Below are 57671 nucleotides of genomic sequence, written 5' to 3' on the forward strand. Positions count from 1 at the left end.
GTGGTGTATTTCTATTATCATTGATAAATAATTTACAAAAACCTTTTATAACAATCCTGCATACGGTTTTGAAAGACCCAAGTTTTATGCAGCAAACTATTATTAAAGAGATTTCATTGAAGTCATCTAAAATAGTAGTGATGAGCAAAAAGGCTGTCCTATTTTTAACAAGCATTTACCAGATTCCTCAAAAATCTATTGAGTTAATTGAGCATGGTGTTCCTGATTTGGAACCAATTCCTGGTAATGAGGTTGCAAAAAGTGATTTATTTAAACAACGCAAAGTCTTGTTTACCTTTGGGTTGATAAGCAGAAATAAAGGGCTGGAAACCGTAATCAAGGCGCTTCCGTCAATTGTTGAGCGTCATCCAGATGTGCTGTATGTTATTTTAGGAAATACTCATCCTGGTGTTGTAAAGCATAATGGAGAGGAGTATCGCGACAGCTTAAAATCTTTAGCCAAAGAACTGGGCGTAGAAAATAACATCGCATTTGTAAACAAATTTGTTTCGGAAGAGGAGTTGCACCAATATTTAACGGCCTGCTATGTTTACATTACGCCATACCTGAACGAGGCGCAAATTACCAGCGGAACGCTTTCTTATGCAGTTGGTGCAGGCGCCGCCGTGGTTTCTACACCTTACTGGCATGCGCAGGAACTCCTTGCAGATAACAGGGGCAAATTGTTTGATTTTAAAGACGATATCCAACTTGCTCAAATCGTTAATACGCTTCTTGATGATGAAAACAAACACCGTGAACTAAAGAACAATGCTTACCAATATGGGCTAAAGTTGCGCTGGCCTGCAATTGGCAATGTTTACCTCAAAGTTTTAAGAAACGCACTAACAGATGGTAAAAAGCCGGGAAGAACGATACCCCCAATCATTGATGTAGACAATATGCCGGCTTTAAACCTGAATCATGTTGCCCTACTTACTGATGATACCGGTATTATTCAACATGCAAAGTTTGGAATACCAAATCTAAAAGAAGGTTATTGCATTGATGACAATGCCAGGGCACTAATTTTATCGCTGTTAGCTTACGATCAGGATAAAAATCAAAAAGCCTTGAAATTAATGCCCGTTTACCTGAGTTTCATTCAATATATGCAACGTGAGGATGGAAATTTCAGAAACTTTTTAAGCTTTAACCGTAGCTATCTTGATGAGGTCGGTTCTGAAGATTCGTTTGGCAGAACAATCTGGTCTTTAGGTTACTTAATCTGCACCGGCCCGAATAACTCGTACAGAGAATTTGGTAAGGAATTATTCTCGAACTCGGTGCCGCATTTCAAAGACTTGAAATACCTTCGTGCTATTGCAAACACAATTATTGGTATATCATACTATCTCTGTGCTCACCCTGGTGATGAACTTTTAGTAAAAGAAATCAACAGACTGGCGAAAACCTTGACCGAATCGTACAAACAACACAAAGATGGAGAATGGACCTGGTTTGAAGACATCCTGACCTATGACAATGCAATTTTGCCACTAGCCTTGCTCAGTCACTATGAGGCAACCAACAATAAAGAATCTTTTAATATAGCAATGGAAAGCATTGCGTTTTTAAATAGCTTTTCATTTGAGAATGGATATTTAAATCCGGTTGGAAATGATGGCTGGATGAAGAAACATGGCAAGAACCCGGTTTACGACCAGCAGGCACTAGAGACCATGGCAATGGTTTTAATGTATTCGAAAGCATTCGAAGTTACAAAAGACGATAAATACTTAAGTTTAATGCAATTAAGCTACGAATGGTTTTTAGGGAAAAACAGTTTGCACATTCCACTCTATGATTTTGAAACGCATGGTTGTGCAGATGGTTTACAGTTTAACAGTGTGAACAGAAACCAGGGCGCTGAAAGCACGCTTGCCTATTTTATCTCACATCTTACTGTTTTAAAGGCTGCTGAAATCGAATTTCAGACTTTATCATCTCCACTAGTGGATGAAGAGAAATGTATTTGAGCCGCTGATAGTTAAACAAAAAAAGGCTGACAAATTTGTCAGCCTTTTTTTTTGAACTTAATTGTTACCACTATTTTCGAGGAGCTTATTTAATAAAAGCTCCAGGTTTACTGTCGCGAACGTTGAACTATAATCTGACAAACCGTATGGAATTATCAGCTCTCCGTTGCTAATTATTGAACCGCATGAATAAACAACATTGGGCACATAGCCTTCGCGTTCATCATTATTAGGAATAATTAATGGCTCTTTTAAGTGACCAATTTCCTTACTTGGATCATCCAAATCAAGTAAACTTACCCCAATGCAGTATCTTCTCATCGGGCCAACGCCATGCGTGATTACAATCCAGCCTTTTTCTGTTTCTATCGGCGACCCACAGTTTCCAATCTGCACTAAATCCCAATCGAACCTGGGCTGTTTTAACAAAATTGGATTCTCCCAAACATTAACTTTATCAGAAAACATCAGGTAATTATTCCAGCCGTCAATTCTGCTCATCATTACGTACTTTCCGTTAATTTTGCGGGGAAACAGCGCCAAATTTTTATTTTGGGCCCCGTCACCATAGAGCGGAATCACTTTAAATTCATAAAAATCTTCAGTTTTTACCAGTTTGGGAATAATCAGAGAGCCATCGAAAGCAGTGTATGTTGCATAATAAACAATTCCACCATCATCCTTAATAAATTTCACAAAGCGTGCATCTTCGATACCTTTACGTTCAAATTCCGAGATTGGAAAAATTACGCGGTCTGAAATATCTGTATCTTTCGAAAAGGTAATGGTATGATAGGTATCAGACAACCAAAGCACTTTATCATATTCCATCAACCGCTGTGGATTATCTTTATGGAGCGTTTTAGAATCTTTGATTATGTTACTTAAACTTGTGTATTCGAATTTTTCATCAAGTTTAGTTTCCATTTCTTCCAAAACCGAAACGTCTATTTGTGCATAAGCTGCTTTCTTCAAAAACATCTTTTTTACATAAATAGCGTTTTTTACAACCTCAGCCTCATCAACATAATTTCCTACAGGTAAAACCTGAATATTATTCTTCGCATCAATAAGGGCACGCCTAAAAACAATTGATGAAATATGGCCTTCGCCAACGGCCCTAAAACTTATGATAACACGCTTTTCGCCTTCCACCAAATCTTTCTGATCGGGATCTTCAATTATACTTGGATTAAAAAAGGCGGCTGATTCTATGGAATACTCGTGCGTGAAGTAAGCACCAATCAGTAGCTTTGTGTAAGGATGTAAATCTTCCGGTTCTACGTTAAGTTCAATAAACTGCTTTTTTAGCTTTTTGCAGTGGCGGTTAAAAATTTTTGTAATGTTTCGGTGCCTTTTTGAATACTCCTGAAGTATAGGTGATATTATCGAAAAGACCTTTTCATCCGAAAACTCAAGCACTTTCTTTATCACCTGAAGTGCTCTTTCATCACCATTAAAGAAGAACCGGGCGATAACTCTCTTGGTATCCGGATTTACTTTTACGGGTTTTCGTTCTATGTATAATCTCATTTCGTATTTTTTTGTGTGTTGTAAAATTAAATATCCTCGGGATTTTTATATTAATAGAAACTAAAATATACGGTATTTGTTTCAGTATTTGTACTATAACGCCACGGGATTTCTAACAAATTTATTCAGGAAGAGCGATCGTTAATACCTAATCATTCAAGCAGATTTTTCAGACTCATTTCCTCCAGCACATATCTTTGTGGATGCCCGCTTTTTTGATAAGACCACTTGATGAGTCTTATTTGTCCTGATTCGATTTCGATGCCGGTAATATCGCCATCATTGAAGCAGCAGCAACCCGAATTAAAGTAACCAGACCTGTATTTATTAGAAATTGTTGAGTCCTCTCCTTTCGCCTCAAGCCCGGTCAGTTCCTTATTAACCGCCTCAACTGCAATAGCATCATGCGCAGCTGTTGCTTTCGTTAGCTTAACATAAAGTCGTTCTAAATGGGTTAGCGAGGCGAAAACCGGCTGATGGGTGTGACCGGTAATTAAGGCAATATTTTTTTGTGCCTGAACCCAATTATACATCAAAGTATTGTGCACCGTTTTGAGCTGATTATTATATGCCGGCGTATTTAAATTGATGCGGAGATAAGACTGCAGCGGTGCCCAGATTGTACTCACAAACCACTTGCTAAACCAGTTGCCGTCGCTTTGAAGGTCGCCCTGGTGCCCGTGAGTTAAGAAAACATCGAGCACCGTTCCATCAAAGTCGAAGCGTAAAATTGCGCCCTCATATATCCGTATTACTTCTCCGTAAATTCTTTTTAAGTTAAGTTGCGATAAAGGGTCGTTATCCCAATACAAATCATGGTTGCCGAAAATTTTTGTAAAGGCATTTCGATTTATAAATAACTTTTCGGCTTCAAATGTTTGCTTGTTGTGCCTTATGATTGTTTCCATAAGGTTTTCCCAAAGTTCTTCACTATCGCCCAGGTTTATGTAGTGAAATTTTTCTGATTCATAAAACTGAAGCGCCCCGAGGTAATTTTTTTCGGCAAGGGCAAAATCATCTGCAAAATCCCTTGCGCCTTTATGCTGGTCGGAAAGAATGATGAACCTATCACCTGCTTTGACTTCAAATATTTCGCCCCTCTTGCCCGGATTCGAGTAAATGTTTTCGTAGAGCTTGGATAGCGCTTCCTGAATTCGCTGGTTATCCGGCCTCGATCCAAATCTGTTAGACATTCTGACAATCCATCCGGTTAACAATTTCTGTAATAGTTTCCTCATTAACAATTTTGGGTATTTAGCAAAGTAACAAAAATCGGGAGCTTTAGTTTAACTGAACTAAGCAAGTTTATATGCTCAAGGCTGGAAAAAAAAATATGGAAAATACAGGAATTGCAAGAAGAATTACTAATTTTGTTAGTATTGAAAAGGTCAGGAAGTACAGATTTACCATTACATTACGGTCAGGTTCCGCCCTGGCTTGCAGAACGTATGGCCAAATTAGGTTTGGCAATCACTGAATCAATTTTGGCAGAGTATGGCAAGGCAGAGGTAATCAGAAGAATGAGCAATCCATTCTGGTTCCAAAGTCTAGGCGCCGTTATGGGTATGGACTGGCATTCTTCAGGCATTACAACCTCTGTGATCGGTGCCTTAAAAAAGTCTATCAATCCACGCTCAAAAGAACTTGGTATTTACATCTGTGGTGGAAAAGGGAAACACAGCAGGGCCACACCTGATGAACTTTTGAGAATTGCGGATAAAACGGGATTGAATGGAGCGGAGTTGGTACGAGCGAGTAAACTTAGTGCGAAAGTCGATAATACCGCCATTCAGGATGGATTTCAGCTTTATCTCCACAGTTTTATTTTGAGCAGCGAAGGCGATTGGGCTGTTGTTCAGCAAGGCATGTGCGATTCCACATCGACGGCCAGACGCTATCACTGGCATTCAGAGAATTTAAAATCTTTTGTTGAAGAGCCTCATACTGCCGTTTGCGGTATAAACCAAGGGAAAATTTTAAATTTAACTGCTAATGAAGCGGCTGAAACGCGAACCAGCATGTTGGCGATTACGGATGAAAAACCAAATAAAATGCTCGCTGAAGTTCAGAAGTTAGTTATGCCTTCACATCACGATGTGCGGGCAAAAGACGTTGATTTAAAAAGATTGGGTAGTATTTTGTGGTTGGCTCAGGAAAAAAAACCTGCTGATTTTGAGTCACTTTTGATGCTTGAAGGTATGGGGCCGAGAACGCTACAATCAATGGCTTTAGTTAGTGAAGTGATTTATGGAACGCCTTCGCGTTTCAGCGACCCGGCCCGCTATTCTTTTGCAAACGGTGGTAAAGATGGCCACCCATTTCCTGTACCCGTTAATGTTTACGACGAGACAATTAAGGTTTTGCAGAAAGCCGTTGAGATGGCAAAAATCGGTAACACTGATAAACAGCAGGCCATTAAAGCTTTACATCAGATTGCAAAAAATGCCGAACAGGACTTTGTTCCAAATATGGATTTCGACAGGTTAATAGAAAAGGAAAGAGCGGAAAGCTGGAAATTTGGTGGACGCACAGTTTTCGGAATTGAAAAGCCACCTTCTGTGAAGCAGCTAAGCCTGTTTTAAAACTAAAAAGGTCGCGACTTGAAGCCGCGACCTTATGAAATAGTTGGTTTTAATTTTAAGCGTAAGCCACCGCATCACGGGATGCGAGCTTAGTTGTTCCCATCAAATATTCGTCAACCTTCCGGGCGGCTTCCCTACCCTCAGAAATGGCCCAAACAACCAAAGATTGTCCACGGCGAACATCGCCAGCGGCAAAAATTTTGGCTATATTAGTTTGATAAGTATGCTCCGAAGCCTTCACATTTCCACGGTTATCCAGCTCAACGCCCAACTTCTCTATTAAACCTTCTTTTTGGGGATGCAAGAAACCCATAGCCAGTAGCACAAGTTCGCAAGGCAAATCTCTTTCTGTACCGGCCACTTCTTTAAAACTTACCGGTCTGCCATTCGCATCAATTTCCCATTCAACATCGACAACTTTTAAAGCTTTCAGATTACCATTTTCATCGGCAATAAAGTTTTTGGTATTTACCGACCATGCTCTTTGAGCACCTTCTTCATGCGATGAGGTGTTCTTCAGCAACATCGGATAGTTTGGCCAAGGCATATTTTCATTGCGGACCTGTGGCGGCATCGGCATAATTTCGAATTGCGTTACAGATTTTGCGCCGTGTCGGTTAGAAGTTCCTATACAGTCAGAGCCCGTATCGCCTCCACCAATTACAATTACATTTTTGCCACTGGCTAAAATATCTTCAACATCAAAAGTTCTGTCTGCCACCCGCTTATTTTGTTGTTTAAGGAAATCCATCGCAAAATGAACGCCTTTTGCTTCCCTGCCTGGAATCGACAAATCTCGGGGGATTGTTGAACCACCGGCTAAAACAACGGCGTTAAAATCTCTTAACAAGGTACTTATCTCTACGTTTTCGCCAACGTTCGCGTTACATCTAAAGATTATTCCTTCCTCTTTCATTAAATCTATGCGCCTGTCGACGATATTTTTTTGCAGTTTGAAATCGGGAATTCCATACCTTAACAATCCGCCTGGCGCATCATCACGCTCGAAAACGGTTACTTCGTGGCCCACTTTATTTAACTGTGCAGCAGCTGCTAAACCCGCCGGACCCGAACCGATTACAGCAACTTTTTTACCTGTTCTGATTAGCGGTGCTTTCGCTTGTATGTAACCTTTATCAAAGGCAATTTCAATAATGTGTTTTTCAATCTCTTCAATTGATACCGGCGGGCGGTTAATGCCTAACACGCATGCAGATTCGCATGGTGCAGGACAAATTCTTCCTGTAAATTCCGGAAAATTGTTGGTGCTCAATAAAATATTAGCAGCTAGTTCCCATTTAGCCTGGTAAACTGCTTCGTTAAATTCGGGTATTACATTGCCCAACGGACAACCCGATTGGCAAAATGGAACCCCGCAATCCATGCAACGGGCTGCTTGTCTGTTTAATTCTTGTGCAGGCAATTCATTTAAAAATTCGCCATAATGTTTTACTCTGGTTGCGGCCGCTTCTCTGGTCGGGGCAACTCTATCGTACTCTTGAAATCCTGTTACTTTTCCCATGACCTAGTGTGTGTTTACTTGTGACGCTCTTCTGCTTAAAACTGCTTTGTATTCTTTAGGGAACACCTTAATAAAATTGCCCGACTGATTTTTCCAATCGCTTAATATAAACTCCGCAACCTTACTATCTGTTAAACGGATATGTGTTTTAAGTAAAGCCAGAATTCTTTCTTCATCCTCGGTTAAAAGCGGATCTAAATCAACCATTTCTTTATTGCATTTTCTGGCAAAAGTTTTATTAGGGTCGTAAATCCAGGCGATACCACCACTCATACCTGCAGCAAAATTGCTTCCCGTGTCGCCTAAAATCAAAACTTCACCACCTGTCATATATTCACAACCATGGTCGCCAACACCTTCAACAACTGCAGTAGCACCAGAATTGCGGACGGCAAAACGCTCACCAGCCTTTCCGCGTGCAAATAATTCGCCTGAAGTTGCTCCGTAAAGTGCCACATTACCAATAATTATATTTTGTTCGGGAACGAACGTTGAGTTTGAGAATGGATAGATAGCCAATCTTGCGCCTGATAAACCTTTACCAACGTAATCATTGGCTTCGCCTTCAAGCGAAAGCGTAACGCCCCTGGTGTTGAAAGCGCCAAAACTTTGCCCGGCAGAACCAACAAATTTGAAGTTAATTGTATCTGGTGGAAGTCCGGCGCCTAAATGCACCTTCGATATCTCATTTGATAACATGGTACCCAGCGCACGGTCTGTATTTTTCACCTCAAAGCTTGCGAAAATTGGTTCATTATGGTCTATCGCGGGCTTAGCGGCAGCAATAAGCTGATGATCCAAAACATTTTCAAGTCCGTGGTCCTGACTTTCGGTATTAAATAACGGCAATCCGTTTTCTTCAGCTTTAAATAAAATTGGAGATAAATCCAGATATTTTAGTTTCCAGTCTTCAGCAGGCAACTCGCGTACTTTCAAAATATCTGCCTGGCCAACCATTTCGTTAACGCTTCTAAAGCCAAGTTCGGCCATTATTTCACGTAACTCTTCCGCTAAGAAATGGAATAAGTTAACCACATGATCTGCATCTCCTGTAAATAACTTTCTCAGTTCAGGATCTTGGGTTGCAACACCAACCGGACAAGTATTTAGATGACATTTGCGCATCATGATACAGCCTGCAGTAACCAAGGCGGCCGTGGCCACGCCAAATTCTTCGGCGCCAAGCAGCGCTGCAATTGCAATGTCTCTACCTGTTTTTAGTTGCCCATCGGTTTGCAGTACGATTCGGTTACGCAGCTTATTTTTCACCAATGTTTGATGCGCCTCTGCCAAACCAAGTTCCCATGGTAAACCAGCGTGTTGAATAGAAGTAAGTGGCGAAGCACCTGTTCCACCGTCAAAACCCGAAACCAGAATCACATCTGCGTGGGCTTTTGCCACGCCTGCAGCGATGGTTCCAACACCCGCTTTTGAAACTAGTTTAACGTTAATCCTGGCCGCACGATTAGCATTTTTTAAATCAAAAATTAATTGTGCCAAATCTTCGATTGAATAAATATCGTGGTGTGGCGGTGGAGAAATTAAGCCAACGCCAGGCGTTGAATGACGAACTTTTGCAATCCAATCGTCTACTTTATGTCCCGGTAATTGTCCGCCTTCGCCAGGTTTTGCACCTTGGGCCATTTTAATCTGCAATTCATCAGCGTTGGTTAAGTAATAACTGGTTACCCCGAAACGTGCTGATGCAACTTGCTTAATCGCAGACCGCATGCTGTCGCCATTTGGCAATTTTGTATAGCGCATTTCATCCTCACCACCTTCACCAGTATTACTTTTTCCGCCAATGCGGTTCATTGCAATTGCTAAAGTGGAATGTGCCTCGTGAGAAATGGACCCGAACGACATTGCTCCTGTTGCAAATCGCTTTAAAATCTCCGTTGTAGATTCAACTTCATTTAAGGGCACAGACGTGCGACTGTAATTAAACTCGAACAAACCACGAATCGTGTAAGCCTGCTGTGTTTGCTCGTTCACGAGTTTCGAATACTGTTTAAAAATATTGTAATCGTTTTTACGCGTTGCGTTTTGCAGCAAATGAATGGTTTGCGGGTTAAACAAATGCGCTTCGCCACGGCGGCGGAATTTATAAGTGCCGCCGGCAGGCAATAAATTTTCTGTTTGCGTTGCCGGACCAAAACTACGGTGATGTTTAACCAGTGTTTCTTTCGCAATTTCATCCAGCCCTAAACCGCCGATTCGGGAAACTGCACCTGTGAAATAGGTATTAACCACCTGTTTGTTTAAGCCTAAGATTTCGAAAATCTGAGCACCCTGATAAGACTGGAGGGTGGAAATGCCCATCTTCGAAAAGATTTTCAGCAAGCCACTATTCACGGCATAAATGTAATTTTTAGTTAACTGCTCAGCCGATAATCCAGATTCGCTTTGGAAACCATTTATCGTTTCTAAAGCCAGATAAGGGTTAATAGCAGTTACGCCAAAACCCAGCAAGGTCGCGAAGTGATGGACCTCCCAAATATCTCCACCTTCGATTACGATACCCACAGCACCACGATAACCTTTACGGATCAAGTGATGATGTACAGCTGAAACCGCTAATAAAGATGGCATTGCAGCATGTTCCGAATCGATTGCCCTATCGGTTAGAACAATAACCTGAAAGCCATCTTCAACAGCATCAACGGCATAACGACATAAGCGATCTAATGCTTTTGCCATAGCGCCGGGCTTTCCATCCGCCCTAAAATATGTTTGTAAAGTTTTAGCCTGAAAAACGCCTGTATCAATACTTCTAAGTTTTTCAAGTTCCTGGTTGGTTAATATCGGATGCTTAATTGCTACACAATGTGATTGTAGTGGGTTTTCTTCCAATAGATTACCATTGCTTCCCATAAAACTGGCCAAACTCATCACTACTTTTTCGCGGATTGGGTCGATTGGTGGGTTGGTAACCTGGGCAAAAAGCTGCTTAAAGTAGTTTGATAGGTGTTGCGGCCGCTTAGATAAAATTGCTAACGGTGTATCGGTTCCCATCGAACCAATTGGTTCTTTTGCTTCGATAGCCATCGGTTTAAGCAACAGATCGATATCTTCCCTGCTGTAACCAAAAACCTGCTGATATTTAAAAATCGATTCTTCGGATAAGCCTGTAAACATTACACGTGGCTCTGGTAACTCTTCTAAACGAATTTGATATTGATTTATCCAATCGGCATAAGGGCTTTTACCACAAACCTGAGTTTTAATTTCTTCATCGCTGATAATACGGCCCTGTTCCATATCTACAACAAACATTTTGCCCGGTGTTAATCGCCCTTTCTCAATAATTGTACTTTGGTCAATCGCTAAAGCCCCGGCTTCAGAGCCCATAATAACGCGGTCGTCGGAAGTTATTGCATAGCGGGACGGACGCAGGCCGTTGCGGTCTAACGTTGCGCCAATCAACTTACCATCGGTAAAGGCAATCGCCGCTGGTCCATCCCAAGGCTCCATTAAAGTAGCATGAAATTCGTAAAATGCCCGCTTCACCGGGTCCATATCTTCATTTCCATCCCATGCTTCCGGTACAAGCATCATTAGCACATGCGGCAGCGTTCTGCCTGCATGAAGTAATAGTTCAATAACATTATCTAAACAGCCTGAATCTGAATTGGTTTCATCGATTACAGGGAGTAACATATCCAACTCTTCGGGGGTAAAATATGCCGAGGCAAAAGATTTAACGCCGGCTCTGAACCAGTTTAAATTTCCCTGTAAAGTATTTATCTCACCATTATGCGCTATAAAACGGAATGGCTGTGCAAGCCTCCAGGAAGGAAAAGTGTTGGTAGCAAAACGTGAATGGACAAGTCCTAGCGCAGAAACAACCCGCTTATCACTTAAATCAGTAAAATAAGTGCGCACCTGCAGTGATGTCAACTGCCCTTTATAAATGATGGTTTGCGCAGAGAGGGAAACAATATAAAAATCTTTACCACCGTGAACGGTGTTGGTGATTAACTTTATCAGGTAGTTTTTAAAGATGTAAAGTTTTCGTTCAAAATCTGCACCTGGATTAACTGCGTAAGGACGGGCAATAAATACCTGTTCAATTTCCGGTTCTACCGAAAGCGCCATATTTCCGATGTCATTGGTATCGGTTTCTACCTTTCTAAAACCTAAAATTTCCAGTCCAAGTTTCTCTGCTGCACGATATATAAGCTCTCTGCATTCTTCTCTTGAACGAATATCTTTTGGCATAAAAAGCATGCCGACACCATAGTTATCGGTTGCTGGAAGGCTAAAGCCCGCTTTCAGGCACTCGTCGTAAAAAAATTCGTGAGGAATCTGAATCATAATACCTGCACCATCGCCTGTATTTGGTTCGGCCCCACATGCCCCTCTATGATCTAGATTCTCTAAAATAGTAAGTGCATCGGAGATTATTTGATGCGATTTTCGCCCTTTCACATGCGCAACAAACCCGATGCCGCAGGCGTCGTGTTCAAATTGCGCATTGTACAATCCACTGTTTGGTTCCATTCTTTGCTCGTTAGTTGTTAGTGTATAGGAAACACTAAGATACAAAAAAGAAAGACCAAATTACAGGATTGACACCATTTTTAGAATAATTTTAGCCATAAAGCAATAATAACTAACTAAATTAAAATTTCGATAACGATGAACCCGATAAATTAACAAAATCATAAAGCCGATATTTATTTAAAATCGTTCTAAAAATCAATTTTAAAACCTAAACCGATTTACATCTATATTTAATAATGAATGTAAATTTTATAAATGAATAAAATTTACATATTAATATTTTCGTTTGCTCCTGTAATTTCTGTTATCGCATCAGAAAACGAATTTTATCAATTTACTAATCAATGATATAGCATTAATGACTAAAAAATTAGAAAAATGCATTTTGCGGAACAACATCTTTTTCTACCTTTGTGGCGGGCAAGTCTTTTACGACCAGCTCCCTTTGAACTCCCCCAGGGTGGGAACGCAGCAAGGGTAGAAGGTTGTAGCGGTGCGATAGAAGGTGCTTGCCCTTTTTTTTCTTTTCCCTTAATCCCCTGAAGGGGGAATTAAATTCTTCAGGGTTGAATCATAAACTCAAATATTTAAGAATTTATAACCATGAAATTTTTTATCGACACAGCAAACCTTGATCAAATCAGGGAAGCACAAGATTTAGGCATTTTAGATGGCGTAACTACTAACCCTAGCTTAATGGCTAAAGAAGGTATTACGGGTGATGAGAATGTAATTAACCACTACAAAGCGATTTGTGATATTGTTGACAATAACGTTAGCGCTGAGGTAATTTCGACAACTTTCGACGAAATTGTTAAAGAGGGCGAAGCTCTTGCGGCACTTAACCCGAAAATCGTTGTGAAAGTTCCAATGATTAAAGATGGTGTTAAAGCGATAAAATACTTTTCATCAAAAGGAATAAAAACAAATTGCACACTAATTTTTTCAGCTGGTCAGGCGTTACTGGCAGCGAAAGCCGGTGCAACCTACGTTTCGCCATTTTTAGGTCGTTTAGACGATATTTCGAGTGATGGACTTGTACTTATTGAAGACATCAGAACAATTTTTGATAACTACGGTTACGAAACTCAAATTTTAGCTGCCTCAATCCGCGGACCGTTACACATTGTAAACTGCGCAAAATTGGGTGCCGACGTTATTACAGCACCTTTAGCTGCAATTGTTGGCTTGTTGAAACACCCGCTAACGGATAGCGGTTTGGCTACCTTCCTGGCCGACCACGCTAAGGCGGCCGGTAAATAACTAAATACAATATTTCAAAAAAATGCCTTAAGCTATAAAGTTTAAGGCATTTTTTTTATCTTACTTTTACGAAGCTAGTACGTTCTTCACGGTTTCGTAATCAATTTGCTCATCAGGCTCAATCAAGATTCCCTTAACCCCTGCCCCATTTGCGGCCTCAAGATCCCTTGGCTTATCGCCTATCATAACCGATAATTTCGGGTCGATATCATACATATCTATCGCATCTAAAATCATCCCCGATTTAGGTTTACGGCATTTGCATTCGCCGCCAACTGTTGGGTGGTGCGGGCAATAATAAAAGCCGGCAATATCTGCGCCTTTTGCTACAAAAGCATTTCTTAGCATTTGGTGCATAATGGCCAGCTCCTGTTCAGTATATCGCTTTAACGCAATGCCACCCTGGTTTGTGATAACAATTAACAGATAGCCTTCATCATAAAATCTTTTCAGAACCGGAATCTGGTAATCTAATATTTTAAAATCTTCAACGCGACAGATGTAATCGTATATTTCGTGATTCAGAACGCCGTCACGGTCGAGAAAAATAGCTTTGTTCATTTATGGATTGTGATTTATAAACATAACCGGGTTTAACCGATTCGTGTTGTAAATAATTGCTCAAATTAACTGAAAATTACCCGCAATGGAAAATCTCAGCAAATCTATCATGCCTTTTTACCAAGTTTATAACCACTCACAGCAAAATACAAAATGAACAGATATGCCGGAATCATAATTATGTATGCTTGCTGCGCACTTCCAATTTTTTCTGATACATAACCGTAAATTGGTGGCAGTATTGCGCCACCCACAATGGCCATAACGAGCAAAGCGGAGCCCATTTTTGTAAATTTGCCCAATCCATCAATTGCCATAGGAAAAATTGCCGGCCACATTACCGAATTGGAAAAGCCCAGGAGTGCAAAAATCCACACTGCCGGGTGACTAGGAATCTGCATGATATAACCAGCTAAATTTAAACTCACAAAATCAGGGTTTGATTTTATCACCATCACTAAAACGACAAGGAGTATGCTGAGTACACAGGAAATTACAAGAGCGTTTCGTTGTGAAATAAGCTTTGGAATCGATACTATGCCAACGGTATAGCCAAGCAGCAAGCCATAACCGGTGTAAGTTGCGAAACTTTTAGACACATCAAGCGAATAACCCAAATGCGTACCAAATGCAGCGAAAGTATCGTAACTAATCACCTCCATGCCAACATAGAAAAACAACGCCAGTACGCCAATTATTAAATGTGGAAAATTCAGAACCGTTTTTTCCTTAACGCCTTTAAAACTACTCTGCGAATGGCCTTCAAGAATTAATGAGTCGTCTGCTTCGTCAACTGCCGGAAGTTTAATAACCAGCAATAGTATACCCACCAGCGCAAAAGATGCTGCAATAACGATATAAGGCACAACAACTTTTTCAGCAAGTTGATTAAGGGCTAGATTCTTTGCCGCATCATTCATCGTTTTCAAACTTGCCTCAAAAGCATCGCTATCTTTCAGTATGATGCTGCCCAAAGCATAAACCGCCATAATACCCGCGATTTTATTACAAATACCCAGGATGCTGATTCTTTTGGCAGCACTTTCCTTTGGCCCAATTGCCGCAGCGTAGGGATTTGATGCAGTTTGAAGTAAAGCCAAACCGCTTCCAATTACAAATAACCCAATTAAAAATGTTGGGAAACTTCTTGAATATGCTGCAGGGATAAAGATCGCGGCGCCAAGAGCCATAACAAACAAACCGACCGACATGCCGTTTTTGAAGCCGGTAAATTTTAAGACATAGGATGAGGGAATAGACATTACAAAATAAGCTGCAAAGAAAGCAGAAGCCACATAATATGATTCGGTACTTGTAAGCTGACAAGCGATTTTTAAGTAAGGGATGAGCTGGCTATTGGCCCAGGTGATGAAGCCGAAAATGAAAAACAGAATGCAGATAATAAATAGTGCAAAGCCATAGTTCTGATCTTTTTGAGTAGTTGACATGAATTGTTTGGTTTGGTTGATGCCGCCAAACTAAACAAATAATTCATCTTTTTAAGCATCAAACGTTTGCGTGATTTACACTTCAAAACCAGCATGGGTTGACCAGTTAAAATTGGAGACAAACGAAAAAGGGTTAACTAATATGGTGTGGGAAGGTAAATTCAATTAAAAAACAGTTTGAAGGTGCCGCGAACAATTTCAAATTAATGCCTTCTATACCGGAAATTTTAGTCAAAATAAATTAATTGCCCTATAAATCAGTAATGTAGAATATTTCACTGTTTTTTATTTGCACCAGATACATCATAACCCTATATTTGCACCACTTTAAAGGAAACGATTAAACGTCTCATTTAAATTGATTCCGTAGCTCAGCTGGTAGAGCATTACACTTTTAATGTAGTGGTCCTGGGTTCGAATCCCAGCGGGATCACACCAAAGACTATCAAAACGTATAAAACCCTGCAATCGCACGATTAGCAGGGTTTTACTTTTAGGGATAAGTTCATTTGAAAATTCTCCAACAGAAAAAGTATGGTTGCTGACGAATCCGCTTATGCCAACTTGCTGCCCAAATCCTTCCCTCAATTAACGGTAAATTATATCACTTTTTCCCGCTGTTTTTAGCAGCTGAAAGAACCGAAAGTATTTTATAAAAGATTTCATTGTTTTGATAGACACCTTTGAACATCGCAGATTTAGGCCCGTAAGCAAAAACAGGTACCATAATGTTGGTATGATCGTCCGTACTAAAGTGTCCGGTTATCTGCCCGTTTCGCGTATCTGCATCTAAAAGAGTCAGGCCACCGGTTTCATGGTCGGCAGTAACAATAACGAGCGTTTCGCCGTCTCTATCTGCAAAACGGAGTGCAGCTTCAATCGTTTTATCAAAGTCGTGCATTTCGGTAACTACAACAGGCAAATCGTTTGAATGGCCACCATGATCAATTTGCGCTGCTTCAGCCATAATGAAAAAGCCATTTTTATTTTCGCCTAAAATTTCGATGGTTTTATTAAGTGATTGCTTCAAAACATCACCACGGCCTTTCAATACCGGGACTGTAGCTTCTTTGGGCAACAAAACCAACTGTTTGCCAGCTACCTGCTGAACAAAACTTTCCAAATCTGTACTTAGCTTGAAACCAGATTTAGCTAGTTTATCCATCAAACTATTGTCTTTGTTTTTTAAAAAAACATCCTGGTTAGAACCGACTAGAACAGAAACCTTCGATTGCTGAAGGTCTGCAGCAATAGCGTTGCTCATTGTCCGCTCTGTCTGGTGCGCATAAAAGGCTGCCGGAGTTGCATCGGTGATGTCGCCAACGCTGATAATGCCGCTCTTCATTCCAAAATGGGCAAGGGTATCTACCATATTGGTTAGTCTTTGCTCGTTCGCATCCATGCCAATAAAACGGTTATTCGTCTTTTTACCGGTAGCCATCGCCGTGGCGCCAGCTGCCGAATCGGTGTTATCAGAATTGGCGGCGGCCGTTTCTGAGAAGCCAATACTTTTGAACCTGCTTAAATTTAAATCGCCATGGTTAGCTATCAAACCTGCATGAATTTGTGCCAGCCCCATTCCATCTCCAATTAATAAAATAACGTTTTTAACGCGACTGTTTTTATCATCACTTCGATAGCTCGGTGTATAAACCGGATATGGCTGTGGGTTGGTGTAACTGAGTTTTTGTTGGTTGCTGTAAAATTCTGCAAGCTTTTCCGGATGGTCGGTATTTAGCCAATCGGCACCAAGGCGACTTAATACCAGCCAGGTATTCGGATTGTCAGCTGTTCCCCAAAAGCGAAAAGGCTTTCCAGCCTCGTGCGCAGCAGTTAACACTTGTTTTAACTTTGCGTAATCTGTTGGTGTTGGCACACCTTTCCCATTCCAAACGGTATATTTTTTAATGTCCTGGCTTATCATTGCAACCCGCTTCAATTGCTCGGCGGTATACTTTGTTTCGGGCCGACCATCGAAATAAATAAATGGAGGCCAGTTTTCAAAGTCGGCAGGTAAAGGCATATCTCCGCTAATCACAATCCTAATTGCGTTTTCATTTTTTTCAGCATTGAAAACATCACCAAATGGCGCTAACTCACTTATCAGTTTTTTCAATACATTTTGATGATCCTGTTTAACGTCTATCACCAACTGAAGTTTCTGCGCTGTATTTTTAAATGCATGGTTTCCGTTATCCTTGTAAAGTTCTGCAAGTGGCGACAAATACAACTTAGTTAGCGTTTTGCCCGCTTTAATTTCAGCAGGTTCATGAGCTACCGATAGCTCATTGTCTTTTAAAAATACGTCGGCCTCGATAGAGCCCATGCCCGAATAGTAAGCCTGGAGAAGCGGAATATTCTGATGATAATCGTTGTGACTATGCCCATGCTTAACCTTAATTGTTTGTGCGCTGCTTACTGCCGCAAACAGAAAAAGTACAACCAAACATGGTAAGAAAGAAAGTTTCATTAGTTTTTGTATTAAAAGAAATAGATATTATGGCAAAACAAGGCGTTTTTAAGCCTGTTCGGCTTAAAACTTTGGATCAAAGTTAAAGTAAATTGGGTTTGAAAGCGCCACCATCTTTTCACTTAACGACATTGATTTTGGCACCTGCGGATAAGCCGTATTTTGTCCCTCAACAGTAACTCGGTAGTAGGTACGGCCTTTTAGTTCTGGTGTATCCGTGAATTTGACAGCTGGAACTTTACCTTTTACCTGGAAAGCATTTAATTTTCTACCGTTTTTAATTATCGTTATCGTATACGTTTCATCTGGCAGTGAGTTGCCTGATAATTGCACTTGAAAATTAATTTGTTTACCGTTCGAAACCGCATTATCCCCCATCATCATTTCAAAATTTCCGTCATTATTCGCATCGGCATAAAATTCGACACGCGGTGAAAATGGATTTGAACTCACCGAGACCTTTCCATGATTTAATGCATCGATTACCGACGCCAAATCCCTGCGTTTTGCAAAAACCAAGGTCGTCGGCGTTCCAACATAATTATATTCAGCTTGTGGCGTATTTGATGTGGGTTGCTCTGTTCCGGTTGGCTTACCGTGGTGTGCATCACTCCCACCTCTTCCTGTCATCATCCTTCCTGAAGAAAGCATATCATCCCATGTCATGATAGCGTTGGCGTTCTTTGCCCAAACAGCAGAATTCCAAACCTCTATCGACTGTATCAAGTCATAAGAAAATCCAAAATTATCTTTACCGCTGGGATGATTTGCCGACAAGTGTACGCCGAGTGAATTTTTAACCTTCAAGATATTAACGTCCCTCGCATCTCTGATGTCATACAAACGCTGGTGGTTGTAAGGCTTGTCGGAAAACACATTGCCATGCCCCCGTGTGGTGGTCCATTCCGCACCGAATAATAGTAGCAGAGAATCTGATTTAAATTCAGGATCGGCCCAGGTGTGATGCGCAACATCACCATTTACATGATTATCATGATCTGTAATGCACAAATAATCCATGCCTACCGATTTCGAAAAATTAATAATTTTAGCCACAGAATTATTTGAGGATTCGGTGCTGTGCCTGGAGTGTACGTGTAAATCCCCTTTAAGCCAAAGCCCATTAGGATTTGTAATTTTCGGAGGATTGGTTACTTCCTGACTAATTCCATCTTCAATACTTACGAAAAATAGTGCAATCGTAATGAATGAAATGTATATAAATTTAGAATACATTATGTCTGATTCTTTTTAAGATGCCCTTCCAAAGGCTGGAAAACATCAATTAATTTCTTCTATATCGTTGAAGATTTCACGATGAAACTTTCCGGCATTTCAGCAGCTTTAAGCATAAAGTTATGAAGTTCGTAGTTCTTTATAAATGGTTTAAGATTTTCTGCTCCCGGCCCAAACATCGTTAGTTCTACATAATCACCGGTATGGTTCATGCCAGCCCACTGAACATCTGTATATTTCCCCAGAATTTTTCCATATTCATAAAATGGTAAATTCGATTCATTGTAAAGCTGCCCGGGAACAATTTCCTTAAAATGCACTAACAACGACTTTACGTCGTCTGGTTTCATCTCAAAACCCTGGTTTTCTTTTATCAAATCTATTATTTTTTGCTCTCCAAAAGATTGATTAAGCTGAGCCAGTAACCAGGTATTGCTGTGTTTAAAGTTTTGAAGGGAATCGAATTTTTTAGTGGCTTCATCGGCATAGAATAAACCCGGATTTGAGTTGCCGTGGTCTGTGGTAATGATAACCAGTGTTTCTCCATCTTTTTCAGCAAATTCTATTACTTTTCCAACAGCCTCATCAAAAGCAAGCTGATCGAAAATTAATCCGCTAACATCATTGGAATGCGCTGCCCAATCCACCTTTCCGCCTTCAACCTGCAATGCAAAACCATCTTTATTGTCTTTCATCAATTCTATGGCCTTCATGGTCATCTCTGCTAAAGTTGGTGTCGACTTCATTAGCGCCTGATCATGCATCCGGTCCACTTCATAAGGCAATCCATCTTCTGCAAATAAACCTAAAACAGGCTTGGATTTATCCAGCGCCAGCATCTCATCTCTGTTTTCGGCAACTTTGTAACCAGCCGTCAAATATTTTGGAATCAGGTTGCCACCGGCCCTTTTTTCGCCAAAATACTTGTGCCCGCCGCCCATCATCACATCAAATTTTAAATTCAGATACATCTCTGCAATAACATCCTGTCCGCCCCGGTTATCAATATTAATGCAAAAACCGGCAGGAGTTGCATGTGTAACCGGCACTGTGGTTACGCAGCCTACCTTTTTACCTTTCTCTTTAAATTTTTGAAGAATTGGCTGAGGCTTCTCGCCATTTACACCCACATTAAGTGCGCCGTTTCTTACCCTAATACCTCCACCCCATGATGAACTTGCAGCGGCAGAATCGGTAACGAGCGAACTTGCCGAAGCGGTGTCCATTAAGGCACGAACAGCTTTATTATCCCGGTACAAACCAAGCCATTTACTGCTCTTACCCAAAATACGGTTTGAGTACAAATCTGCCATATTTAATGTGCCAATGCTCATGCCATCGCTAACCATCATAATGATGTTTTTTGCTTTTTTATTATGCGAAAGTTGCTTTGCCGCAATATCATTTAAGCCAATAAAGGGCAAGCCCAATCCAGTTAGCAAACTGCCTTTTAATAACGATCGTCTGTTCATGTTCTCTATCTTTTAAATAATGGGTTTGCTCTAAAATATTTTCCATCAGCAAAGCTGATTACATATTCTGATGGAAAATGCGTGCTCTTTTTATAATAGTCGGTTGTAATAATTTGAGCGTCTGAATTGCAGGCTGCTTCAAAATCCCTGCGATCATTTGTCCTGGCCTGTTTTGTATCTGCGTCAGCTCGGGTTCTGATGATGTACCCTTTACGAACTAAATTTGGAATTTGCTCATCAAAGGGATTATTTCTAATCATAAGCGCAGCCTCCGGGGTGCCGGCTTCGGCATTTGCAAACATTGTTCTTCCTTTTAGCGACGGATGATCTTTTATGTAGGTGCTTAGTTTTCTTCCTTTAGCATCAAGAATAAAAAGGAATTTGCCTTTCGCCTCACTCATTTTGGGCCAGTTTTTAGCAAGAACCGCTGCTTCCAGGGATTTGTAATTTTCACGAATTAAATCAGGATTCAAAACGTGACCTTTACCCAGATTTGCCATAATAACAGAATCCAACTCATCGAAAGTTTTTCCTGTGAACATTTCCGGTTGTGTAAACCCTTTTCTTTTTATCGAATCGTCTTTAACTTCAAGCGTAATAAACACCGGACTGTGTTCAGGATTAGCTTCCGACCATTTTCTAAGCTGCTGCAAGGCAATTGCCAAAGTAAGTGCCGACGACCTGAAATCAAGATCAGGGACATGCAGAACCTTAAATCCCGGCTTTTCCATTTCGCCATCTTTATCAAACGCTGGCTGTCCTTTTACACGCTCAAAGCCCGCGGGATGAGCATATTTTCCACCTTTAGCATCGGCATATACATCAATTTCGAGATTTCTTAAACCCATTTCCAACTGCTCCGGCATTGGAATATGATCATAATCCAGGCTGTTGGCAGCCACTGTATCCTGCGCTTTCAAAACATTAAACAGCGCAGGATTAATGGCTTGTTTATAACTGTTATGTGAGCCGATAACTTGTATCTGGTTTATCGGTAAATCTTCCTTTTTCGCTATTAAGGCAATTGCAGGCAGCACCAGCAATAAACCAACACAAGTAATCAATCTCATAGTTGAAGTTTAAAAATATTAGTAGCCAGGATTTTGTTTCAGGTTTGAATTAAGCTTAAGCTCGTTTGCTGGAATTGGATAAATTCTTCTGGTAACGTCTTTATTCATAAATAGTACATCATTTGGAAGTGGATATTCAGTTTCGAATTGTCCGAAACGGATTAAGTCATTCCTTCTCCAGGCCTCCCAGCTAAACTCACGTGCCCGCTCATCAAGCAAAGTACTTAAAGTTACTGTTGATGCGCTCGCAGCGCCGGCACGGTTTCGCACTTTATTTACCAATACCATAGGCGTTTGAAGTTCACCATTTACTGTAGTTGCTGTTGCACCTCTTAAAATGGCTTCCGCTTTCATCAACATTACATCGGCAAGGCGTAGAAGTGGCATGTCGTTGCCGTTTAACCTGGTTGCCTGGATGGCATTTACATCTGGCCAGTATTTTACCGAACGCACACCCTTTGCCTGGTCGGCAACTGTGTTGCCTAAATCCATAGGTTTACCGGGTTTCAGAATTAAATCTGGCGTAATTTCTATTTGATTTGTTGTACCAGCTACTAAAATCGGCTTCGTTAAATCTGGCTTGCGATTTGCATCTGGCGCATATTGCTTACCGATTAACCAGAAACTGTTGCGAATATCATTGGCTAAATTAAAGCGGTTATAATATTCTGGTGTGGTGCTCATTGCAATACTAAAACCAACGTTTATGCCGTAAGCTGCCGCCAGCGCCGGGTAAAAACCAAACCTTGTGATCTGATTTCCAGGAATCTGCTGATCGTATGGAACTGCAAAAATTGTTTCGTTTATTTGCGGACCGTTATTAACATCAAATATATCGCTGTATTTTGTATCTAGCACATAATTGCTGTTTTTCAAAATGTTATCAGCCATTACCACAGCATCCTGGTATCTTGGTTTTCCGGTGTATACTTCTGCATTTAAATACATTTTTTCGAGCAAAGCATAAGCCATTGCCTGTGTCGGCCTGCCATAAACCAAAACCCGGTTATTATTATCTTTTACAGGAAGCTGGGCAACCACGGCCAGAAGTTCTTTCTCAATAAAATCAAATACCTTATCGCGTGATTGGTTGCCTGGAAGCGTGCTTACAGGAAATGAATCAATAATCGGGACATTACCATATAAATCCATCATAAAATAATAATACAAGACCCGCATGGCCTTTACTTCGGCTAAACTACTTGCTTTTGAAGCAGCCGAAACTGATGATTCATTGGTTAGGTTGATTAAACGGTTACAGTTATTAATGCCGCCAAAACCCCATTGCCAAATGTCCCTAACGTTAGGGTGGTCTATTGTCCAGGTGTGGTAATGAAGCTGACGATACTGGCCGCCATCATCAAAGTTACCATCCCGGGCCGGAATAATTGCCGCATCGGTAGAAAGCTCCTGCATTCTCCAGTAAGGTACGCCATATTGCGACGAAAGGTTGGAATACATCGTGCCATAAAGTGCTGCATAATCTGAATTGGTATATGGAAAATTATCTTTCACATACTGCGATTCTACATCGACGTCTAATTTGCTACACGATTCGAAAATCATTAAACAAGCAAGAATATTAAACAGAATAATATATTTTTTCATTTTTGTATTTTTTAGAATGATGCACTTACACCGAAGCTGAAAGTTCTTGTTTTTGGATAATAGTTATTGTTATCAATTCCCGGCGTTAAACCACCAATATTAATTTCGGGGTCGATACCGCTGTAATTTGTAATTACAAACAGATTGTTTGCAGTAACATAGAGCCTTACCGCTTTAATTGAAGGTGTTTTAGGTTTTATGGTGTAGCCAAGTGTTGCATTGTCTAAGCGCAGGTAAGAACCACTTTCAAGAAAACGATCAGAAATCAGGTAAGCATTTATATCGTTGAACGATTCGCCAACAGTAAATCTTGGTATATTTTGCAGCTTTGCATCAGCAGGATTATTTAACGAAGCTGCTGTAGCATTCAAAATTTTGTTTCCCAATACTCCGCGAACTAAAAAGTTTAAATCCCAGTTCTTGTAGCTGAAACTGTTGGCCCAGCCATAAATTAATTTCGGTTGTGCATCGCCAGCAATTTTTGCATCGGTTGTTAAAGGTTGTGTAGCAATGGTTTGTCCGGCAGCATTTATGTATGTACTCACGCCTGCAGCATTTTTACCAGCATAATTCCATAAATTAAATGTACCCAGCGCAAAGCCAGGCTGAATTAGCTGACTGTAGTTTCCAGATTGTCCTTTTCCACCTAACTGTGCTGTTTGAATGGCAGCAATTTTATAAAAATCATCAGACAGCGTCTGAACAACGTTTTTATTGTGTGCGATATTTGGCGAAGTTGTCCACCTGAAGTTATTGGTTTTCAAAGCAACTGCATTTAATGAAAGCTCGATACCAGTGTTTTTAATTTTACCTACGTTGGCGGTAATAGTTGGAAGGAAAAACTGAGTGGTAGAAACCTCGTAACGGTCGTAGATTAAATCGGAGGTTTGTTTAACATAAAAATCTAAGGAACCGGTAATCCTGTCTTTGAATAGACCGAAATCTAAACCAATGTTTGTGGTTGCAGTACTCTCCCATTTCAAATCGGGGTTTTCATTTCTTACCGGCCCAATTGCATTACTGATGTTTCCGTTATTCAGGAATTTGTTACTGCCTGAAAGCGTTCCATAAATTAGTAAAGATGAAAACGCATCAAAGCCCAGGCTGTTACCTGATACACCGTAGCCTGCACGAAGTTTTAAATCACTGATTACCGGAACCGCCTGCATAAAATCTTCACTGATGATTCTCCATCCTGCAGAAACTGCCGGAAATAAACCCCAACGATTGTTTCTTCCGAAAGCCGAGGAACCATCATCCCTTAACGATGCCTGGAACAAATACCGCTCATTATAGTTGTACTGAACCCTGCCGTAGTAAGATATCAACCTCAACGTAGAAATTGGCGCATTGTTAAACGCAATTTGCGATAGTAAAGTTGGGTTAGAGAGAAAAAGGTTGTTATAACCTAAGTTATCATTAGAAAAATTTTGTGTCGTTACACCAAAGCCATCATTGGTTCTGTCTTCCTGCCAGGAGTAACCACCAAGTAGTTTTAAACTGTGTTTTCCAAAGGTTTTATCGTAGTTAAAATAGCCTTCCAACGCCTGACTTTTATTCAGCACATCGATTTTTTGTGCCTGGCCGTTAACACCTCTGGCCAAACCAGATTGGCTGTTCAGGTAGGTGCTGTAATTATTCTGGTCTCTTTGTGATGAAACGCTTGCTGTAAATTTCAAACCATCGATAATGTTTACCTGGGCCATTCCATTAATTAACGTTTTATTGTTCAGGTTAGCAATTGCATTATTATCTACAATTGATAAGGGGTTTCTCGTTCCACTTCCGGTACGGTTGTAGTTTTCCTTGTAAGTACCATCAGTATTAAAAGGACTAACCGTTGGCAAATAGAAAAGCATATTTGGCAAGGCCTGAGATTGGTAAATGTCTGAACTTTTCGAATTACTGTTGGTAATCGTTAAGCCTAACTTCAATCTATCATTAAAAAACTTTTGATTGAGGTAAGCCCGAACTACAGTTCTTTTTAACGATGTATTTTTTAAAATGCCTTTGTTGTCGAGGTAGTTTACACTTGCACCATAATCTGATGATTGTCCGGCGCCCCCGTAAGACAAGTTGTGGTTTTGCGAATAGCCTGTGCGCTCCACCAGCGATTGCCAGTTCGTATCAGAACCATCATCATCAACCGCATTTAAGGTTTGTTTGTTATCGGCTAAATATTGTCTCAGCTCGGGTGCTGAAAGCATGTCGTACTTTTTTGAAACTTTTTCTACGGCGGCATAACCACTATATGATAAGCGGGCCTGTCCGTTTTTGGACCTTTTGGTGGTAACGATTATAACGCCGTTTGCTGCTCTCGAACCATAAATTGCTGTAGAAGATGCATCTTTCAGAATGTCGATATTTTCGATATCGGAAGGTGCAAGCAAATCGATTGAAGCACCCGGAACGCCATCAATAACATAGAATGGTTCCTGTGCGGCTCCTTCTCTTAAGGTAGAGGGACCACGCAAAATGGTTGATGGCTTTGCATTTGGGTCGCCACTTTTTGTAACGTTTAAGCCAGCAACTTTTCCTTGTAACAATTGCGCCGGATTGACCAACACACCCTGATTAAATTCTTCGGCTTTAATGGAAGTAACGGCGCCGGTTAAATCTTTCTTATTCGCCGTACCGTAACCGATAACAACCACATCTTTCAAAGTTTGATTGTCGGGCATCAGCGTTACATTAATCGTTGTCTGGTTTCCAACTGCAATTTCTTTTGTTAATCCACCTAGCATAGAATAGGTAATAACATCTGTACTTTTTGCCTGAATGTTGTAAATACCATCTGCATTTGTAGAGGTCCCGCTGTTGCTTCCCTTAATCCGAATGGTTACGCCAGGAACAGCCTGATTGCTTTCATCAACAACCTTACCGGTAACATTTTTTACGTTTTGTGCAAAAAGACTAAATGAAAGGAAAAATAACAATGCGGTAAAACATTGCCATTTTGCAATAAAAGACAAATAATGGAATTTGTAGTTTTGTTTCATGAATGATTTGTTATGAATGTTTGGATTACGCAGTTGAGCATACCGTAGATGAAATGCTCGTTGCGCCACAAAGATCACCTGGATGCGTTAGCAATTTGGTTAGCCAGGGTTATTAAATTGTTAAAATAACCGAGCTATTTAAATTGAATATTAAGAGAATAGGCATTTAAGAATCGAAACCGAATATTAACTTAACATGTACCACATATGGTTAAATTAAAATGCGTTTTCCGCATTGCGGATATTAAATTCCAATAAAAAAGGAGGCACAAAGGTGACTCCTTAGTATGCAGGCAGAAGTTTGTTAATGCTTTATTTTGAATTGCTTTAGCCCTTTAATTAATCGCTATATCGCTCGGTTAACAATTCAGCACCATCTGAAATCAGTTGCTGTGTAAGCCAGCTTTTTTCAAATAAATGAGTAAATCACTTGGCCTGTCTGTTTGCAAAATTGATGGCTTTTTTTCAATTAGCCAACCCCAGCTTTCCTTTTTCTGGTTTTGCTCAACAGCCCGGTCATCATCATGTCCACCATTAAGTGATGGCCAAAGACTGTTTAACCAAACAACCTGTTTCTTGGCAATTTGTGGTATTGCATTAATGCTTTCAAGAGAATCAGTATCAAAAATTGGTTGAATGATGCTTCGCTTGTTAGGCAAATAACTGCTGGCAATGGCAGCAAAATCATTTCGTTTCATGTTTACAACCACCATCAAATATGCTTGCTCTGGTACATTTTCATCCTTTTTTAGCTTAGCATAATCAACATTGTCACCAACATTTACTATCGCCTGGCTCAAAGTTCCTGTTTCTGAGAGTATCTGGAAAACCTGCTTTAGGTGATCGTTACCTTTATCAACGTTAACGATAATTTTACCTTTCGCAGCCAACATCATATCTTTCATTGTCGGAATAGAATGCGTTGTAACCCTCCTCAAGGCATTTTTAAGCTTAAATTTTAGTATCTCATCGAGCGTGTAATCACTCACCTTCCCTTTTGCATTTGTCGTTCTGTCTACCGTGTTGTCGTGCATCACCACCATCTGGCTGTCCTTGGTCATTTTAACATCGAGTTCCATAATATCGAAACCTTTTTCGATGGAATTTAAAAGCGCCTGCATAGAATTTTCAGGTGCATTCCGCCAGTCGCCGCGGTGCGCTGCAACTAAAATACGCTTACTATTACCATTAAAAACTGCGGCAAGTTTTGCGGATGGATTTTGCGCATTTGCCGAAAATAATGCCGTTGAAAAAATTAAAAAAACAAATATCTTCTTCGTGTATTGTTTCATTTAGTGTTGGTTAAAAGTTAAAAATGGCGACTGAAGATCAGTCGCCATTAAACATCAATTTACTTTAAATTAATAGCCAGGGTTTTGATACATCTTCGCTGGATCTAGTTTCACTTCATCAAACGGAATTGGAAAGTAACGATCTTTTGTAGAGACGTTAGCAAGTTTTGCAATGCCATAGAGAGCCTGAGGCTTGGCTTTTAAATAGGTTACTAATTCTGTAGCAGAGAAATTTCTAATTAAATCGAACCACCGGTGGTGTTCAAAAGCAAGTTCAACGCGTCTTTCGTGCAGAATTGCTAATTTCATTGTCGGATAATTAGCGGCGTATAAAGGATCGGTTTTAGCAACTGCGTAAAGCGGTTTTCCGGCTCGTACCCTAACCATATCAAGGTATTGTGCGGCAAGCGCATCATTTCCCTGCAAGTTAGCAACTTCAGCAAGCATCAAAATTACATCGGCGTAGCGCATCATTATCCAATCATTGCCACCATAGCCATTAACCGTTGCTGCAGCACTTGCATCGCGGAATTTGGTGATGAACCAATCTTTAACGTTAGCATCATTTGCAAACTTTACAGAAAAATCTTTCCGTAAATCACCGGTTTCGTATTCGTTGATTAAATCTGCCTTAACATTACCGCCAATTCCGGTAGCAACCTTTAACGAATTTATAGATTCCCCCCTCGCCTGGTTATTCGCCGCAATGCTTGAGCTGTAATTTAAATCGCCCTGTTTATAAGAAATCTGAAAAATCAGTTCTTTGCAGGTAGATTTTTTTGCAACATCAAAAACATCCTGATACGGAATTTCTGATAAACTGCCGAACCCCCGCATGTTATAAGCGGCGAGCAAATAAGTGTTTGCGCTGGCGAGGTTTTCAGTTTTGCTGGCAGGCAGCGTTGCAGCCATTGTTAAATATACTTTGCCTAAGTAGGCATTAATAGCCGCTTTAGACGTACGACCAATGCCCGCAACAGGCTGAAAATTAGGCAAGTCGCTATTCAGTGCATCTTTCAAATCGGCTACAATCTGTGCATATACCTCTGCTTCAGGTACCCTGAATGTACTCGCAGCTATTTCTTCGGTAGTAGTAAGCTGTTTAGTTACCAAAGGTACAGGCCCCCACTTTCTAACCAGTTCAAAATACATTATCGCCCTGATAAATTTTGCTTCTGCACTGTAAATATTTTTATTTGCGGCCGTTGTGAAGGTCGCCTTGTCGATATTAGACAGGATTACATTACTTCTTGTTATAGATTGATAAAGCGCAAGCCAATGGCTTTTCAGGTATGAATTACTGGGAAGTAAAGAAAAATCATTAAACTGAAACGGTTCACCTGCGTTACTCTGGTTATCATTACGGCCTGCATCGTCCGAACGTTCATCAGTAAATAGTCCGCTGTTTTCGCCCATGGTGTTGCTGCTTCGCAAAGATTGATATGCGCCGTTTACAGCCAGCAATACGTCATTTTCAGATTTAAAATAGTTATCGACGATTACCGCATTTGGGTTTGTTTGCTGTAAAAATTCTTTTTTGCACGAGCTGAAACAAACAGCGATGCATAAAGCGGGAATTAAAGTATATTTTTTCATTTTGTTAAATTCTAGAAAGTCAATTTTACGCCAACATTATAAGTTCTCGCTAAAGGGTAATTTCCGTAATCAACGCCAGGCGTTAAATTCGAACCACCGCTATAATCTACTTCCGGGTTGTATCCTTTGTAATCGGTAATTGTAAATGCGTTATCCACGCTTGCGTAAACGCGAACGTTGCTTACTTTCAAAGTTGTTGCCAGGCTTTTAGGGAATGTATATCCTAAAGTGATGTTTGTACACCTGAAATATGAACCATCCTGAATGTAGAATGACGACAAACGCGTACTGTTACTTTGCGTACCTGCACGTGAAGCACGATAATTTAAACCACTTCCCGGGTTTGCTTCATTCCTGTAGCGGTCGGCCACGTCTACATACTGGTTGCCAGAACCCTCGAAATTATAAAGATAATAGTCCTGGCCATCCAAAACCTGATTGCCATAAGAGCCGTTGAAAGACGCCCTTAAATCGATCGTTCTATATGATGTGTTTAATGCAAAACCGTAAGTGAATTTTGGATATGGTGTACCAATTACTGTTTTATCAGCATCGTTAACAATGCCATTGCCATCTGTATCCTGAAAATACAAATCGCCGATTTTTGCCGGGTTTGTGGCCGATGCCGAAGGCGCTACCTTGCCAACATTATCTGCGGTTAATCTACCTAGGGCCTTGAAACCATAAAACATCCCAACAGGCTGCCCTTCCTGGGTGATGTGCGTTAGGTAGGAACGTTCAGCGCCATTGGTTAAAATCGTGCTCGCTCCGCCCATATTTAAAACCTCGTTGCGGTTAACCGCGATATTGCCGCTCAAACCAAAGGTAAAATGCTCTTTTTGTACAATTCTGCCATCAACCTGCACATCAAAACCTTTGTTGCGGATTTTACTATCTGCAAGGTTAGTTAATATTGATGATGTTCCAGATATTGCAGAAATAGATTGATTAAACAATAAATTGTACGAATAACTTAGGTAATAGTTAGCAATAACGGATACTCGGTTTTTAAACAAACCTACATCGGCACCGAAATTGTATTGCGAGGTTGATTCCCATCCCAGGCTTCCGTCCTGAATAGCATTTGGCCAAATTGCAGTCGAAATTGAGTTACCGAAAACAACCCCACCCGGCGAACTCATTTCCTGTTGGGTTCTGTAGTTTGGAATGTTATTATTTCCACTTAAACCCCAGCTTGCTCGAATTTTAACAGTAGACTGCTCGCCAAGAAAATTGTTGTAAAATTCTTCTTCTGATAAGCTCCAGCCCGCTGCAACAGATGGAAAATTCCCGTATTTATTTAATGGTCCGAACCTTGAAGAACCATCACGACGAAAGGAACCCGTTAAAAAATATTTTCCGGCGTAATTGTAACTAAAACGGCCAAAATAAGAAAGCAATGTATTTGTTGATTTTGCAGCATTATCAAGCGCAAAAAAACTTGCATCGGCACCCTTGTCCGTTATCTCACCTATATTATCATTTTGAAAGCCTTTGGCAGAAACACGGATTAAATCACTCGTTGTCTTTTGAGCCGAATAACCTGCCAAAACATCAATTTTATGTTTACCAAATGTTTTGTTATAATTTAATGTAAACTCTGCCAGTTGATCTATCTGTTTTAAGTTTTGTGCAATTGCGGTAGCAGCAGCAAGCGAAGCCGTTGAGTAAGGTGGATTGTTCCCATTACTCAAACTTGTTGGCAGGTAGAAATCGTATCTCTCACTGTAGGTTTGCATACCAAGATTTGCTTTAAAACTTAAACCGTCCAGAATTTTGTATGCGGCGTTGGCATTATAAGTGCTTCTGTCGCCCTTTCTAGATATTTTTAGCTGCTCCACAGTTGCTAAAGGATTTTCCGGGTTTTGGATACCATAAACCGACGCCAATGACGCCATACCAAATTGAATCGGGTTGCCATTAGCGTCTCTCGCAGGTAAGTATGGAAGATAGATTAAGGCAGACATCATCGGACTTAAATCGTAACGCCCCTCGCGAACCTCCCGGTTGTTGTTTTGAGTATACGACATATTTGCACCCACATGCAGGCGCTCGCTAACGTTTCCATCAATATTAGCCCGGAAGTTGATTACTTTTTGATTTGTATTAGTAACGATACCATCATTGTTCTGGTAACCACCGCTCATAAAATACCTCACATCTTTGTTGCCACCGGAAAAGGAAAGATTATGGCGTTGAAACGCCGCATTTCTGTAAAGTTCATCCTGCCAGTCGGTATTATACTTTGCAGGAATTGCCTGTTGCGTAGAGAAGTTGTATAAATCGGCTGGGATACTTACGCTGCTTCCATTTCCAACATTTGCAATACGTGTTGCATTATTATCTCCAAACATTGCATCGTTCCATGTTTTACCAGAATTTACCCATAAATCTTTATAGGCGTTGTTACGGCCGTCGATAAGGAGTTGGATGAACTGGTTCGCATCCAGCAATTTAACTTTTTTAGCCAATTGCGAAATGCCGCCCTGAACATCGTATTCAAACCGTCCTTTACCATCCTGGCCTCTTTTAGTTGTAATCAAAACTACCCCTCCCGAAGCTCTCGAACCATAAATCGCCGCAGAAGCCGCATCTTTTAGGATGTCGATGCTTTCAATGTCTTCAGGATTTATAGAAACGTTATTTCCTGCCGGATAACCATCGATTACGTACAAAGGATCTGAACTTGCATTGATTGAACCAATACCACGAACCCTGATTTTAGTTCCGGCATAGGGCGCACCACTGGTTTGCGAAACCTGTACACCCGCAACTTTCCCTACCAAAGCCTGACCAACGGTTGGCGATGTTAAATTAAGCTCGGCAGCTTTAACACTGCTAATCGCCCCGGTTACATCCGATTTTCGTATTTTTTGATAACCAATTGCAACCACTTCATCTAAAGTGTTGCTACTTTCTTTTAACGAAACGTTTAACGTGCGGGTTGTTCTAACCTATATTTCCTGCGTATCATACCCAACAAATGAAAAAACGAGTGTTGCTGCTTCGTCAAGTGCTATGGAATATCTGCCGTTGCCATCTGTAACCGTTGTTTTCCTGGTTCTTTTATCGTAAACGCTAACGCCCGGAATTGGTAGTTGATTCCCGTCGGTTACAGTACCACTTACAGTAAAAGCGAACTTATTTTTAGCAACCGGAACACTAAGGTGAGGGCTTGCCGCCAAGGTTTGAAAATTACATATTGCCAGTAATCCTATTGGCATAAGTAATCGTCTGCAGGTAAGTTTAATACCCGCTTTAAGAAGAATTGATGTCATCTTTTAATTGTTAGTAATGATTTTTTTAATAAGGCTTGAGTTATATTTTGGTGTAAGTTTTAAATTTCACCTAGGCAAGGTGAAAGGGTTAATCAGCTGTTGCTATCATTCCGCAAAACTAGGTGTGTACTTTTAACACTATGTATCGCAATTGTTAATTCTGTGGTTAATTTTAAAGATTAACATGTTTGATCGGAACCATTCATAGCTAGAAGCATTCTTCATCATCAGCATTAATTGACTGTAACCACTGGCAGCAGCTGATTTGCATATGCCTGCCGAATAGCTTTGTTATTGCAGCTTATATTAATGCATATTTTGAGCTTAGAATTAAGATGTGTTTGTATATTAGCGTCGGAACTACGTTTGTTTATGCTCAAGGAGAAACTTGAACTTTCTGATTGCTCACTGTGCCTTTTAAGATGTTTTCATTCCAAATAACACCAACAACGATATGAATTTTAGATATGTACTCACAATTGGATTGCTCTTCTCCATCTCCGTAAGTTTTTCGCAAGAAAAACTGAGGCTATGGTATGATAAACCAGCTAAAGAATGGACACAGGCACTTCCTTTAGGAAACGGACGTTTGGGTGCAATGATTTTCGGTGGCGCAGACTCAGATCTCATCCAGCTAAATGAAAGTTCACTGTACAGTGGTGGCCCGGTCAAACCGAATATAAACCCGGGTGCAGCATCATACTTACCAAAAATCCGCGAAGCTTTATTAATTAATGAAGACTATAGCGAAGCCAATACGCTTGCAAAAAAAATGCAGGGAATGTACACGGAATCATATATGCCGCTTGGCAATCTGATAATTAAACAAAACCTACAGGGCATTAAGCCAACCGCCTACACCCGCGAACTTGACTTGCAAAGAGCTACCTATTCTTCTCAATTTGAGCTGAATGGCATAACCTACAGCCGAACAATGTTTATTTCAGCGCCGGCAAATATGTTCGTTATTAAACTCACGGCATCCAAAAAATCTTCACTAAATTTTACCGCCTCAGTTGCAAGTCCGCTGCAAAATCATATCATCCCTACAAAAAACAGTTTAGAAGTAAACGGTAAAGCGCCTGCACATGTAGACCCCTCTTACTACAATTCAAAAGATAGAAAGCCCATTATTTATGAGGATACCAGTGGCTGTAACGGCATGCGTTTCTCGTACAAAATTGCTGTTGCCTCCTCTGATGGCGAATATCGGGTGGATGGTTTAGGCATCCATGTTTCAGGTGCCAGTGAAGTTATCCTCTACCTCACCGCCGCAACAAGTTTTAATGGTTTTGATAAATGCCCTGCCAAAGATGGAAAAGATGAGTTGAAAATTGTTGGCGATTTAATGACCAAAGTTAAGAATAAAACGTACAGCCAGTTGTATGAGGCGCATGTTAAAGATTACCAAAATCTTTTTAACCGGGTAACTTTTGAACTTGGCGCTCCAGGTGCAGAAACATCCCAATCCTCAGCGAATTTGCCATCCGACGAACGCTTAAAGGCTTATACCAAAGGGGCAAAAGACCCGTCTTTGGAAACTTTGTATTTTCAATTTGGAAGGTACTTGCTTATTTCTTCATCGCGACCTGGCGGTCCTGCTGCAAACCTGCAGGGGCTATGGAACAAAGAAATGAGAGCGCCCTGGAGTTCAAATTATACCATCAACATTAATACCCAGATGAATTACTGGCCAGCGGAAGTGGCCAATCTTTCGGAATTAAATGAACCTTTATTTAGCTTTATAAAAGACCTTTCTGTTACCGGCACCAGAACTGCTAAAGAGTTTTACAATGCCAGAGGTTGGGTGGCGCACCACAATTCGGAAATTTGGGCAACCTCAAACCCTGTGGGCGATCGCGGCGAAGGCGACCCGGTGTGGGCGAACTGGTATATGGGTGGAAATTGGTTAACAAGGCATTTGTGGGAACACTATTTATACACCGGAGATAAAAGTTTTCTAAAAAACACTGCGTATCCACTAATGAAAGGCGCTTCTTTGTTTACAATTGACTGGCTCGTTAAAAATAAAGATGGCCTTTACGTTACGGCACCATCAACATCGCCTGAAAATAAATTTTTAGATAAGGATGGTAAGCAACAAGGCGTATCTGTTGCAACAACAATGGATATGTCCATCATCCGCGATCTGTTTTCGAATACAATTGCCGCGGCTAATGTGCTGGGAACTGACAAACAGTTTCGGGATACACTTTTATCGCGACAGGCAAAGCTCTACCCGCTTAAAATTGGGAAACAGGGGCAGATTTTAGAATGGTACAAGGACTTTCCGGAAACAGATCCGCACCATCGCCACGTATCGCACCTTTATGGTTTATTTCCTGCAAGCGAAATTTCGCCAGAGCAACCAGATTTTTTTGCTGCTGCCAGAAAAACCCTCGATTTACGGACGGACGTGGGAACCGGCTGGAGCAAAGGGTGGAAAATTAACTGGTGGGCTAGACTGCGTGACGGAGACCGGGCCTATAGCCTGATTAGAAGTTTGTTAACTTATGTAGATGCTGCCGACGGAAATTCGGTTGGTGGCGGTACTTATGCAAACTTTTTCGATGCCCATCCCCCATTTCAGATAGATGGCAATTTCGCCGGAACCGCCGGAATGGCCGAAATGCTGTTACAAAGCAACTTAAAGTATCTCGATTTATTGCCTGCGCTGCCGGGTGAATGGAAGAATGGCAGCATCTCAGGACTTCGTGCAAGGGGTGGATTTGAAGTTAATATGAACTGGGCAGATGGTAAAATTTTTAGTGCTGAAATCGTATCGCTTTTAGGAAACAACTGTACCATCCAGGCCGGTGTACCCATTCAATTGAAAGGGTCAGAGCAAAAGGCTGAAAAAGTGCCGGGTGGTTATCAGTTAAAGTTTCCTACACAAAAAGGTAAAAAATATTACATCACAAAAAGCTGGAAAAGCAAAATAGCGTAGTAACAATCATGAAATTATAGACGTTTTTTCAAGAAACATCATTCCATAAAATGATATTTATGTAAATAGGGCAAATACGTTTGAGGTAAAAAATTGATTACCTAGGATTTTTTGTCGGCCGTTAAATCTATCTTTACCTGCCGGATATCTTTATGAAAACCATTACTAAATCGATTTTCTTCTTATTTTTATTGCTTGCGGTTTTTTCACAATCGAAAGCGCAGAATTACACCATTAGCGGAATCGTTGCTGATACTTTAGGGCTGCCAATTCCAGGAGCCATTGTGAGAATAAAATCCATTAGCGATTCTGCAGGTACATCGAGTGATGAGAATGGGAAATTCAGTTTCAACAAAATCAAAACCCGTGAATTCTCCCTTTCTGCTTCATTTATCGGCTATAATACGTTTCAGAAAAAATACCGGATTGAAGCTGGCACCAGCATCAATATTACAGATATCAGATTGAAGGAATTTTCGAACACTTTAACTGGGGTAACCATTTCCGGGGTGCCACCTGTAAAGGTTTCTGAAGATACGGTAAGCTTTAGTGCAAAAGCATTTCCGGTTAGAGCCGGCGATGCTGTAGATGAAGTGCTGAAAAAGCTTCCGGGAATAAAAGTTGATAAAGATGGCAACGTAACCAGTCAGGGAACACCGGTAACTAAAATAAGGGTTAATGGCAAAGATTTTTTTGGAACAGATGTGGCAACGGCCATCAAAAACCTGCCGGCCGATATCATCAAAAATCTTCAGTTTGTTGATGACTATGGCGACCAGGCAAAGCTTACCGGCATAAAAACCGGCGAGCCCGAAAAAATCCTGAACTTAACGATTGATGAAGATAAGAAGAAAGGATACTTTGCCCGGGCATCTGCAGGACTTGGCAATACCGACCGTTACAACACGAGTTTGCGTGGAAACAGAATTGATGGTGAACAGCAAATTTCATTCGACGGTACAGCTGCAAATGCAAATATGCGTGGTGGCGGAGGCGATGGAATAACCACCAGGAACGCACTCGGATTAAATTACAAGAATGATTTCGGGAGTAAACTCTCTGCTGATGCAAGTTATAATTTTAACGACAATAAAAATAATACCATCAGTTCAACCTACACACAAAACTTTTTGCAAGGCGGCCAAAATGGAACCAACAGGCTGGAAGATGCACGCAACAATTCGTTAACGCGTAACCGCAACCACTGGTTCGGTGGTAATTTGGAATATAAGATAGATACGATGAATTACCTCAAGATTTCACCCAATATATCTTTTGCCGACAACAGCGACAATTCTTCAGGCAACTCGTTAACAACACAGAACGCCCTGTCTACAACCCGTGAAAGCATAAATGCTAATTTTACGAATAATCTAAACGTACGCACGAATATATTCTACAACCATAAATTTGCTAAAAAAGGACGCAGCATCACCATGTGGACAAATTTAAATTATACAAACGGTGAGACGGATAGAAATTCGATAAACAAGTACCTGAACAGAACATCTGCGGGTATTGATTCTCTGCTTCAAAATCAAATCAATAATCAGGAAAACCGTAACCTTGGGCTAAATGCCGGGGCATCTTTTCTGGAACCGATTTGGAGCAAAAACTTTTTAGAAGTTAATTACAACTGGAACAGATCTGCAACCGATAACAGTAAAAATACTTTCGACATTAACGGCTCCAATAAAGTATACAACCCAGCATTAAGCAATCTCTTTGATTATGAGTTTACCACGCATAGAGCGGGCCTGAATTATCGGTACATTGGTGAGAAGTTAAATTTAACTCTAGGTTTTAACGTTCAGCCTACCCTGCTGAGTGGAGAAAACCTGAGCAACGGTGTTAGAACAGAAAACCGTAACATTAATTTCATTCCTTCAGGGCGATTTTCCTACAAGTTCTCGAATCAAAAATCGTTTGATGTAAATTATTGGGCGAGAAATAATCAGCCTGGTTTTCTGCAATTGCAACCAATTACCGATAATTCCAATCTTCAGAATATTGTAACTGGTAATCCCAACTTAAAACCAGAATTTATACAAAGCATTAATGCGCATTACAAGCAGGCTGACTGGAGTGCAGGAAAAGTTATTATCGCTAATTTTAGGTATGAACACACCGGCGATAAAATTGTAACAACGAAGCAGCAAGTGCCAGGAACCGTTAACCAGTTAACAAGTTATATTAATACGGATGGATATTACTCACTTCAGGGAGATTATAATATCAGCCGGCCATTTACACCGGAGCGCAAATTTTCTGTTGGATACTCGGGCTCAGGCCAAATGAACAACAACATTTCATTTACTGATGGAAGCAGAATAGAGGCTAAAAACACATCATGGAGGCAGGAACTTGAATTCCGGGTTGACCTCAAAGACATAGTTAATCTGGAATTCGAAACGTCTTATTCGCAGAATCTTACTAATTACTCAACAGATGCTTTTTCAGACCGGCGTTCGAACCGTTTTGAATATGGCATAGAAGGCCGCAACTATTTCTTTAAAGATTTAACCATTGGCTACGATTTCACAAAGCAAATAAATACAGGATTTGATAACGGAAATGTTAGAAACCCAACATTGCTGCGTTTGTATTCGGAGTTTAGGTTTCTTAAAAATGATATGGCCACCGTGCGCCTGGAAGGATTTGACTTACTTAACCAAAATTCTGGCATAAGCAGGGATGTTTTTGACAACGTAATCGTTGATAGACAGGTAAATCGCCTTGGCCGGTATTTCATGGTATCCCTCATTTACCGAATCAGAAAGTTTGGCGGTGCATAGTTAAGAGCGCTGACACTCGAATAACAACCTTCCACAACGAAATTTTTGAAATGGATTTCTACGCAAGTTGTCTATAAAACTACGCGTTTTAGATTTCGGCATTTTACCATACATTGATATAAGATATTGTAAATCAAATACATAAACTAAAAAAGCAGCAATGATTTAAACTTAGTTTAGTTCTGGTGCTGAACTTTATTCGAAGGATTACTGTTTTTTTAAAACAATAAATTCTTAATCTATGAAAAAGTTAATAATTCTAATGCTGCTATCAGCTTTTAGCTTCGGCGGATTTGCTCAAACAAGGCAAGATACAACGAAGAAAAAAACGGAAAAGAAAAGTAAAACGAAACAAGATCCCAAAAGAAGTGACACCACTAAACGGGACACCATGAGACGAGACACTGCTAAGCGTGTTCCACCAATGTAATGATAAGACCCGGTTTAACGGGTCTTATCTGTTTAAATTCTTCTCTTTTTTTCCATCATAACATCATTCTATGTATATACTCGGTATAAACGCCGTTTTCCACGATTCAACAGCCTCTATTTTAAAAGATGGTAAACTTTTAGCCGCTGCAGAGGAAGAGCGTTTTACGCATTTTAAACATGGCAAGCGCCCTATCCCATTTAGCACTTATGAGCTTCCATTTCATGCCATTGATTACTGCCTGAGCGTTGCCGGAATTCACCTTAAGGATGTAGATCATATCGCTTATTCTTTCGACCCATATTTACTTATTCCCAAAACCGATGCAAATCTTCCCTATTGTGAGATTCCCTTTGCTCCAGGTAAACAGCAGCACAATACCAAAGGTAACCCGTGGGATAATTTATTTCTATCGTCTATTGTAAATGCCCCTGCCCAGCTGGTTGATGGTTGGCCGCATCACTTGCAGAAAAGATTTTATGGAAGTAAGCTAAGCGATTGGGTATGGCATTTTGTAGAGCACCATACGGCACACGCCGCCAGCGCCTTTTACCCTTCCCCTTTTGAGCAGGCTGCTATATTGACTTTGGATGGCCGGGGAGAATCGACATCAACAACATATGCAACCGGAAACGGAAATGAAATGCTCCGGATAAATGAAGTTCCGCTTCCCCATTCACTCGGATTGCTTTATGAAAACCTGACTACGCATCTCGGTTTCCTACATTCATCAGATGAATACAAAGTGATGGCACTTGCATCATACGGCCAAACCAAATACATTGATGATTTTAGAGACATCATTAAAATACAAAATAATGGTCAGTACACCATTGAAAATGAAAACCTGACCGAAAGATTCGGGCCGGCAAGGCTAAGACATGAACCCTTCACTTCATTTCACTTCGATTTAGCAAGGTCGTTACAGTTTGTTTTGGAGGAGTCTGTACTTAAACTCGTTAACTGGTTGCAGCATGCAACAAAGAGCGAAAACCTGGTTATGGCAGGCGGGGTAGCTTTAAACTGCGTTCTTAATGCCCGCATCAGAGATTTAAGTAATTTCAGGCAGGTATGGATACAGCCGGCTTCTGGAGATTCTGGTACTGCACTGGGTGGCGCAATGTATGTAGATGTTCAGGAACGAAAGGCAAAAACAAGGGAGTTTGTAATGGAACATGTTTATTGGGGACCATCGTACTCGGATGATGAAATCGAAAGTTTTCTGAAATGGGCTAAAGTGCCTTATCAAAAATTAGCAGACCCGGCAAAAGAAGCTGCAGAATTACTTGCCAAAGACATGATTATCGGTTGGTTTCAGGGAAGAATGGAATTTGGACCACGTGCGCTAGGTAGCCGGTCAATTCTAGCTTCGCCCATATCGCCAAAAATGCAGGCCCGACTTAACGAAGTAAAAGACCGTGAAGATTTCAGGCCTGTTGCACCAGTTGTATTGGAAGAAGATGCACACCTCTGGTTCAAAAATGCCGCAAAATCGCCGTTTATGTTGTTTGTACATGAAGTTTTGCCAGAAATGACCGACAAAATCCCGGCCGTTACACATACCGACGGAACTGCAAGAATTCAAACCATAAATGCAGCGCAACACCCCGCATACTATGATTTAATAAAAGCTTTTAAAGATATAACCGGCGTACCAATATTGGTAAATACCTCATTTAATACGCTCGGAAAGCCAATAGTTTGCACCCCGAGAGATGCAATTGAATGTTTCTGGGGTTCACCTTTTGACGCATTGATAATGGGCTCGTTTTTAATTTCGAAAAATGAAGGAGAAAAGAATATCAGTAGTTATTCCGACTTACAACAGGCAGGCACTTTTCGTATCGGATTGAAGAAAAACCGGTAGCGCGAAATAAACGCTGGTAAATGTGGATGAATGACTTCTCCAATTCCATATTCTTCGGCGCCCATCCCTACCAAATCCAGCGGGATGTGCTTTCGTACTTCTTCGAATATATCTAAACCAAGAAGCCGCCCCCTTGTTGGCAGGTTATTTATGACAACGATGCCTTTGGGGATTTCGCCGGTATATGTAAACGGTTGAGGCATTACACCATGTTCGATTACTTTGGTTTTTAAGCCGTTACTATCCCACATTAACTCGTTGAAATGCGTAACGTGAACAATAAGCACGCTGCCATCCGTTACCGGATGCTTTGCGTTGGTGAGATGGTCCCAGGGCGGGTCGTGTTCGAGGTATATTTTTGGAAGTGTTCTTTGCGATTCAGAAAAAATTTCGAACTGGTCTACCAGGTAGTTTTCATCTTTTTGAAAGAGGATAACATCGAAATCAATATTTCTTACATCAGCTGCGTTAACTTCAATTACATTTTCACCGAAAGGATACGTTTCGCCCCGCCCCACATAACCGGGAGATTTCTCATCATTATAGGGGATGTAAATGTCATAATCACCTTGCGACAAATAATATAGATAGCTTCCATGAATGTGCCATGTAAAAATACGTAAGCGTTCGGTCGTTAGGTTATTCATTTTATTTATATGATAAAATCGGTTTACAGGGAGGGTTTTAACCGGGAAGATGGGTTAACAGATGAGGTGAAGTTGGATTGAAAATTGAACCGGCGGTTCGCCAACATATTAGTTAGTTTCTTGAACCAGATTTGCCCACGCTATCTACCGTAGTGCTATCAGTTCTGGTGGTATCGGTCATTGATGAATCCTGCATTGGAGATGTTGCACTCATCGAGCTCATTGAAGTGTCTGAGCCTGTTGAATCTGAACCGGAGGAAGAATTGGATTTTGAATTACAAGATATCGCTAACGTTGCAACCATGCTTGCTAAAAGAATGTACTTTTTCATCGTTTTTGTTTTAAGTGTTACCCTAAAAAAATGCTTTTGCGGTGAAAAAACTTTTGTTATTCGGTCACCGTTTCTCAAAACGGATATTTCTCGTAACGCGAAGCGTATTTGGCGCCAGCAACACGGAACAAAATGAATAAATACGCTAGGAGCGCTCTAAGTCGGCCCTTTTGAGCAATTCAAGTGCTTTCAAGTAACGCTTATAATGATTTTTGCGGGAATGATAATCGATGAATGTCATCACTGCCACAAGGCGAATGATGTGAGCAGATGAGTTGTTGAAGATACGAGACGAAAGACACGCGGCCGCAACTTGTACCGCAGTCATTTACAAGCTATAACTACGTAGTAATTGCTTGTTATGTACGCATGTAATAACTCTCCTGCTGTATTTTACATTCCTTGGGGAAGCTAATACACAATCAGGATGCGAAAAAACTACTTAGTGCAAAAAGACAGATAACAAGAAAGACGTCAGCACATTGGCATCACGCCCCTGCTGAAAAATTTATTCTTTAGTTTCTATGACTGAAAGGATATTGCCTGCAGGGTCTTTAAACCAGGCGATACTCGGTCCTCCATTATCTCTTGAAATCCCCTTTGCATCGGTCTTTAAATATTGTTCGTCATATTGTTCAAAGGCAACGCCTTTTTCAATTAAGGTGTTAACCGCATCTTCAATATTATCGACTGGGAAGTTGAGTACTGTAAATGTTGCAGGCTCATGGTTAGGTTTGGGATAAACCAACAAGTTTGATGAACCTGAAATTTGGATTTCAAGAACACCCATGGGATTATCTTTTACAGTTAAACCGAGTGTTTTGCCATAAAAGTCTTTTGCCTTTTGAATGTCGTTTACTGCAAACGAACTAAACGCTTTTGAATTTTGTAACATATGTTTTAATTAAGGTTTCCAGACTTTAAGTAAACGACGGATAACTACAATTTCTGCGATGTGGTAGGCATTATGGTCTGCAATTTGAAAGGCCTCACGTAAAATGTTTTGTCCCTCTCCGTGGGTTATTTCAGTAAAGATATCGTCTGATTCTATCAATGCAATAAAGTCAGTCAAATCCTGCTTAATCTGCGCCAGGCAATTTGTCCATTCCACTTCGTTTTTAGGCGCTGCCTCTTTGGGCCAATATTCATCGGGCCATTTCGGCGATTTATACGTTGCATCTTTGCTAAACTGGAACATGTCCCATTGGGCAATCCTGATGTGCTCAACAAGTTGCCAGATGCTGTATGGTAGTCCATTAGGCTTCTCGCCTAGTAAATTAAATGGCATATCTGCAACCGCATCTTCAAAATTAGCATGTGCATTCCCGCCACTTAGTAATTTTTTCAGCTCGGCAATTAATATGTCGTGGTTTTCCATCTCAATAAATTTACTTTTAAGGTAACAAATAATCGTCAATTCAGTTTTTCAGGAATGCAAATGAATTTTCTACATTTGGCACATGACTATCGCCGAACACTTTCCGATTTTAAAAAATTACACTTACTTGAACACCGCATATTCTGGCTTACTATCTACCGAGATAGCGAAATGGCGCAGGGCGCATGATGAAAGCTTTGTTAGTGAAGGCAGTATTTTCAGAGCCGATAGTCTGGTGGTTATGGAAGAACTCAGGAAAAATCTATCGGAAACATTCGCAGTAAAAAAAGAGAATACATTTCTGACATCAAACTTTTCGGGTGGATTTAACACCATTTTAAACGGCATTGAAAAGGGCAATAAATTTCTTTTACTCGAAGAAGATTATCCATCATTAAGTTATCCGGTAAAGAGTGCCGGCTTCGAATATCTCGAAATTCCGATTACTGCTAATCTTGAAGCGGATATTATAAACGCTATAACGAATTTTAAGCCCACTGTTTTCGCTTTTAGCATGGTCCAATATATCAGCGGACTAAAAATGCAAAGTGATTTCCTTAAAAAATTAAAAGCCAATTTCCCCAACATAATTTTAATTGCCGATGGAACGCAGTTTTTAGGTACAGGGCAATTTGATTTTGAAGCATCCGGATTGGATATGTTGATTGGAAGTGGCTACAAATGGTTGCTTGGCGGATACGGTAATGGTTACATTTTTCTTTCAGATGCGGCAAGAGAATTTATCTATAAACACAAAAAAGACATTGCATTACCTGCGTTACCATTTTTAGCCGGTCGGGATTACCTTTCGCTAACTTTAGAATCTGGCCATTTGGATAGTTTAAATTTGGGAACCTTAAACCAGGGACTAAACCTACTGAAAACGATAGGATTGGAAGTTGTGGAGGAAAGTATTGAAGCCTTGGCCAACAAAGCCAGAATTGCGCTTCACAAAAAGGGTTTGCTGGCAGATTGGATGCTTGAACGACCTGAGCAATCTTCAATTATGAGCTTACAGCTTAGCCAAACACTTGTTGAAAAGTTGGATGATGAAAAAATCCTCGTTTCGCCCAGGGGAACGGGTACGAGGATATCTTTTCACTTTTACAATACCGAAGACGATTTGAATCGCCTTTTAGACGTTTTGCGTTAGGCAACTTCCCAAATGGCGTCTACAAAGTACCCTTGCTCATCGGAAAAATATGCCGCTACTTTAAAGCCTGATAAACCTGCAAGTTCTTCGATTTCCTGCTGAGCATATTTCTGCGAAATTTCCATCAAAATATATTCGTCTTTTTCGAGGTTAAACGTAGAGTTTCCGATTTTCACCGTTTGCTTTTCCAAACTAATCAGGTAGCTTTTGCATTCGCCAGTTTCCGGATTATAGCTTGCATAATGTTCGAAACCATCAATGTTAAAATCACCGCCCAATTCGCGGTTTATTCGGCTTAAAAGGTTTAGATTGAATGCCCGGGTTATGCCTCCTTTATCGTTATAAGCGGCTAATATCTTCTTTGGATTTTTCTTTAAGTCAAAGCCAATAATTAAAATATCGTTTAGTGATAACAACGCTTTCAGGTTGATGCAAAATTCCCTGGCTTCATCCACACTCATGTTTCCTATGTTAGCACCCATAAACAGCACCACTTTTTTCCGGGTAGAAATTTCCGTTGCTTTCTGCAACATTTCGAAATAGTCGCCGTTTAGCCCCTGAAGATTAAGCGTTGGAAATATCGCCGGCAACTTGTCTTCCAGTTCGGAAATAACATGTGCTGAAATATCGATTGGAAAATATTTAAAATCCATATTTTTATCAATCAACGTCTTTAGCAAATGAATGGATTTTGTTGCATCGCCTGCGCCAAGTTCAATTAAATCAAATCCACTACCATCAGCTGCTATTGTATTTACAATTTCGGCTGACTGGCGTTTCATAATCTCCATTTCTGCATTGGTTAGATAATATTCGTCCATATCCATAATCTGCTGAAAAATAAGATCTCCGGCTTCATCATAAAAATATTTAGAATACATTCGTTTTGGCTCTGTGCTAAGACCTTCCAAAGTTTCTGTCAGAAATTGCGTATTGGTTATTGTTGGTTGTTCGGTAGAAATGATCATAAAATTCTATTTAGCAAGGCGAATACCCGTGTATTGCCATCTTAAATTAGGGTGAAAAAAATTTCGGTAGGTTATGCGACTGTGTTGTTCTGGTGTGGCAATGGATGCGCCCCGCAAAACTTTCTGGTTGACCATAAATTTGCCGTTGTATTCGCCAATCGCCCCTGGCGCTTTGCTAAAACCCGGGTAAGGCAGGTATGCACTTTCTGTCCACTCCCATCGTTCGCCCCAACTAAAATGCTTCGCCGAAACTTCCCATTCAAACTCGGTGGGTAAACGCATACCTTTCCAGCTGGCAAATGCATAGGCTTCATAATAGCTGATATGTGTTAGCGGCTGATTTGGGTCTACTACTTTTAATCCCTGAAGTGTATAATTGTGCCAGTTTCCGTTAATTTTATGCCAGTACATCGGTGCTTCGATATGACTGGTATTCACCCAGTCCCAACCCTCGGCATGCCAAAGATTGAAATTTTTGTAGCCGCCATCCTCGATAAATGCAATATAATCCTCATTAGATACCAGCGAACTGCTAATCGAAAAATTGTTTAGGTAAACCTTATGGCGGTTAAGTTCATTATCGAAACAAAACCCCTCACCGTTAAAACCAATATCGTAAACGCCTTCTTCGATAGTTAAAAACCTTTGTTCGTTTTGCGATGGACTTAAAACTTCGGTTTTCTGCTCATGATAAACGGGAAACAACGGGTTGTTTCCAAGAATAAATTTGATGTCAGTTAAAAGCAGTTCCTGATGTTGTTGCTCGTGATTGAAGCCTAAGACTATTAATTCATAAACATCGTTTCCAACTTCATCTGATAAGAATTTAACCATCGCTTCATCCACATAGCTACGGTACTTGTAAATATCGTTTACGCTGGGCCTGCTAAGATTTCCTCTGTCTGTGCGAATAACCCGATTACCAATAGTTTCGTAATAGCTATTAAAAACGAAGTTATAATTATCATCGTATACCTGGTAACCTGGCGAGAATGCTTTCAATAAAAAGGTTTCGAAAAACCATGTGGTATGGCCCAAATGCCATTTCGGGGGACTAACATCCACAACTGGCTGAACAACATAATCTTCGGCTTGTAAGGGCTGGCAAAGTTCTTCAGAATACTTTCTGATGCTCAGGTATTTTTCAACAAGATTCATTAATTTTTATCGAGATAATTCTTAAGGTCTGTAATGGTATTAACATTTAGCTGGGCCGATTGTTTTTGCCTCATCATTAAAGCATATGAATTGTTAAAACCAATTGGTTTTAACCACTTAATGTTATATTTTTTCAAAAATTCTGCACGCACGTAGCGGTAAGTTTCATCCCTATCCGACGAAATTTTTGTAACAAGTTTGGCATCAGGTTTCAAAATTGCCAGTAACCCGGTGCCAGTGTATTCGGGGTAAAAATCTATCTGGTTGTTTACTAAGGCATCGAAACAGATTTTTGTTCCGCCTAAACCTGTCTTTGTTTCTACCTGATAATCTGTGTTTCCTTTGATAAGCATGCTGTAAATCTCCGCGAGGATATATTGTTCGCCAAAAATTTTTGAACCAATTTTTACGGTCCCCATATTGCCATTGCGTGGGGTTTTATATAGCTTATTTTTAATCAGAAAGTCCTTTGCAACCTGCGTCGGTGTTTGGTGAAGATAGTCGGTCCGGTAATTCAAATCCGTCATGATGGAATCTGTAATTTTACCAGCTAAAAGATTTAAGGCATCCTCCAGTCCGGGCAGTTTTTTTAAGGAAGACTGCAGCACAATTGGCGCTGCATAATACGGAGGAAAGATTCCCTTATTATCTTTCAAAATTTTCAGGTCGAATGCTTTCAGTCTTCCGTCCGTAGAATAGCCGCTAATTACATCCAGCTCTTTCGAATAAGCAGCCTGATACATCACTGCATCGCTAATGACAACCGTTTGTATTTTAAGGCCGTAAGCAGATTTTAATCCCAAATCGCCATCTTGTCTACCCATAAATTCTGGCGTAAAACCGGCTTTTAAACCTGAACCATATGCAGAAGGTAAAATGTATAACGCACTAAATAAAACCAAAGCAACAGGAAAAGCCGTTAAAATCCTTCGAAGCTTTTTAAAATCAAGCCGTTGAATGATTGAAAGAAGTGCATCCAATATAATAGCGAGGAGCGCCGCTGGGATTGCCCCTGCCAAAATCATATTGGTATTGTTAAGCGAAATGCCTCCAAAAATGAATTCGCCCAAACCACCCGCAGCGATATAAGAAGCAAGCGTGGCTACGCCAACATTTATTACAGTAGCTGTTCGTATCCCAGCCAGAATAACGGGCATTGCCAATGGAAGTTCAATTTTAAGTAGTATCTGTAATTTACTCATCCCCAGTGCGTTTGCAGCCTCGGTAATGTGTTTATCAATACCAATAATTCCGGTGTAAGTGTTTCTAATAATTGGCAACAAAGCATAGATAAGCAGCGCTACAATTGCAGGTTTAGCGCCTATGCCCAAAAGGGGAATCATAAACCCAAGTAAAGCGATGCTCGGAACGGTTTGTAATACTCCGGCAATACCTAAAATGGTGCCCGACAGTTTTCTTTTCCGGGCAATTAAAATACCCAGAGGCAAGCCTATGGCAATTGCGAAGAGCAAGGAAATGAAGGTTAAGCCGATGTGCTGTAAAGTTTGGTTAAGCAATTTATCCGATTCCATGGACATGAATTGCCACAATGTTTGCTGCTCACTCATGGCTGCAAATGTTTTTTGTATTCATTAAAAGCTTTAGATAATTCGTTAAAGTTTACCACTTTACGTTCATCGTTTTTGTTAACGAAGCTCAGCTCTGTTGTGCCTTTTGAGGAAAGCATTTCCATAACCGACCAGATAGTCATCGCTGGGTTTAAGGCTTTTGCATCATTGTTCGCGGCATTCGGAAGATTGGGCCAGAGGTCAGATATTTTAATAACCTTAAACTCCAGCGCCAGGCGCTGGCCGTCTAAAAATTTCCTGGCAAAATCATTCGCCGGTTTAAATAACAAATCCTTTGGCGTGCCAATTTGCTTAATTTCACCTCTATCCATCAAACAAATCCGGTCGGCAAGTTCGAAAGCTTCAAGCACATCGTGGGTTACCATCACAATTGTTTTTCGCTTTAATTCTTCCAACTCTTTAAATTCTTCCTGAATTTTTGACCGGGTAACATTATCGAGGGCGCCAAAGGGTTCATCCATTAATAATATCGCGGGGTTGGCAACTAATGCTCTTGCCAAACCAATTCGTTGTTGTTGGCCACCACTAAGCTGACTGGGAAAAAGCTGTAAGATGTTTTCCGGCAGATGAAGTTTTTTCAACAAGTCATAAATCCTGTCAGCAGTTTTTTTCTTTTCCCACTTTAGCAACTTAGGTACAACTGAAATATTTTCTTCGATGGTATAGTGTGGAAAAAGTCCTATGTTTTGCATCACATAACCTATTCCACGCCTCAGATTTTCCGGATTTTGTTGCAGAACATCGGCTTCGTTAATCAAAATCTGACCTCCGTCCGGCTCAATTAATCGGTTTATCATTTTTAGGGTAGTCGTTTTGCCGCAGCCACTTGTGCCAAGCAAAACCAAATTTTCACCCTCCTCAACCTTGAAAGACACTTTATTAACGGCTATCGTATCGCCATATTTTTTACTTACTTGCTTGAGCTCAATCATTACTTAATCTTCAATCTTCATAAAAAGGTTGTTCAGAGACTCTGAATAAGTTGGATGGGCAAAAACGCAAAAGCGAATTCTATCGTAGGTAATGCCACCTTCCATAGCCATTTGCAGAACAGACATCACTTCGCCACCTTCGGAACCTAAAATTGCGGCGCCTAAAATTTTCTTAGTTTTCACATCTACAATTGCCTTCATTAAGCCAAGTGTTTCACCCGTTTCTATACCACGGGCAACGTTCGACATTGGCAAAACAGCAACCTTATAATTCAGTTTCTGTTCTTTTGCCTCCATTTCTGATAAGCCAATCCTGCCCAACTGCGGGTCTGTAAACATGCAATATGGCACTGGCCTGTCGTTAATGCCATAATTTGTGCCTTCAATTAAATTCCTGAAAACAATTGTATAATCATTATAGGCAATGTGTGTAAATGCCGGGCCACCCTTTACGTCGCCTAATGCATAAATTCCTTTCACATTCGTCTCCAGTTTGTTATTCACAATCACATGCCCTTTTTCATCGGTTTTTACGCCACAGGCCTTCAGATTTAGTGCCTCAGTTTGGGGCACTCTGCCAACTGCAACTAAAACATGACTTGCCTTAACGTGCTTGGCTACGCTACCTGATTTCACTTCGATACTAATATCATTTTTGCTTTTCTCTGAGATGCGTTTTACCTCGGCGTTTGTAATAATTTCAATTTCTTCGGCCTGAAGAATGTCTGTTAACGAAGCAGATAAATCCTTATCCTCTCTCGACAATATGGATTCTGACTTTTCTATAATGGTAACCTTACTTCCAAAACGGCTAAACATTTGCCCAAATTCCAAGCCGATATAGTTACCACCAATAACAACCAGGTGTTCTGGTACGCTTTCCAGCTCGAGAATACTTGTGGATGTTAGGAAGTTGGTTTCATCCAGGCCTTCAATTCCTGGAATTGCTGTTTTGGCACCCGTGTTGATGAAAATCCAGTCGGCAGTCAGGGTCTCCTCACCTCCAGCATTTAAAATAATTTTAAGTTCTTTCTCTGCACTGAAACTGGCTTCTCCCATAAAAAGAGTTAAGCCCTTTGTTTTTTCAATTCCTTCTTCTGATGATGTTCTAAACTGTTTTACAATAGCATCTTTACGCTGCTTAATTTTTTTCAGATTGACTTTAACAGAACCAATTTCTACGCCAAGCGCTTCAGATTTACGGGCACTGAAGGCCATTTTAGCGGAAGCGACCATTGCTTTGGTTGGCGTACAGCCATCATTTATACAGGTGCCGCCCACTAATCTTTTTTCTATAATCGCAGTCTTTTTCCCTGCCAAAGCCAGTTTTTTCGCTAAAGGCACACCAGCCTGGCCAGCCCCGATAATTATTGCATCAAAGTGTTTCATCATTTATTTTTTTTTGCGGGACAGATTACCCAAAACGCTTAAGCATAACCTGAATATCGACTCAATGTTTCAATTTATGCACAACCGATAAACTTTAAGGTTAAATTGCTAGCTTTAGTTCTAAATATAATAATATGAGCCAGCAAAAACAAAAACCAAAGAATTGTTACATCAAAGCGATGATGTTTTCTTGTCTTTTGTTATTTACAAATCAGTTATTTGCACAAAAGGAACTGAGTCCGAGGCAAACTTACCCGGGCCTGTTTGAGCAGGTTCAAATGGCAAGAGTTTATCCTGATAGTAAATCCTTCGCCGATGCAATTCCTAAAATGCAACCTGCGGAAATTATGGCGGCCTACAAAGCCCAAAAAGATTTAAAGGAGTTCAATATAAAAGCTTTTGCAGACGCACATTTCTCCATGCCCGAAAACCATAACGCCGTTTACCAATCAGATATAAATGCAGGTATAGAAAAGCATTTAGATACGCTTTGGACAGTTCTTAAACGAAACCCTGATACCCTGTCTAAATTTCAAACTTCTCTTCTCCCCTTACCCAAACCCTATATTGTGCCAGGCGGCCGTTTTCGCGAAATCTATTATTGGGATTCATACTTTACCATGCTCGGCTTGCAAAAGGCAGGGAAAACGGATATCATGAAAGATATGATCGATAATTTCGCCTACCTTATAAATAAATATGGCTTTATCCCGAACGGCAATAGAAGTTATTATTTAACCCGATCGCAACCGCCTTTTTTTGCGGCCATGGTTGAGCTATTTACCGAAAATAACACGAGCACAAAATTAAGCAGTTATAAAGAGGCACTTGAGAAGGAGTACGAATTCTGGATGAAAGGTTCCGCAGGGTTGAAAAACGGACAAGCAGCAAATCACACCGTGAAATTGCCAGATGGAACATTGTTAAACCGATATTACGACGCGGGCGACCAACCCCGTGAAGAATCTTACCGGGAAGACTTTGAGGCCGCCAGGCACACAAAACAAGCGCCCTCAGCATTTCTTCGTAATGTGCGGTCTGCAGCAGAATCTGGCTGGGATTTCAGTAGCAGATGGTTTGCTGATGGAAAGAGTTTTAACCAGATTATAACTACAGATCTACTTCCGGTTGATTTAAACACGCTGGTTTACAATCTGGAAATGGCGATTGCACAGGCAAATAAAGAAACCGGCGATGAGGCAAGGGCTATTTTATTCTCTGCAAAAGCCAGCAAACGAAAGGCTGCCATTTTAAAATATTTCTGGAACCCCGGCGAAAACTTCTTTACAGACTACAACTGGAAAACTAAACGCCTATCAAACCAAATTACTCTGGCTGCTTCCTTTCCGCTTTATTTTAAACTCGCTACCGCGGGCCAGGCTAAAGAAGTTTCAAAACGGATTGAAAAGGATTTTTTAAAATCTGGTGGATTAATTTCTACATTGACAACAACGAAAGAACAATGGGATGCCCCGAACGCGTGGGCGCCACTACAATACATCAGCATTCAGGGATTACGAAATTACCGCTACAATACACTGGCCGACACCATAACCAACAGGTGGGTTAAACAGAACATTGCTGTTTTTAAAGAGACGGGGAAATTGATGGAAAAATACAATGTCGTTGAAACCTCAAGCAAAGGTGGTGGCGGAGAGTATCCTTTGCAGGATGGCTTCGGCTGGACAAATGGTGTACTCTTAAAGCTTTTAAAAAAGTAAAATCGATTGTTATTAGTTAAACTTGTCTGGATATCCCTCCAGACAAGTCTTTTCGAAATATTTAGTTTTTCTGATTTACAGAAAATTCTTTTTTTTCTACACCAACACCAGTTATCTTCAATGATTTCCATGTTGAAGGTAAAGCACCGGGTAACTGGATGATTCCTTTCCCTGTAATATCTAAACCGCCAAAGCCCATAAGCACGCTTTGCAAAACGCCACCGGCTCCTGTTGCAAAATATGGGTTTGTGCCACCCTTAGTTTCGGCTATAACGCGAAATGGCGGATTAAGATTAGGTTGATAAGCTTCTTTAAAATATTGATAAGCCTTTTCTGCATTCCCAGTTCTTGCGTACAACAGTGCGAAGATGGCATGCGTCATCGCAGGCGTACCAGCATCGGGAATTCGGGTTTCGTAGTACGCCAAATCTTTCAGACTTTGTTTTTTATCAGTGATAAACTTTAAGGGGTAAGCTAGTAGATTTACGTCGGCCTGCTTTATACCTTCACCATTGTAAGTGGCATGTTCTTTTGTTACGCCATCCGGAAAAGTTAGCACGGGAATGTTTTTTTCAACCAAAGCCCAGTCTGCATTTTGTGGCAAGCCTAATATACCGGCTGCCAGGTTTGCATTTTTCAGGTTTAATTTTGCTGCAGCATTTGTAAAGGCATTATTATCTACATTTTCTGCCCATTCATCAGCGGCAACTACATTCTTAATATCATAATTATTGATTCCGTTACGTTCTACCCTACTTGCCCAGAATTCGGCAGTTTGAGATAGAATAGGCCAGCCTTTTTCTTTTAGCCAAACCTTATCTTGCGTTACGCAGAAATAATTCCAGGCGGCAAGTGCAACATCTGCCGAAATGTGATGCTCAAAAGGACCGCTAAGGGCCCAAACCGGTGTTTCCTCTACGCCTGAATCCGCACTTTCCCATGGGTACATTGCGCCTTTAAATCCGTGAGCAAAGGCATTTCGTTTTGCTGCTTCCAATCGCTCAAACCGATATTCGATTAATGATTTTGCAATATCAGGATGAAGTACGAGTAGTGCAGGAAACATCCAAATCTCAGTGTCCCAGAAAACGTGACCATTGTAGCCTAAGCCGGATAAGCCCATCGGCGAAAGCGAATAAGCAGTTCCCCCACGGGAAAACGAAGTGAGGTGATAAAGCATGCTGTGAACATCTTGTTGTGCCTGTGGGTCGCCGTCAATTAAGATATCCGATTGCCATAAGTCATCCCAGGCTGCGTTGTGGTATTTAAGTAAGCGGTCGTGTCCTTCTAATTTTGCAAAGATGGTCATTCGCTCGGCTTCGTTCAGCGGGTCGGCGTGTTGAGCAGAACTGATTGTACTCCCAATTACAGAATAGGTGTAGCTTTCTCCGGCTTTTAGTGCTTTACTAAACTTCATCAAATGACTGTTATTATCCCACATTTCGTGGATTATCTTGGGCTCCAGCCCGTGTTGCTCTCCAAAAAGAAAACTATTTGATGCACACAATTGCAATTTGCCTGTCGGGCTTTTTGCCGTGGAAGTGAGCAAGCTCAACGTAACGTGCGGCCTGTCTATTTCGTTATAGTAATTTTCTACATCCCGTAGCGCATCTGGCGTTTCCATGACACTTGCCGCAGTAAGTTTCAAATTTTCATTTGCGGTAATGGTTACATCCATTAAGACTGTAAAAGGCAAGTGCCGCAATGCATAATAAGTATATTTTATACTGGCCTTTTTCCCGAATGACAATTGAGTTGTAAAAGCTGCATGCTTCATATCTAACTGCTGCTGCAGATTGCCCGTATTTTTTTCATCTAATCGGTTGCCATCTATTTCGAGATACATGTTAAGCAGGTTGAAACCATTGAGAAAATTACTCACGCGGCCACGGCCATAAGTATCGAAAGTTCCGGCCAAAACAACATTTTTTACTTTAAAAGGCTGGGGCGAAGACACTATTCCAATCATGCCGTTGGCAGCGGTAATTCCGAAATAATGATTTGGGTCGATCTGGTCGGCACTAATCTTCCACGGATCCTGAGCGCTGGAGTTTAGCGCACTAATCGCAAATAAAAGCAAGAGTAAACATCTTTTCATACGAACTGGCTTTATAAAACAAGAGGCTGAACCGCCCGCAAATCGAAATTTGTTAAACGATTACAGCCTCTGGCTTTTAAAATTTATTGAAATTAATAACCTGTATTTTGAATTAAATTCGGATTACCAAGTTGGTTATCAGGAATTGGAAAAACTAAATACTTAGCTTCACTTGCTGGTTTTTCTTGCCATGCTGCAAGAAATTTTCCGAAACGGATTAAATCCTGTCTTCTAAAGCTTTCCCAATAAAGCTCCCGACCACGTTCATCCAGCAAAACATCAAGCGTTAATGTAGTTAAAGCAGATGCACCTCTAACCGTTCTAATCGAGTTTACCAAAGTTAAGGCCGCAGGAGCCTGAGAAGTTCTCAACTGTGCCTCGGCTTTCATCAATAAAACATCAGCATAACGGAAGTAAACCCAGTCGTTATCTGGTTTTTTAGAACCCGTATTTGCATAATCAATCGGGTATTTAATTACCCGAATACCTGCAACTTCAAGGTGGTTAGGATCACGTTCGATGATTGCAACTTCTGGCGTAAATGCAAGAGGATTACCTTTTCTATCTTTCAAGGCTGCGCCATTCTGGTCGAATTGCTGACCAACCAGAAAGCCAACTCTAATGCCCGAAATATTTGTTTGTCCGGTGTAAGAACCTCCTCTTCTTTTATCGCTGGCTTCGAATTTATTGTAGAAGTTCGATAACGAAGAAAAACCATTGTAGCCATTTGGGTTTTGGTTGTAGTGGGTTGTGCATTTCCATTGTCCATCCAAATCACTGCCAGACGAGCCCGCAATGTTTTGGGCTGTGAAAATGTTTTCTTTAGACAGAATATCGTTTGTAGGCGCAAAATTGTCGAAATAATTGGCGCTTAAAACATAACCTCCGGTCGCAATTTCATCCGCTAAAGAAATTACTTTAGCCATATCTGCCGCATCGAAGGTTGGCGCAGTACGATTTAAAAACGCACCTTTGTTTAAATAGACCTTCATCAGCAATGTTTTAGCTGCATTTTTGTTGGCTACGTTCGCAGGTCCGGCCGGTAAGTCTGGTATTATAGCAGTTAACTCGGCAATCAAATAAGCAACCTCATCTGCTGCATTTCTAACACGCGATGGTTTGGTAACATCTTCTCCGGCATCTCTGTAGGGAACCTGTCCCCATCCATCTAAAATAGAGAATTGAGCAAAAGCACGTAAAAACCTCGCTTGTGCTGCCTGCGCCGGGGCCGGACTAGCGCCTAAAACGCTCGTAGCAACGTAAGATATACTATTTAAATCTCTAAAAACGTCTGATATTCTTGAATGGTCTGGTGCCCATTTGTGCAAATGAAGTGAACGCCATGCGCCGTTGTCATCCCAATCGCCCGCACGCGTTGGTACAATTAGCTCGTCTGTAGTAACTTCCTGCAGAGCAGACCAATTCCATGGCGCCTGGTATGGGCCAATCATTGCCGCATAGGTTGCACCTAATAAACTCGAAACATTTCCCCCGCTCACACCTGCACTGCTTACCTGGCCGTTTAGGTTTTCATCTAGCTTGGTACAACCCGAAAAACTTAAGGCCACCACAGCAAAACCGATAATATATTTATTTTTCATGTTTGTATTTTTTTAATTTTTAAAGAGAAAAATTAACACCGAAATTGAAAGTTCTGGCCGTTGGATAAGCCGTATAATCTATCCCTGCAGAAGGCACACCACTCACACTCTTATTCACGTTAACCTCTGGATCAAAACCTGTGTAATTTGTTATTACGAATAAATTCTGGCCATTAACATAAATGTTTAATGATTTGATTGATTTACCGATGTTGCCAAAATTGTAGTTTAGCGTCGCATTTGCAAGTTTCAAATAATCACCTTTTTCAATATATCTTGATGAGGCAGCGATTGGATTAGCCAATGATTCCTGAACGGGTAAACTCACTAAAGCAGAAGAAATATTTCTTGTACCCAGATTGGAAATTGCCAGAACAGAATTGGCTGTGTTGTTATAGATACTTTGTCCGAATGCGCCGTTAAAATTTGCTGTAAACGATAGCTTTTTGTATCTAAAATTAGTACTCAAGCCCATAATTACTTTCGGATTTGGATTTCCAACGTAATAATTTGTAAAACCATCATCTGTGTAAATAGAAAATCCATTTGCGTCCAGCCCTTTATATTCTCTGGTCACCATCGCAAATAATGGCAAGTCGTTTTGTATAACCTCTGTAGTTACCCCGCTTAAACCCTGACCGTTTAACGAACCGGTTTTAATAATGCCCGAGATGTTTTGTACCTTGTTTTTGATAAAAGTTGCATTACCACCCAAAGACCACGAAATGTTGTCTGTTTCTACAATGTTTCCGTTAATCGTTAACTCCAAACCTTTGTTAATGATCTGGCCGGGAAGGTTTACCCAGGTAGGCACATTCCCACCAACTGCAGGCACGAATGAAATCTGTGGAAACAGCAAATCGTTTGTTTTCTTATGAAAATAATCGATTGAACCTGTTAGCCTGTTTTTCAATAAACCAAAATCGATACCTACGTTGGTTTGCTCATCCGACTGCCACTTCAGGTTTGGATTTGCGTTGTTAATTGCAACCAGGGTTGGTGCACCGTTGGAATTGCCAAAATCATAGCGTTGCTGGGCAGAGCCTGATGGAAAGTCCTGATTACCTGTTTTACCATAGCCAACACGAAGTTTTAACTGATCAATCCAGGTTGCGTTAGCCATAAAACTTTCTTTTTTGATGTCCCATGCGGCTGCAAACGATGGAAAGTAACCATAGCGGTTAGCCTTACCAAATTTGGTAGAACCATCTGCTCTAAAGGTTGCCGTTAAAATATACCTGTTATCATAGTTAAAAATTGCCCTGGCAAAATAAGATTGCAATTCTGTTGTTGGGTTGTTAAATGCTGAAAAGGTACGATTTGCAGGCGCCGTTGTTTGGAAAGCATCCGTGTAGTCTGCGTCGATATTTCCGAAACCGGTAGCGGTATTTACCGTTCCCTTGTTCATGAAATTCGAATATTCATAACCTATAATCGCATTTAAATTTAATTTGTTCACAATCTCTTTATTGAAGTTTAAAGTATTTGTAAACTGCTGGGTTATTAATTCAGTGTTAGAATAACTGGCATAGCCACCTAAGAAATTTCCATCAGGCTGAATGCCTTGCAGGTTTAAAGTACTCCTTGTTGATGCCCTTCTGATACCTGTGCTATAATTAACACTTGCAAGCATACGGTATTCAAGCCATGGCGTAATCTTGTAGTATGGCGAAACACTTCCTAAAATGGTTGACACTTTAGTTTTATCGTTATTAGCAGCTAAAGCAGCCAATGGATTTATCGTTGTAGAGCCATAATCGATGAACAAGCTTCCATCCGGGTTGTAAAAAGACTGTGTTGGATTCCAGGATAATGCCTGGCTAATCAAACTTCCGGTGAAACCAGCATCTGTTGTAATTGGAGCAATTTTCTCAAGGTATTGATTGCTGATCATGTTAATATCAAGACCTAATTTTTTACTTTCCAAAAATTTAAAATTTCCGTTAAAGCCAGCACTATATTTTTTGAAATCGGTTGTTTTGATAATACCTTGTTGATCTTGATAGCCAAGCGATGCCCGGAAGGTGTTTCCGTTAGCACCACCACTTACGCCGACAGAGTAATTCTGATTGTACGCAGTTCTGGTAATCGCATCAAGCGCATCTACGCTCGAACCAAAGTTTCCATTTGTAAGACCGTATTTTGAAAGAGCGGCACGATATTCATCACCTGAGAGCACATTTACCCGTCTTGCAATCTCACTTACGCCAGCTGAGGCGCTGAAATCAATTTTTGTGTCGCCGGATTTACCT

General features: G+C 40.7%; 37 protein-coding genes, 1 tRNA gene and 1 other RNA gene (2 of these 39 cut by a window edge). 11 read left to right on the plus strand and 28 right to left on the minus strand.

The window, feature by feature from the left end; genetic code table 11:
- Positions 1-1979: the 3' portion of a glycosyltransferase family 4 protein gene (locus tag ASG14_RS17285; RefSeq protein WP_056872332.1), read on the plus strand. The gene continues 292 nt to the left of window position 1, outside the view; 1979 of the gene's 2271 nt are visible here — the last part of the coding sequence; the start codon falls outside the window, past its left edge; the stop codon is at positions 1977-1979.
- Between the two features lie 57 nt (positions 1980-2036).
- Here ASG14_RS17285 and ASG14_RS17290 read toward each other — a convergent pair whose 3' ends face one another.
- Positions 2037-3512 (minus strand): glycoside hydrolase family 130 protein, encoded by a 1476-nt coding sequence (locus tag ASG14_RS17290; RefSeq protein WP_056872333.1) that lies wholly within the window; start codon positions 3510-3512, stop codon positions 2037-2039.
- A gap of 152 nt (positions 3513-3664) precedes the next feature.
- Entirely contained in the window at positions 3665-4750 is a 1086-nt protein-coding gene (locus ASG14_RS17295; protein ID WP_056872334.1) for a metallophosphoesterase, read from the minus strand.
- 141 nt (positions 4751-4891) lie between these two features.
- On the opposite strand from ASG14_RS17295, the gene ASG14_RS17300 reads away from it, so the two are divergent.
- Positions 4892-6094, plus strand: a complete 1203-nt coding sequence (locus ASG14_RS17300) for a DUF763 domain-containing protein (protein WP_056872335.1) — start codon at positions 4892-4894, stop codon at positions 6092-6094.
- A 55-nt stretch (positions 6095-6149) separates the two neighbouring features.
- Here ASG14_RS17300 and ASG14_RS17305 read toward each other — a convergent pair whose 3' ends face one another.
- Entirely contained in the window at positions 6150-7616 is a 1467-nt protein-coding gene (locus ASG14_RS17305) for a glutamate synthase subunit beta (protein WP_056872336.1), read from the minus strand.
- Between the two features lie 3 nt (positions 7617-7619).
- Entirely contained in the window at positions 7620-12119 is a 4500-nt protein-coding gene (gltB, locus tag ASG14_RS17310; RefSeq protein WP_056872337.1) for a glutamate synthase large subunit, read from the minus strand.
- Between the two features lie 421 nt (positions 12120-12540).
- On the opposite strand from gltB, the gene ffs reads away from it, so the two are divergent.
- Positions 12541-12640, plus strand: an RNA gene (gene ffs / locus ASG14_RS20080) — signal recognition particle sRNA small type.
- A gap of 85 nt (positions 12641-12725) precedes the next feature.
- On the plus strand, positions 12726-13385 hold the full coding sequence (fsa, locus tag ASG14_RS17315) for a fructose-6-phosphate aldolase (RefSeq protein WP_056872338.1): 660 nt from the start codon (positions 12726-12728) through the stop codon (positions 13383-13385).
- Between the two features lie 66 nt (positions 13386-13451).
- Here the strand turns inward: fsa and ASG14_RS17320 are convergent, their stop codons facing one another.
- Both ASG14_RS17320 and ASG14_RS17325 read right to left on the minus strand, forming a co-directional pair.
- A complete protein-coding gene (locus tag ASG14_RS17320; protein ID WP_056872339.1) occupies positions 13452-13946 on the minus strand; it encodes an HAD-IIIA family hydrolase in 495 nt (164 codons plus the stop codon).
- A 107-nt stretch (positions 13947-14053) separates the two neighbouring features.
- Positions 14054-15394 carry a sugar MFS transporter gene (locus ASG14_RS17325; protein WP_056872340.1) on the minus strand — a complete coding sequence of 447 codons (1341 nt, stop codon included), beginning with the start codon at positions 15392-15394 and terminating at the stop codon, positions 14054-14056.
- 360 nt (positions 15395-15754) lie between these two features.
- On the opposite strand from ASG14_RS17325, the gene ASG14_RS17330 reads away from it, so the two are divergent.
- Positions 15755-15827, plus strand: a tRNA-Lys gene (locus tag ASG14_RS17330).
- A gap of 171 nt (positions 15828-15998) precedes the next feature.
- On the opposite strand, the gene ASG14_RS17335 is transcribed toward ASG14_RS17330, so the two are convergent.
- From ASG14_RS17335 to ASG14_RS20550, 10 genes are all read right to left on the minus strand, one after another.
- A complete protein-coding gene (locus ASG14_RS17335; RefSeq protein ID WP_235528615.1) occupies positions 15999-17864 on the minus strand; it encodes an alkaline phosphatase in 1866 nt (621 codons plus the stop codon).
- A 63-nt stretch (positions 17865-17927) separates the two neighbouring features.
- A complete protein-coding gene (locus tag ASG14_RS17340) occupies positions 17928-19100 on the minus strand; it encodes a CehA/McbA family metallohydrolase (RefSeq protein ID WP_056872341.1) in 1173 nt (390 codons plus the stop codon).
- A gap of 59 nt (positions 19101-19159) precedes the next feature.
- Positions 19160-20572, minus strand: a complete 1413-nt coding sequence (locus ASG14_RS17345; protein WP_056872342.1) for an alkaline phosphatase — start codon at positions 20570-20572, stop codon at positions 19160-19162.
- Between the two features lie 5 nt (positions 20573-20577).
- Positions 20578-21642: a phosphatidylinositol-specific phospholipase C1-like protein gene (locus ASG14_RS17350; protein WP_056872343.1), complete on the minus strand. Its 1065-nt coding sequence runs from the start codon at positions 21640-21642 to the stop codon at positions 20578-20580.
- Between the two features lie 18 nt (positions 21643-21660).
- Complete coding sequence (locus ASG14_RS17355) at positions 21661-23250, minus strand: RagB/SusD family nutrient uptake outer membrane protein (protein WP_056872344.1); 1590 nt, start codon at positions 23248-23250, stop codon at positions 21661-21663.
- Between the two features lie 11 nt (positions 23251-23261).
- Positions 23262-26249, minus strand: coding sequence for a TonB-dependent receptor (locus tag ASG14_RS17360; RefSeq protein WP_056872345.1), 2988 nt, complete (start codon positions 26247-26249; stop codon positions 23262-23264).
- A gap of 383 nt (positions 26250-26632) precedes the next feature.
- Positions 26633-27541, minus strand: coding sequence for a glycerophosphodiester phosphodiesterase family protein (locus tag ASG14_RS17365; RefSeq protein WP_056872346.1), 909 nt, complete (start codon positions 27539-27541; stop codon positions 26633-26635).
- Between the two features lie 69 nt (positions 27542-27610).
- Positions 27611-29137 (minus strand): RagB/SusD family nutrient uptake outer membrane protein, encoded by a 1527-nt coding sequence (locus ASG14_RS17370; RefSeq protein WP_056872347.1) that lies wholly within the window; start codon positions 29135-29137, stop codon positions 27611-27613.
- An 11-nt stretch (positions 29138-29148) separates the two neighbouring features.
- Entirely contained in the window at positions 29149-32031 is a 2883-nt protein-coding gene (locus ASG14_RS17375; protein ID WP_235528616.1) for a TonB-dependent receptor, read from the minus strand.
- A 60-nt stretch (positions 32032-32091) separates the two neighbouring features.
- A complete protein-coding gene (locus tag ASG14_RS20550) occupies positions 32092-32415 on the minus strand; it encodes a carboxypeptidase-like regulatory domain-containing protein (protein WP_235528617.1) in 324 nt (107 codons plus the stop codon).
- Between the two features lie 454 nt (positions 32416-32869).
- Here ASG14_RS20550 and ASG14_RS17380 point away from each other — a divergent pair, with 454 nt between their 5' ends.
- From ASG14_RS17380 to ASG14_RS17395, 4 genes are all read left to right on the plus strand, one after another.
- The gene (locus tag ASG14_RS17380; RefSeq protein WP_056872348.1) at positions 32870-35362 is read left to right on the plus strand and encodes a glycoside hydrolase N-terminal domain-containing protein; all 2493 of its coding nucleotides are present in this window, start codon (positions 32870-32872) and stop codon (positions 35360-35362) included.
- A gap of 152 nt (positions 35363-35514) precedes the next feature.
- Complete coding sequence (locus ASG14_RS17385; RefSeq protein ID WP_056872349.1) at positions 35515-38157, plus strand: TonB-dependent receptor; 2643 nt, start codon at positions 35515-35517, stop codon at positions 38155-38157.
- Between the two features lie 241 nt (positions 38158-38398).
- A complete protein-coding gene (locus tag ASG14_RS17390) occupies positions 38399-38587 on the plus strand; it encodes a hypothetical protein (protein WP_056872350.1) in 189 nt (62 codons plus the stop codon).
- A 70-nt stretch (positions 38588-38657) separates the two neighbouring features.
- Positions 38658-40454: a carbamoyltransferase C-terminal domain-containing protein gene (locus ASG14_RS17395; protein ID WP_056872351.1), complete on the plus strand. Its 1797-nt coding sequence runs from the start codon at positions 38658-38660 to the stop codon at positions 40452-40454.
- Here ASG14_RS17395 and ASG14_RS17400 read toward each other — a convergent pair.
- The 4 genes from ASG14_RS17400 to ASG14_RS17415 all read right to left on the minus strand — a co-directional run bounded on the left by ASG14_RS17400 (position 40397) and on the right by ASG14_RS17415 (position 42810).
- Positions 40397-41101, minus strand: a complete 705-nt coding sequence (locus tag ASG14_RS17400) for a hypothetical protein (RefSeq protein WP_056872352.1) — start codon at positions 41099-41101, stop codon at positions 40397-40399. The two genes, ASG14_RS17395 and ASG14_RS17400, sit on opposite strands and share 58 nt — an antisense overlap.
- Before the next feature lie 112 nt (positions 41102-41213).
- The gene (locus ASG14_RS20330) at positions 41214-41432 is read right to left on the minus strand and encodes a hypothetical protein (protein WP_157274982.1); all 219 of its coding nucleotides are present in this window, start codon (positions 41430-41432) and stop codon (positions 41214-41216) included.
- Between the two features lie 508 nt (positions 41433-41940).
- Positions 41941-42327: a VOC family protein gene (locus tag ASG14_RS17410; RefSeq protein WP_056872354.1), complete on the minus strand. Its 387-nt coding sequence runs from the start codon at positions 42325-42327 to the stop codon at positions 41941-41943.
- Positions 42328-42336: 9 nt separating this feature from the next.
- Positions 42337-42810 (minus strand): DinB family protein, encoded by a 474-nt coding sequence (locus ASG14_RS17415; protein ID WP_056872355.1) that lies wholly within the window; start codon positions 42808-42810, stop codon positions 42337-42339.
- Between the two features lie 82 nt (positions 42811-42892).
- On the opposite strand from ASG14_RS17415, the gene ASG14_RS17420 reads away from it, so the two are divergent.
- Positions 42893-43963 (plus strand): aminotransferase class V-fold PLP-dependent enzyme, encoded by a 1071-nt coding sequence (locus tag ASG14_RS17420; RefSeq protein ID WP_056872356.1) that lies wholly within the window; start codon positions 42893-42895, stop codon positions 43961-43963.
- Here the strand turns inward: ASG14_RS17420 and ASG14_RS17425 are convergent.
- The 5 genes from ASG14_RS17425 to ASG14_RS17445 are packed head-to-tail and all read right to left on the minus strand — an operon-like array spanning position 43960 to position 50002.
- Positions 43960-44931 carry an L-histidine N(alpha)-methyltransferase gene (locus ASG14_RS17425; protein ID WP_056872357.1) on the minus strand — a complete coding sequence of 324 codons (972 nt, stop codon included), beginning with the start codon at positions 44929-44931 and terminating at the stop codon, positions 43960-43962. The two genes, ASG14_RS17420 and ASG14_RS17425, sit on opposite strands and share 4 nt — an antisense overlap.
- Positions 44932-44937: 6 nt before the next feature.
- Positions 44938-46089: an ergothioneine biosynthesis protein EgtB gene (gene egtB / locus ASG14_RS17430; protein ID WP_056872358.1), complete on the minus strand. Its 1152-nt coding sequence runs from the start codon at positions 46087-46089 to the stop codon at positions 44938-44940.
- On the minus strand, positions 46089-47657 hold the full coding sequence (locus ASG14_RS17435) for an ABC transporter permease/substrate-binding protein (protein ID WP_056872359.1): 1569 nt from the start codon (positions 47655-47657) through the stop codon (positions 46089-46091). The genes egtB and ASG14_RS17435 overlap by 1 nt, the downstream gene beginning before the upstream one ends.
- A complete protein-coding gene (locus ASG14_RS17440) occupies positions 47654-48610 on the minus strand; it encodes an ABC transporter ATP-binding protein (RefSeq protein ID WP_056872360.1) in 957 nt (318 codons plus the stop codon). The genes ASG14_RS17435 and ASG14_RS17440 overlap by 4 nt, the downstream gene beginning before the upstream one ends.
- A 3-nt stretch (positions 48611-48613) precedes the next feature.
- The gene (locus ASG14_RS17445; protein WP_369817233.1) at positions 48614-50002 is read right to left on the minus strand and encodes a mercuric reductase; all 1389 of its coding nucleotides are present in this window, start codon (positions 50000-50002) and stop codon (positions 48614-48616) included.
- A 131-nt stretch (positions 50003-50133) separates the two neighbouring features.
- Between ASG14_RS17445 and treF the strand changes: the two genes are divergently transcribed.
- Positions 50134-51720, plus strand: coding sequence for an alpha,alpha-trehalase TreF (gene treF / locus ASG14_RS17450; protein WP_056872361.1), 1587 nt, complete (start codon positions 50134-50136; stop codon positions 51718-51720).
- Between the two features lie 61 nt (positions 51721-51781).
- On the opposite strand, the gene ASG14_RS17455 is transcribed toward treF, so the two are convergent.
- The 3 genes from ASG14_RS17455 to ASG14_RS17465 all read right to left on the minus strand — a co-directional run.
- The gene (locus ASG14_RS17455; RefSeq protein ID WP_056872362.1) at positions 51782-53818 is read right to left on the minus strand and encodes a glycoside hydrolase family 65 protein; all 2037 of its coding nucleotides are present in this window, start codon (positions 53816-53818) and stop codon (positions 51782-51784) included.
- Between the two features lie 92 nt (positions 53819-53910).
- Positions 53911-55419: a RagB/SusD family nutrient uptake outer membrane protein gene (locus ASG14_RS17460; RefSeq protein ID WP_056872363.1), complete on the minus strand. Its 1509-nt coding sequence runs from the start codon at positions 55417-55419 to the stop codon at positions 53911-53913.
- A gap of 19 nt (positions 55420-55438) precedes the next feature.
- Positions 55439-57671, minus strand: partial view of a SusC/RagA family TonB-linked outer membrane protein gene (locus ASG14_RS17465; RefSeq protein WP_235528618.1) — the 3' portion only. 791 nt of this gene lie beyond the right edge of the window; the window shows 2233 of its 3024 coding nt (coding positions 792-3024); its start codon lies off the right edge, out of view; its stop codon occupies positions 55439-55441.

This window comes from Pedobacter sp. Leaf194 (assembly GCF_001423945.1).
In the GTDB taxonomy this organism is placed as follows: Bacteria; Bacteroidota; Bacteroidia; order Sphingobacteriales; family Sphingobacteriaceae; genus Pedobacter.

What these genes read in the sequence shown, in the direction of transcription:
- ASG14_RS17290 (WP_056872333.1), bottom strand. Translation starts at nt 3,512, where the DNA reads ATGAGATTATACATAGAACGAAAACCCGTAAAAGTAAATCCGGATACC.
- ASG14_RS17295 (WP_056872334.1), bottom strand. Translation starts at nt 4,750, where the DNA reads ATGAGGAAACTATTACAGAAATTGTTAACCGGATGGATTGTCAGAATG.
- ASG14_RS17305 (WP_056872336.1), bottom strand. Translation starts at nt 7,616, where the DNA reads ATGGGAAAAGTAACAGGATTTCAAGAGTACGATAGAGTTGCCCCGACC.
- gltB (WP_056872337.1), bottom strand. Translation starts at nt 12,119, where the DNA reads ATGGAACCAAACAGTGGATTGTACAATGCGCAATTTGAACACGACGCC.
- fsa (WP_056872338.1), top strand. Translation starts at nt 12,726, where the DNA reads ATGAAATTTTTTATCGACACAGCAAACCTTGATCAAATCAGGGAAGCA.
- ASG14_RS17320 (WP_056872339.1), bottom strand. Translation starts at nt 13,946, where the DNA reads ATGAACAAAGCTATTTTTCTCGACCGTGACGGCGTTCTGAATCACGAA.
- ASG14_RS17325 (WP_056872340.1), bottom strand. Translation starts at nt 15,394, where the DNA reads ATGTCAACTACTCAAAAAGATCAGAACTATGGCTTTGCACTATTTATT.
- ASG14_RS17335 (WP_235528615.1), bottom strand. Translation starts at nt 17,864, where the DNA reads ATGAAACTTTCTTTCTTACCATGTTTGGTTGTACTTTTTCTGTTTGCG.
- ASG14_RS17340 (WP_056872341.1), bottom strand. Translation starts at nt 19,100, where the DNA reads ATGTATTCTAAATTTATATACATTTCATTCATTACGATTGCACTATTT.
- ASG14_RS17345 (WP_056872342.1), bottom strand. Translation starts at nt 20,572, where the DNA reads ATGAACAGACGATCGTTATTAAAAGGCAGTTTGCTAACTGGATTGGGC.
- ASG14_RS17350 (WP_056872343.1), bottom strand. Translation starts at nt 21,642, where the DNA reads ATGAGATTGATTACTTGTGTTGGTTTATTGCTGGTGCTGCCTGCAATT.
- ASG14_RS17355 (WP_056872344.1), bottom strand. Translation starts at nt 23,250, where the DNA reads ATGAAAAAATATATTATTCTGTTTAATATTCTTGCTTGTTTAATGATT.
- ASG14_RS17360 (WP_056872345.1), bottom strand. Translation starts at nt 26,249, where the DNA reads ATGAAACAAAACTACAAATTCCATTATTTGTCTTTTATTGCAAAATGG.
- ASG14_RS17365 (WP_056872346.1), bottom strand. Translation starts at nt 27,541, where the DNA reads ATGAAACAATACACGAAGAAGATATTTGTTTTTTTAATTTTTTCAACG.
- ASG14_RS17370 (WP_056872347.1), bottom strand. Translation starts at nt 29,137, where the DNA reads ATGAAAAAATATACTTTAATTCCCGCTTTATGCATCGCTGTTTGTTTC.
- ASG14_RS20550 (WP_235528617.1), bottom strand. Translation starts at nt 32,415, where the DNA reads ATGACATCAATTCTTCTTAAAGCGGGTATTAAACTTACCTGCAGACGA.
- ASG14_RS17380 (WP_056872348.1), top strand. Translation starts at nt 32,870, where the DNA reads ATGAATTTTAGATATGTACTCACAATTGGATTGCTCTTCTCCATCTCC.
- ASG14_RS17385 (WP_056872349.1), top strand. Translation starts at nt 35,515, where the DNA reads ATGAAAACCATTACTAAATCGATTTTCTTCTTATTTTTATTGCTTGCG.
- ASG14_RS17390 (WP_056872350.1), top strand. Translation starts at nt 38,399, where the DNA reads ATGAAAAAGTTAATAATTCTAATGCTGCTATCAGCTTTTAGCTTCGGC.
- ASG14_RS17395 (WP_056872351.1), top strand. Translation starts at nt 38,658, where the DNA reads ATGTATATACTCGGTATAAACGCCGTTTTCCACGATTCAACAGCCTCT.
- ASG14_RS17400 (WP_056872352.1), bottom strand. Translation starts at nt 41,101, where the DNA reads ATGAATAACCTAACGACCGAACGCTTACGTATTTTTACATGGCACATT.
- ASG14_RS20330 (WP_157274982.1), bottom strand. Translation starts at nt 41,432, where the DNA reads ATGAAAAAGTACATTCTTTTAGCAAGCATGGTTGCAACGTTAGCGATA.
- ASG14_RS17410 (WP_056872354.1), bottom strand. Translation starts at nt 42,327, where the DNA reads ATGTTACAAAATTCAAAAGCGTTTAGTTCGTTTGCAGTAAACGACATT.
- ASG14_RS17415 (WP_056872355.1), bottom strand. Translation starts at nt 42,810, where the DNA reads ATGGAAAACCACGACATATTAATTGCCGAGCTGAAAAAATTACTAAGT.
- ASG14_RS17420 (WP_056872356.1), top strand. Translation starts at nt 42,893, where the DNA reads ATGACTATCGCCGAACACTTTCCGATTTTAAAAAATTACACTTACTTG.
- ASG14_RS17425 (WP_056872357.1), bottom strand. Translation starts at nt 44,931, where the DNA reads ATGATCATTTCTACCGAACAACCAACAATAACCAATACGCAATTTCTG.
- egtB (WP_056872358.1), bottom strand. Translation starts at nt 46,089, where the DNA reads ATGAATCTTGTTGAAAAATACCTGAGCATCAGAAAGTATTCTGAAGAA.
- ASG14_RS17435 (WP_056872359.1), bottom strand. Translation starts at nt 47,657, where the DNA reads ATGAGTGAGCAGCAAACATTGTGGCAATTCATGTCCATGGAATCGGAT.
- ASG14_RS17440 (WP_056872360.1), bottom strand. Translation starts at nt 48,610, where the DNA reads ATGATTGAGCTCAAGCAAGTAAGTAAAAAATATGGCGATACGATAGCC.
- ASG14_RS17445 (WP_369817233.1), bottom strand. Translation starts at nt 50,002, where the DNA reads ATGATGAAACACTTTGATGCAATAATTATCGGGGCTGGCCAGGCTGGT.
- treF (WP_056872361.1), top strand. Translation starts at nt 50,134, where the DNA reads ATGAGCCAGCAAAAACAAAAACCAAAGAATTGTTACATCAAAGCGATG.
- ASG14_RS17455 (WP_056872362.1), bottom strand. Translation starts at nt 53,818, where the DNA reads ATGAAAAGATGTTTACTCTTGCTTTTATTTGCGATTAGTGCGCTAAAC.
- ASG14_RS17460 (WP_056872363.1), bottom strand. Translation starts at nt 55,419, where the DNA reads ATGAAAAATAAATATATTATCGGTTTTGCTGTGGTGGCCTTAAGTTTT.